Origin of the sequence: Caballeronia pedi, assembly GCF_001544915.2 — a bacterium.
GTDB lineage: Bacteria > Pseudomonadota > Gammaproteobacteria > Burkholderiales > Burkholderiaceae > Caballeronia > Caballeronia pedi.
In genome coordinates, this window is the sequence record NZ_FCOE02000039.1 from 1 (window position 1) to 56586 (window position 56586).

Annotated in this window: 56 protein-coding genes (1 of these 56 only partly in view); 33 read left to right on the forward strand and 23 right to left on the reverse strand. The window is 61.0% G+C overall.

Translation table 11 applies throughout. The annotated features are described in order from the left end of the window. Positions 1-50: 50 nt before the first annotated feature. Together AWB80_RS44160 and AWB80_RS34500 are read right to left on the reverse strand one after the other, a co-directional pair. Positions 51-218 (reverse strand): hypothetical protein, encoded by a 168-nt coding sequence (locus AWB80_RS44160; RefSeq protein ID WP_160147500.1) that lies wholly within the window; start codon positions 216-218, stop codon positions 51-53. Between the two features lie 87 nt (positions 219-305). Further along, positions 306-1082 carry an enoyl-CoA hydratase gene (locus AWB80_RS34500; protein ID WP_061179134.1) on the reverse strand — a complete coding sequence of 259 codons (777 nt, stop codon included), beginning with the start codon at positions 1080-1082 and terminating at the stop codon, positions 306-308. A 140-nt stretch (positions 1083-1222) separates the two neighbouring features. On the opposite strand from AWB80_RS34500, the gene paaN reads away from it, so the two are divergent. The 4 genes from paaN to paaK all read left to right on the forward strand — a co-directional run bounded on the left by paaN (position 1223) and on the right by paaK (position 5711). Then, positions 1223-2932, forward strand: coding sequence for a phenylacetic acid degradation protein PaaN (gene paaN / locus AWB80_RS34505; protein ID WP_061179135.1), 1710 nt, complete (start codon positions 1223-1225; stop codon positions 2930-2932). 160 nt (positions 2933-3092) lie between these two features. Beyond that, positions 3093-3884 carry a 2-(1,2-epoxy-1,2-dihydrophenyl)acetyl-CoA isomerase PaaG gene (gene paaG / locus AWB80_RS34510; RefSeq protein WP_061179136.1) on the forward strand — a complete coding sequence of 264 codons (792 nt, stop codon included), beginning with the start codon at positions 3093-3095 and terminating at the stop codon, positions 3882-3884. 65 nt (positions 3885-3949) lie between these two features. Then, the gene (gene paaI, locus AWB80_RS34515; protein WP_244206890.1) at positions 3950-4336 is read left to right on the forward strand and encodes a hydroxyphenylacetyl-CoA thioesterase PaaI; all 387 of its coding nucleotides are present in this window, start codon (positions 3950-3952) and stop codon (positions 4334-4336) included. Positions 4337-4406: 70 nt separating this feature from the next. Then, positions 4407-5711 (forward strand): phenylacetate--CoA ligase PaaK, encoded by a 1305-nt coding sequence (gene paaK / locus AWB80_RS34520; protein WP_061179138.1) that lies wholly within the window; start codon positions 4407-4409, stop codon positions 5709-5711. A 67-nt stretch (positions 5712-5778) separates the two neighbouring features. Here paaK and mltA read toward each other — a convergent pair whose 3' ends face one another. Next, the gene (mltA, locus tag AWB80_RS34525) at positions 5779-6915 is read right to left on the reverse strand and encodes a murein transglycosylase A (protein ID WP_061179139.1); all 1137 of its coding nucleotides are present in this window, start codon (positions 6913-6915) and stop codon (positions 5779-5781) included. A 104-nt stretch (positions 6916-7019) separates the two neighbouring features. On the opposite strand from mltA, the gene AWB80_RS34530 reads away from it, so the two are divergent. The 5 genes from AWB80_RS34530 (at position 7020) to AWB80_RS34545 (ending at position 9899) form a co-directional block, all read left to right on the forward strand. Then, positions 7020-7262, forward strand: coding sequence for a hypothetical protein (locus AWB80_RS34530; protein WP_061179140.1), 243 nt, complete (start codon positions 7020-7022; stop codon positions 7260-7262). A gap of 10 nt (positions 7263-7272) precedes the next feature. Next, positions 7273-7419, forward strand: a complete 147-nt coding sequence (locus tag AWB80_RS44165) for a hypothetical protein (protein ID WP_160147501.1) — start codon at positions 7273-7275, stop codon at positions 7417-7419. A gap of 10 nt (positions 7420-7429) precedes the next feature. Further along, positions 7430-7810 carry a hypothetical protein gene (locus AWB80_RS34535; protein ID WP_061179141.1) on the forward strand — a complete coding sequence of 127 codons (381 nt, stop codon included), beginning with the start codon at positions 7430-7432 and terminating at the stop codon, positions 7808-7810. 243 nt (positions 7811-8053) lie between these two features. Continuing rightward, positions 8054-8707 carry a hypothetical protein gene (locus tag AWB80_RS34540; protein ID WP_061179142.1) on the forward strand — a complete coding sequence of 218 codons (654 nt, stop codon included), beginning with the start codon at positions 8054-8056 and terminating at the stop codon, positions 8705-8707. A 4-nt stretch (positions 8708-8711) separates the two neighbouring features. Continuing rightward, positions 8712-9899, forward strand: coding sequence for a hypothetical protein (locus tag AWB80_RS34545; RefSeq protein ID WP_061179143.1), 1188 nt, complete (start codon positions 8712-8714; stop codon positions 9897-9899). Between the two features lie 189 nt (positions 9900-10088). Here AWB80_RS34545 and AWB80_RS34550 read toward each other — a convergent pair whose 3' ends face one another. The 3 genes from AWB80_RS34550 to AWB80_RS34560 are packed head-to-tail and all read right to left on the reverse strand — an operon-like array spanning position 10089 to position 14931. After that, a complete protein-coding gene (locus tag AWB80_RS34550) occupies positions 10089-12152 on the reverse strand; it encodes a TrbL/VirB6 family protein (protein ID WP_061179144.1) in 2064 nt (687 codons plus the stop codon). Then, on the reverse strand, positions 12152-14287 hold the full coding sequence (locus AWB80_RS34555) for a lytic transglycosylase domain-containing protein (protein ID WP_087131823.1): 2136 nt from the start codon (positions 14285-14287) through the stop codon (positions 12152-12154). Before AWB80_RS34555 ends, AWB80_RS34550 begins: the two co-directional genes overlap by 1 nt. Further along, complete coding sequence (locus AWB80_RS34560; RefSeq protein WP_061179146.1) at positions 14287-14931, reverse strand: hypothetical protein; 645 nt, start codon at positions 14929-14931, stop codon at positions 14287-14289. The genes AWB80_RS34555 and AWB80_RS34560 overlap by 1 nt, the downstream gene beginning before the upstream one ends. Before the next feature lie 788 nt (positions 14932-15719). On the opposite strand from AWB80_RS34560, the gene AWB80_RS34565 reads away from it, so the two are divergent. Both AWB80_RS34565 and AWB80_RS45775 read left to right on the forward strand, forming a co-directional pair. After that, positions 15720-16385: a recombinase family protein gene (locus AWB80_RS34565; protein ID WP_061179147.1), complete on the forward strand. Its 666-nt coding sequence runs from the start codon at positions 15720-15722 to the stop codon at positions 16383-16385. Positions 16386-16480: 95 nt separating this feature from the next. Beyond that, positions 16481-16768 carry a hypothetical protein gene (locus AWB80_RS45775; protein ID WP_244206888.1) on the forward strand — a complete coding sequence of 96 codons (288 nt, stop codon included), beginning with the start codon at positions 16481-16483 and terminating at the stop codon, positions 16766-16768. A 71-nt stretch (positions 16769-16839) separates the two neighbouring features. Here the strand turns inward: AWB80_RS45775 and AWB80_RS43605 are convergent, their stop codons facing one another. Together AWB80_RS43605 and AWB80_RS34585 are read right to left on the reverse strand one after the other, a co-directional pair. Further along, positions 16840-17808: a hypothetical protein gene (locus tag AWB80_RS43605; protein ID WP_143328192.1), complete on the reverse strand. Its 969-nt coding sequence runs from the start codon at positions 17806-17808 to the stop codon at positions 16840-16842. Between the two features lie 254 nt (positions 17809-18062). Beyond that, positions 18063-18416: a hypothetical protein gene (locus AWB80_RS34585; RefSeq protein WP_061179151.1), complete on the reverse strand. Its 354-nt coding sequence runs from the start codon at positions 18414-18416 to the stop codon at positions 18063-18065. 135 nt (positions 18417-18551) lie between these two features. Here AWB80_RS34585 and AWB80_RS34590 point away from each other — a divergent pair, with 135 nt between their 5' ends. Further along, on the forward strand, positions 18552-18881 hold the full coding sequence (locus AWB80_RS34590; protein ID WP_061179152.1) for a hypothetical protein: 330 nt from the start codon (positions 18552-18554) through the stop codon (positions 18879-18881). 723 nt (positions 18882-19604) lie between these two features. On the opposite strand, the gene AWB80_RS34600 is transcribed toward AWB80_RS34590, so the two are convergent. The 5 genes from AWB80_RS34600 to AWB80_RS34625 all read right to left on the reverse strand — a co-directional run bounded on the left by AWB80_RS34600 (position 19605) and on the right by AWB80_RS34625 (position 25672). Beyond that, entirely contained in the window at positions 19605-19883 is a 279-nt protein-coding gene (locus tag AWB80_RS34600) for a hypothetical protein (protein WP_061179154.1), read from the reverse strand. Positions 19884-21055: 1172 nt separating this feature from the next. Beyond that, positions 21056-23512: an AAA family ATPase gene (locus tag AWB80_RS34610; RefSeq protein WP_061179156.1), complete on the reverse strand. Its 2457-nt coding sequence runs from the start codon at positions 23510-23512 to the stop codon at positions 21056-21058. Between the two features lie 147 nt (positions 23513-23659). Further along, on the reverse strand, positions 23660-23938 hold the full coding sequence (locus tag AWB80_RS34615; RefSeq protein WP_061179157.1) for a hypothetical protein: 279 nt from the start codon (positions 23936-23938) through the stop codon (positions 23660-23662). Beyond that, on the reverse strand, positions 23935-24141 hold the full coding sequence (locus tag AWB80_RS34620) for a helix-turn-helix transcriptional regulator (protein WP_087131824.1): 207 nt from the start codon (positions 24139-24141) through the stop codon (positions 23935-23937). Before AWB80_RS34620 ends, AWB80_RS34615 begins: the two co-directional genes overlap by 4 nt. A 319-nt stretch (positions 24142-24460) precedes the next feature. Further along, positions 24461-25672, reverse strand: coding sequence for a tyrosine-type recombinase/integrase (locus tag AWB80_RS34625; protein ID WP_160147503.1), 1212 nt, complete (start codon positions 25670-25672; stop codon positions 24461-24463). A gap of 199 nt (positions 25673-25871) precedes the next feature. Here AWB80_RS34625 and AWB80_RS44495 point away from each other — a divergent pair, with 199 nt between their 5' ends. Further along, positions 25872-26021, forward strand: a complete 150-nt coding sequence (locus AWB80_RS44495; protein WP_033536109.1) for a hypothetical protein — start codon at positions 25872-25874, stop codon at positions 26019-26021. A gap of 24 nt (positions 26022-26045) precedes the next feature. Here the strand turns inward: AWB80_RS44495 and apaG are convergent, their stop codons facing one another. Further along, positions 26046-26420, reverse strand: a complete 375-nt coding sequence (gene apaG / locus AWB80_RS34630; protein WP_061179159.1) for a Co2+/Mg2+ efflux protein ApaG — start codon at positions 26418-26420, stop codon at positions 26046-26048. Positions 26421-26639: 219 nt separating this feature from the next. Between apaG and rpe the strand changes: the two genes are divergently transcribed. The 8 genes from rpe (at position 26640) to AWB80_RS34670 (ending at position 33818) form a co-directional block, all read left to right on the forward strand. After that, positions 26640-27335 (forward strand): ribulose-phosphate 3-epimerase, encoded by a 696-nt coding sequence (gene rpe / locus AWB80_RS34635; RefSeq protein WP_061179160.1) that lies wholly within the window; start codon positions 26640-26642, stop codon positions 27333-27335. Next, positions 27332-28072, forward strand: coding sequence for a phosphoglycolate phosphatase (locus tag AWB80_RS34640; protein ID WP_061179161.1), 741 nt, complete (start codon positions 27332-27334; stop codon positions 28070-28072). The genes rpe and AWB80_RS34640 overlap by 4 nt, the downstream gene beginning before the upstream one ends. Positions 28073-28442: 370 nt before the next feature. After that, positions 28443-29939 (forward strand): anthranilate synthase component I, encoded by a 1497-nt coding sequence (trpE, locus tag AWB80_RS34645; protein WP_061179162.1) that lies wholly within the window; start codon positions 28443-28445, stop codon positions 29937-29939. Between the two features lie 12 nt (positions 29940-29951). Further along, a complete protein-coding gene (locus tag AWB80_RS34650; RefSeq protein ID WP_061179163.1) occupies positions 29952-30536 on the forward strand; it encodes an aminodeoxychorismate/anthranilate synthase component II in 585 nt (194 codons plus the stop codon). Between the two features lie 4 nt (positions 30537-30540). Beyond that, complete coding sequence (trpD, locus tag AWB80_RS34655; RefSeq protein WP_061179164.1) at positions 30541-31575, forward strand: anthranilate phosphoribosyltransferase; 1035 nt, start codon at positions 30541-30543, stop codon at positions 31573-31575. Between the two features lie 11 nt (positions 31576-31586). Next, positions 31587-32372: an indole-3-glycerol phosphate synthase TrpC gene (gene trpC, locus AWB80_RS34660; RefSeq protein ID WP_061179165.1), complete on the forward strand. Its 786-nt coding sequence runs from the start codon at positions 31587-31589 to the stop codon at positions 32370-32372. Positions 32373-32377: 5 nt separating this feature from the next. After that, positions 32378-33022: a CYTH domain-containing protein gene (locus tag AWB80_RS34665; protein WP_061179166.1), complete on the forward strand. Its 645-nt coding sequence runs from the start codon at positions 32378-32380 to the stop codon at positions 33020-33022. Between the two features lie 16 nt (positions 33023-33038). After that, positions 33039-33818, forward strand: coding sequence for a uracil-DNA glycosylase (locus tag AWB80_RS34670; protein WP_061179167.1), 780 nt, complete (start codon positions 33039-33041; stop codon positions 33816-33818). 55 nt (positions 33819-33873) lie between these two features. Here the strand turns inward: AWB80_RS34670 and AWB80_RS34675 are convergent, their stop codons facing one another. From AWB80_RS34675 to AWB80_RS34690, 4 genes are all read right to left on the reverse strand, one after another. Then, positions 33874-34470, reverse strand: a complete 597-nt coding sequence (locus AWB80_RS34675) for an FMN-dependent NADH-azoreductase (protein ID WP_061179168.1) — start codon at positions 34468-34470, stop codon at positions 33874-33876. 143 nt (positions 34471-34613) lie between these two features. Next, positions 34614-36413, reverse strand: coding sequence for a M61 family metallopeptidase (locus AWB80_RS34680; protein WP_061179195.1), 1800 nt, complete (start codon positions 36411-36413; stop codon positions 34614-34616). A gap of 168 nt (positions 36414-36581) precedes the next feature. Beyond that, positions 36582-37313 carry a DsbC family protein gene (locus tag AWB80_RS34685; protein WP_061179169.1) on the reverse strand — a complete coding sequence of 244 codons (732 nt, stop codon included), beginning with the start codon at positions 37311-37313 and terminating at the stop codon, positions 36582-36584. A gap of 48 nt (positions 37314-37361) precedes the next feature. Continuing rightward, positions 37362-38534: a UbiH/UbiF family hydroxylase gene (locus AWB80_RS34690; protein ID WP_061179170.1), complete on the reverse strand. Its 1173-nt coding sequence runs from the start codon at positions 38532-38534 to the stop codon at positions 37362-37364. Between the two features lie 200 nt (positions 38535-38734). Between AWB80_RS34690 and ychF the strand changes: the two genes are divergently transcribed. The 3 genes from ychF (at position 38735) to AWB80_RS34705 (ending at position 43046) form a co-directional block, all read left to right on the forward strand. Then, on the forward strand, positions 38735-39829 hold the full coding sequence (gene ychF / locus AWB80_RS34695) for a redox-regulated ATPase YchF (RefSeq protein WP_061179171.1): 1095 nt from the start codon (positions 38735-38737) through the stop codon (positions 39827-39829). Positions 39830-40100: 271 nt separating this feature from the next. Beyond that, positions 40101-41768 (forward strand): energy-dependent translational throttle protein EttA, encoded by a 1668-nt coding sequence (gene ettA / locus AWB80_RS34700; RefSeq protein ID WP_061179172.1) that lies wholly within the window; start codon positions 40101-40103, stop codon positions 41766-41768. A gap of 150 nt (positions 41769-41918) precedes the next feature. Then, positions 41919-43046 carry a DUF748 domain-containing protein gene (locus AWB80_RS34705; protein ID WP_061179173.1) on the forward strand — a complete coding sequence of 376 codons (1128 nt, stop codon included), beginning with the start codon at positions 41919-41921 and terminating at the stop codon, positions 43044-43046. An 18-nt stretch (positions 43047-43064) separates the two neighbouring features. On the opposite strand, the gene AWB80_RS34710 is transcribed toward AWB80_RS34705, so the two are convergent. The 3 genes from AWB80_RS34710 to AWB80_RS34720 all read right to left on the reverse strand — a co-directional run bounded on the left by AWB80_RS34710 (position 43065) and on the right by AWB80_RS34720 (position 45894). Continuing rightward, entirely contained in the window at positions 43065-43688 is a 624-nt protein-coding gene (locus tag AWB80_RS34710; RefSeq protein WP_061179174.1) for an HAD family hydrolase, read from the reverse strand. 19 nt (positions 43689-43707) lie between these two features. Then, entirely contained in the window at positions 43708-45495 is a 1788-nt protein-coding gene (locus AWB80_RS34715; RefSeq protein ID WP_244206892.1) for an aminopeptidase P family protein, read from the reverse strand. Between the two features lie 126 nt (positions 45496-45621). Then, positions 45622-45894, reverse strand: a complete 273-nt coding sequence (locus AWB80_RS34720; RefSeq protein ID WP_061179175.1) for a hypothetical protein — start codon at positions 45892-45894, stop codon at positions 45622-45624. A 314-nt stretch (positions 45895-46208) separates the two neighbouring features. On the opposite strand from AWB80_RS34720, the gene AWB80_RS34725 reads away from it, so the two are divergent. The 7 genes from AWB80_RS34725 to AWB80_RS34755 all read left to right on the forward strand — a co-directional run bounded on the left by AWB80_RS34725 (position 46209) and on the right by AWB80_RS34755 (position 52406). Next, the gene (locus tag AWB80_RS34725; RefSeq protein ID WP_061179176.1) at positions 46209-47036 is read left to right on the forward strand and encodes a galactosyltransferase-related protein; all 828 of its coding nucleotides are present in this window, start codon (positions 46209-46211) and stop codon (positions 47034-47036) included. Between the two features lie 161 nt (positions 47037-47197). Then, entirely contained in the window at positions 47198-48493 is a 1296-nt protein-coding gene (hemA, locus tag AWB80_RS34730; protein ID WP_061179177.1) for a glutamyl-tRNA reductase, read from the forward strand. Between the two features lie 97 nt (positions 48494-48590). Next, positions 48591-49673 (forward strand): peptide chain release factor 1, encoded by a 1083-nt coding sequence (prfA, locus tag AWB80_RS34735; RefSeq protein WP_061179178.1) that lies wholly within the window; start codon positions 48591-48593, stop codon positions 49671-49673. Further along, entirely contained in the window at positions 49670-50506 is an 837-nt protein-coding gene (gene prmC / locus AWB80_RS34740) for a peptide chain release factor N(5)-glutamine methyltransferase (protein ID WP_061179179.1), read from the forward strand. Before prfA ends, prmC begins: the two co-directional genes overlap by 4 nt. Before the next feature lie 83 nt (positions 50507-50589). Continuing rightward, positions 50590-50901, forward strand: coding sequence for a Grx4 family monothiol glutaredoxin (gene grxD, locus AWB80_RS34745; protein WP_061179180.1), 312 nt, complete (start codon positions 50590-50592; stop codon positions 50899-50901). A gap of 10 nt (positions 50902-50911) precedes the next feature. Continuing rightward, entirely contained in the window at positions 50912-51511 is a 600-nt protein-coding gene (locus tag AWB80_RS34750) for a UbiX family flavin prenyltransferase (RefSeq protein ID WP_087131826.1), read from the forward strand. Between the two features lie 109 nt (positions 51512-51620). Further along, complete coding sequence (locus tag AWB80_RS34755; RefSeq protein ID WP_061179181.1) at positions 51621-52406, forward strand: DODA-type extradiol aromatic ring-opening family dioxygenase; 786 nt, start codon at positions 51621-51623, stop codon at positions 52404-52406. A 70-nt stretch (positions 52407-52476) separates the two neighbouring features. Here AWB80_RS34755 and AWB80_RS34760 read toward each other — a convergent pair whose 3' ends face one another. Continuing rightward, a complete protein-coding gene (locus AWB80_RS34760) occupies positions 52477-54069 on the reverse strand; it encodes an APC family permease (protein WP_087131827.1) in 1593 nt (530 codons plus the stop codon). Between the two features lie 429 nt (positions 54070-54498). Between AWB80_RS34760 and AWB80_RS34765 the strand changes: the two genes are divergently transcribed. Next, positions 54499-54702, forward strand: a complete 204-nt coding sequence (locus tag AWB80_RS34765; RefSeq protein WP_007000074.1) for a cold-shock protein — start codon at positions 54499-54501, stop codon at positions 54700-54702. A gap of 74 nt (positions 54703-54776) precedes the next feature. Here AWB80_RS34765 and AWB80_RS34770 read toward each other — a convergent pair whose 3' ends face one another. Then, positions 54777-56027, reverse strand: coding sequence for an Hsp70 family protein (locus AWB80_RS34770; protein WP_061179183.1), 1251 nt, complete (start codon positions 56025-56027; stop codon positions 54777-54779). Positions 56028-56229: 202 nt separating this feature from the next. On the opposite strand from AWB80_RS34770, the gene AWB80_RS34775 reads away from it, so the two are divergent. Further along, a protein-coding gene (locus tag AWB80_RS34775) for an MFS transporter (RefSeq protein WP_061179184.1) crosses the window boundary here: on the forward strand, positions 56230-56586 show its start. 1137 nt of this gene lie beyond the right edge of the window; 357 of the gene's 1494 nt are visible here — the first part of the coding sequence; it begins with the start codon at positions 56230-56232; its stop codon lies off the right edge, out of view.

A 56586-nucleotide genomic window follows, 5' to 3' on the forward strand; every position in this document is an offset into this window, starting at 1 on the left:
TGCTTCAGCCCCGAAAGACTGAAACCGCACTCGCTATCAAGCGCCCACACTTATCGGCTGTTAGTTTTTAAAGAGCACATCGCAAGCACCACATCAACTTCCGTCTTGCGTCGCTGCATCAGCAGCAGAGAAACGAGATTATGAAGAACGCTTCGGAATCTGTCAACAAGAACTTCAAACTTCTCTTTTCTTGCCAACCACGCCTGGAACCGCTTCATCCCGCCTCCTTCGCGTTCATCGAATCGCGAAGGAACGGAATTCTAGTCAGCGGCCTCAAGAAGCGCAAGTGCTTTCTGCAATAAGCGTCACCGATGCTTGAAGACCGGCTTACGCTTCTCGACGAACGCCGCCATCCCCTCCTTCTGATCCTCCGTGGCAAACAGCGAATGGAACAGCCGCCGCTCGAAATGCACGCCCTCCGCAAGCGTCGTCTCGTACGCGCGATTGACCGCCTCCTTGGCCATCATCACGGCCGGCAGCGAAAATCCGGCGATGATCGTCGCGGCTTCGATGGCCTCATCGAGGAGACGATCCGCCCCGACTACACGCGACACCAACCCCGCGCGCTCCGCCTCATTCGCATCCATCATGCGCGCGGTCAGGCACATGTCCATCGCCTTGGCCTTCGAAACGGCGCGCGGCAAGCGTTGCGTGCCGCCCGCCCCCGGGATGACGCCGAGCTTGATCTCCGGTTGGCCGAACCTGGCCGTGTCGGCGGCGATGACGATGTCGCACATCATCGCGAGTTCACAGCCGCCGCCAAGCGCGAAGCCGGCCACCGCCGCGATGACCGGCTTGCGAATCGTGCGGATCGCCTCCCAGTTGCGCGTGATGTAGTCGCCCTTGTAGACGTCCATGTAGGAATAGCTCGCCATCATGCCGATGTCCGCCCCGGCGGCGAACGCCTTCTCGCTGCCGGTCAGCACGATCGCGCCGATGTCGTCATCGGCGTCGAACACCTTCAGCGCGGCGCCCAACTCGTCCATCAGCGCATCGTTCAGCGCGTTGAGCGCCTTGGGACGGTTGAGCGTGATGAGTCCAACCCGACCACGCGTCTCAACCAGCAGATTCTCATAAGCCATTCGCTCCTCCCTTTCCTATCCTCAGGTAAGCCCTAATGAAAAGACGTCGTCAACCGTATCTCGATAATGCTACCATTACCAACCAACCGGTCGGTTAATTATTCGATCTGGCACCTTTCCTCGTTCTCTTTCTCGCGACCATGACACATCCGCTATTCACGAAGCACGAAGCGACGCTCGATAAAGCGCTCGCAGCCATCGAAACGCGCGGCTACTGGAGCCCGTTCGTCGAAATGCCGAGCCCCAAAGTGTACGGGGAAACGGCCAGCGCCGACGGCGAGGCCGCCTTCAAAGCGCACTTCGGCAAGACCTTCGAACTCGACCAGCCTTCCTCCGGCGACACCGTCGGGAAAGAACGCTCGCCGTTTGGCGTCGCGCTCGACATCCGCTATCCGAAGTCCGATCCCGACGCGCTCATTCAAGCCGCCGCTCAGGCGCAAGCCGGCTGGCGCGCCGCCGGACCGAAGGCATGGGTCGGCGTGAGCATGGAGATCCTCTCGCGTCTGAATCGCGCCAGTTTCGAGATTGCATACAGCGTGATGCATACGACCGGCCAGGCCTTCATGATGGCGTTCCAGGCCGGCGGACCGCACGCCCAGGACCGCGCGCTCGAAGCCGTGGTCTACGCGTGGGACCAGTTGCGCCGCATTCCCGCGGAAGCACACTGGGAAAAGCCGCAAGGCAAGAACCCGCCGCTCGCGATGCAAAAGCGCTTCGCCATCGTCCCGCGCGGCACGGGGCTGGTGCTCGGCTGTTGCACGTTCCCGACCTGGAACGGCTATCCCGGCATGTTCGCGGATCTCGCGACCGGCAATGCGGTCATCGTCAAGCCACATCCGGGCGCGATCCTGCCGCTCGCGATCACGGTGCGCATCGCGCGCGACGTGCTTCGTGAAGCGGGCTTCGACCCGAACCTCGTCACCTTGCTCGCCACCGAACCGAACGATGGCGCGCTCGTACAGGAACTGGCCGTGCGTCCCGAAATCAAGCTGATCGACTTCACGGGCAGCACGCAAAACGGCACTTGGCTCGAACGCAATGCGCATCAGGCGCAGGTGTACACCGAGAAGGCGGGCGTGAATCAGATCGTCATCGATTCCGTGGACGACTTGAAGGCCGCCGCGCGCAATATCGCCTTTTCGCTCGCACTGTACTCCGGCCAGATGTGCACGGCGCCGCAGAACATCTACGTGCCGCGCGATGGCATCCGCACCGCCGAAGGACAACTGAGTTTCGACGACGTCGCGAAAGCGCTCGCAGGCGCTGTCGAAAAACTGGCGTCCGATCCGGCACGCGCCGTCGAACTCACCGGTGCGATCCAGAATGATGGCGTCGTGGAGCGCGTCGCCGAAGCGCGCAAACTCGGCGATGTGCTGCTCGACAGCCAATCGCTCACGCACCCCGCCTTTCCGGACGCGCGAGTGCATACCCCGCTCGTGCTCAAGCTCGACGCGCGCACCGACGAAGCCAAATTCACCAAGGAATGGTTCGGGCCGATTTCGTTCATCGTCGCGACGGATTCGACCGCGCAATCGCTCGAACTGGCCGGCACGATCGCGCGCACGCACGGCGCGTTGACGTTGTCGGTCTACAGCACCGATGACAAGGTGATCGACGCCGCGTACGAAGCAGCGATCGAAGGCGGCGTCGCGCTTTCGATCAACCTCACGGGCGGCGTGTTCGTCAATCAGACTGCCGCGTTCTCGGACTTCCACGGCACCGGCGCGAACCCCGCAGCCAACGCCGCGCTTTCGGACGCCGCGTTCGTCGCGAATCGCTTCCGTGTGGTGCAGAGCCGTGTCCATGTTGCGCCGAAGGCCGCCCCGGCGGAAGCCGGCCAGACGGCATAAGCCGAACAGCACAAAAGGTCCGAAGGCCGAATCGCCGTGCAAACGGCTTATGCCATTCGGCCTAATGGAAAGCCACCGGTCGCGCGGCTAGTATCGGAACCAAGGGAAAGACGGTTCGCGACAGCCGCCGCGACCGCGCTTCGGCGACAAAGGAGACGCAATGACAGAGAAGTCCGTGTTGTTCCACCTCGACAGCGAGACGCGCGTCGCGACGTTGACGCTCAATCGTCCAGAAAAGTTGAACAGCTTCACACGCGAGATGCATCGCGAATTGAATCAGGCGCTCACTGAAATCGAGGCGGGCAATGCACGCGCGCTCGTCATTACAGGCGCGGGACGCGGGTTTTGTGCGGGACAGGATCTCGCGGATCTGGATTTCACGCCGGGCTCGATGTCGGACCTCGGCGATCTGATCGACGAGTACTTCAATCCGCTCGTGCGCAGGCTGCAGGCCATGCGGATGCCCGTCATCGCTGCGGTGAACGGCACGGCCGCGGGCGCCGGCGCGAATCTGGCCATGGCGTGTGACCTCGTCATCGCGGCGCGGTCGGCGAGTTTCATTCAGGCGTTCGTCAAAATCGGCCTCGTGCCGGATTCGGGTGGAACGTGGCTCCTGCCGCGACGCGTGGGCGAAGCGCGCGCGCTCGGCCTCGCACTGACGGGCGAAAAACTCGGCGCGGAAAAAGCGGAAGCCTGGGGAATCGTCTGGCACGTCGTTGAGGACAGCGAGTTGCAGCAAGCGGCGGCGCAACTGGCCGCGCAACTCGCGCAGCAGCCGGCGCGCGCGGTGGTCGCAATCAAACAGGCGATCCGCGCGAGCGCCAACAAGACATTCGATCAGCAACTCGATCTCGAACGCGATCTGCAGCGTGAACTGGGTGCGTCGCCCGACTATATCGAAGGCGTCGCCGCGTTCAAGGAAAAGCGCGCGCCGCGCTTCGAAGGTCTGTGAGAACCGAATCCGATCTGGAGACACCTGTGACGCCACAACAACTCGCGGAAGCCACGGCCAAGGCGATGTACGAAGCCGACGCATGCTCGCGCGCGCTCGGCATCGAGCTGATCGAAGTACGGCCGGGCTATGCGCGGCTGCAAATGGATGTGCGCCCCGACTTCCTCAACGGCCACGCGATCTGCCACGGCGGCCTGATGTTCACGCTGGCGGACTCCGCGTTTGCCTTCGCCTGCAACTCATACAACATCAGCACGGTCGCGGCAGGCTGTTCGATCGAGTTCCTGCGCCCCGTGCAAGGCGGCGATCGTCTGACCGCCGAGGCGATCGAGCAGACGTTGAGCGGCCGCACGGGCATCTACGATATCCGCGTGACGAACCGGGAAGGCGAAGCGGTCGCGATGTTTCGCGGCAAGTCGGCACAAATCAGAGGTACCGTGATCCCCGCGTGACGGGACTCGTTCATATAACGGACGCGGCATGAAAAGGCCGCGCCGCATAGTCAGCATCAAGGAGACAGCAATGACCACCCCGCTGCCGCTCGAGCCGATCGAGAAAGCGAGCCGCGACGAACTCGCGGCGCTGCAACTCGAGCGCCTCAAATGGACGCTCAGGCACGCCTACGAGAACTCGCCGGTCTATAAGCGCAAGTTCGACGAAGCCGGTGTCCATCCGGATGACGTCACATCGCTTTCGGATCTCGCGCGCTTCCCCTTCACGACCAAGAAGGATCTGCGCGACAACTACCCGTTCGGCATGTTCGCCGTGCCGCAGGAGCGTGTCTCGCGCATCCACGCATCGTCAGGGACGACGGGAAAGCCCACGGTCGTCGGCTACACCGCTCAGGATCTCGACCACTGGGCAAACCTCGTCGCTCGTTCGATTCGCGCGGCGGGCGCGCGGCGCGGCGACAAGGTCCACGTGAGCTACGGTTATGGACTATTCACCGGCGGACTCGGCGCGCATTACGGCGCGGAGCGCGCGGGCCTCACCGTCATTCCCTTCGGCGGCGGGCAGACCGAGAAGCAGGTCCAGTTGATTCAGGACTTCCGGCCCGACATCATCATGGTCACGCCGAGCTATATGCTCTCGATCGCCGACGAACTGGAGCGCCAGGGAATCGAGCCGGCGAGCTGCTCGCTGCGCATCGGCATCTTCGGCGCGGAGCCGTGGACGAACGACATGCGCCGCGCCATCGAGATGCGCATGGGAATCGACGCCGTCGACATCTACGGGCTCTCGGAAGTGATGGGGCCGGGCGTGGCGTCGGAATGCGTGGAAACCAAGGACGGCCCGACCATCTGGGAAGATCACTTCTATCCCGAGATCATCGATCCGGAAACCGGCGAAGTGTTGCCCGATGGCGAATTCGGCGAACTCGTGTTCACCTCGCTCACGAAGGAAGCGCTGCCGATCATTCGTTATCGCACGCGCGATCTGACGCGTCTTCTGCCCGGCACGGCCCGTACGATGCGTCGCATGGAGAAAATCACGGGCCGTTCCGACGACATGATGATCGTGCGCGGCGTCAACGTCTTCCCGACGCAGATCGAAGAGTTGCTGCTCAAGCGCCCGGTACTCGCGCCGCACTATCAGATCGTGCTCACCAAGGAGGGCCCGCTCGACGTGCTGACGTTGAACGTCGAACCCTGCCCGGAATCGGCGCCGGACGCCACCGCGCTCGACAGCGCAAAGGCCGCGCTCGCGTACGACATCAAGGCGCTGATCGGCGTGAGCGCCGTGATTAACGTGCTCGCGGTGAACGGCATCGAACGTTCGGTCGGCAAGGCGCGGCGCGTGATCGACCGGCGCAACATGACCTCATGAAATGAAAAAGCTCGCGAGCCATGACGGCCGCGAGCTTTCTTCATCGCCGCGAGAGAACGCTAAAAAATCAGGAGTTCGGCAGCAGCAGCCACATTCTGCCGCCCTGCTTCATGCGTCCCGCGAGATCGCCGGCATCGTCGCCGAGGCCCCAGAAGTAGTCCGCGCGCACCCCGCCCTTGATCGCCGAACCGGTGTCCTGCGCGAACACGAGGCGGTTCATCGGCTGGTTGCTGAGCGGACGCGTCGTCTGGAGAAACACGGGCGTGCCGAGCGGAATCGCGGAAGGATCGACCGCGATCGAACGTTCGGGCGTCAACGGTACGCCGAGCGCGCCGACCGGACCATCGCCGAGGCTAGCGGGCATCGTTTCGTTCGCCGGCATTTCCCGGAAGAACACGAAGCGCGGATTCACGTCGAGCAGCGCGTCGACGCGCGCGGGATTCGCCTTGGCCCAGGCCTTGATCCCTTGCATCGTCGCCTGCGCGGGCGTGAGTTCGCCGCGATCGAGCAACTCCTTGCCGATCGATTTATACGGCTGATTGTTCGTGCCACCGAAGCCCACGCGCATCACGCTGCCGTCTTCCATGGTGACGCGTCCCGAGCCCTGCACTTGCAGGAAAAACGCCTCGATCGGATCGTCGACCCACACGAGTTCGTTGCCGGTCAGCACGCCCGAACGTTCGAGTTGCGCGCGTACGGGCAGCGCCGAGCCAGGCTTGTACCGATACGGCCAGCGATACAGTGCGTACTGATACACCCCGTGCCGCGTGCGCGAGCCGCGCAGCAGCGGCTCGTAGTAGCCGGTCACGAGGCCGTCGAGCGTGCCGTCGGTGTTGGCGAGCTGGAAAGGCGTGAAATAGGTTTCGAAGAAGCTGCGCGCCGCCGACATGTCGAGGTCGTCGAGCCGTTGCGCCGCCGTGCACGCCTTCTGCCAGTTGGCCTGACGCGCGAGCCGGCTGCAGTTCTGACGCAGCGCCGCCGTCGCGCCGATGAGCGAATCGTCCTGCCAGCCCGGCACCTGCTGCCAGCTCACCGCCGTCAGGCGCGACGCGGCGCGCTGTCCGGTGGTGATCGGCGTGCCGGGAGTCGCCGTGGCCGGGCCCGGCTTCACGTAATTACCGCCTCCGCACGAGGCGAGCAGGACAGCGGTTGCAATCGATGCGGCCCAGGCCGCCAGTCGCGCGGTCGGCCGCGCGAAACGCATACAATGCTCGTTCTTGATGGGAAGTACGCTAGTCTTCTGTGAAGCAAGCTGCATAAGGCTCTGCTGGATTTGGTTGAAATCGAATCCCCGTAGAATCCCCCAAAATGGAATACGACGGCATGAACAATGGACAGGAACAGACTCTAGCCGATATGGAGCATGAGTGCGACCAAATGTGCGATCGGCTTGAATGGCTCAAAGCTCGCAACGGTATGACGGAGGAAGGCAAAGTTAATCTGGAACTTGAAGACGAGATTGCGCGCACCGAAGCGAAGTTCCTGAGTCTCACTGTCGCCTGCATGGCCTATCGCGGCACTCCGCCGACGATCCCCGGATATATCAACTAGGAGCAGCGCCATGCTTGAATTCTTCCTGATCGGCGTAGCGCTTGCGGTCCTGCTCGTCCTGCTTTCTATCGGAGGCGCGTTCCTGGCTAGTTGGCTGTTCCCGAAACCGCTCGATCTGTCGTCGCTGCTTGATGACGACGAAGCCTCGGCCAAGTAGGAGGCGGGACATGTTTGCGCTTATCGGCTTCGTCGCAGCGCTGTACGTCGGCATCGTCTGTTGCCATCTGATCGCGGCGGTGTTCGCCCAGGTATGCGCTTGGGTTTCGGCGGTCGTGATCTACACAGGTCGGAGCACATTGGGTTTCGTCCGTCGACGCAGCAAGGCTTCCCGCTGGTCGATCTATTCGGCGCTTTCGTTCGTCGCCATCGGGCTTTCCGTGCGAGGCGTTCATATGTTCGTGAACGCTTGGGCACGCGAAGACTTTCGCGTAAGCGTGCTGTGCTGGGTGGTTGCCGCCGTGCTGATGTGGGTTCCCGCCGTTCTCGTCTATGGCGCGGGGGTGGAGTACTTGGCCGGCTTGAAGAAGGACGAAGCCGCCCACGTGTAGTGGTCCGCAGATCAGGCGGCGCGAAAACAAACCCCGGTTCTCAGACCGGGGTATTGTTTTATCCGCAGCTTGATAAGGCGGCCTTTTGTTAGACAAGAAAGGACAAGCTTTTAGAGGTGCTTTGGCTCGTGGCTTTTTGGTTCAATTCAGTTGCGACGTACCCGGATTGTTACCCATAATCATATGAGCATCGATGTGCTTGAGAGCGTCCATATCGCTGGAACTTTCGAAAATGGGTAAGCGATGAAAGACGAGACGAAGGTGAAAAAATCTCTGCATGACGAGGCCACCGCCGCCCGCCATGTAAGGGAGTCTGCGACTGAGCACGGCACGCACCCCGATGTCAAAGCGCTATTTTGGGGCTTCCTCTCGCGCCGAATCCCAAGATGGGCCCACGTGGTTTGGATAGCGGGGGCGGCCGTCCTGTTTGCCATTTCCTCGGGATCAAGTCTTTCGAAGATGGAAGAAAGCGTGCGTTCGTTTTTCGCGCCATCTCCCATTAGGATCGAGGGCGTATCGCCAACCGGGCAGGATAGCCAACTACAATTTGTCGTACGGAACAACTCGCCGGATGTAGTCGTAATAGACAAAGTTACATTGCGGGTTCTTGACTCAAAACCTGCTGAATTGACCGTTGGTGGAAGCAGTTCAATCCCCGTCACCGCGTCATTCGACGTGCTGCTTGACCCGGAAAGTCATACTACTCAACCGGTCCGGCATGACCCGGTCAAAGTCAGCGCCAAGGACGTCGAGCGGATGCGCTTGACCCTGAGGACGATGTCATCTCACGGTGCACCGTGGGTGCATTATCGGCTCACCGTGTCAGTAACGTTGAGTGATGGGATGCTTGTCGAAAGCGACCCTTTCACTATTGATGTTAGCTCTGGTACGAATTAGCGGCATGCCGATGAGATATATTTTCGGCGCACTAATTCTTGGCCTAGCCCTGTTCCCAAGATACTCCCCTGAACCTGATGTGAAGACTGGCGCAATACAATACTACTTATCGGACACCGATCCAGATTATAGATATCTGGAAGGCTTGCAACGTAGTCGTGGTCAGTGCAAGAAGATCATGTCGAAGGAAACTGAAATCGCAGTACTTCGAGGTGGCATCGCTCGCGATTGCGCGACAACGCAGGGCGATTGGATGTGCGCAAAAGCGTTCAAAGCCCTTGATTGGTATGAGAAAACGACACCAACCACTCGCTGCGAACCCACGTTCAATGAGTTCTTTGAACAATTTTACGGAGCAGAATTGGGGTTTGTACTTTCAGAACGCGGTGTCACCGAGCGACCAAAAATAGGTTCACTTAAATTTGGTGACCTCAACGACCATGCGCTGCGATTCAACGACCGCGTGCAATACATCATCACCACGAATCCAGACTTAAACACCCTCATTCCCGAGGTAATTCGGTGTGTAATTAATCTTCTTGTAATCGAAAAGAAAGAGGACGGCTTTTCGATTATCTTTAATCCAAAAATTGCGGAGCAGAGACTACGGGACCATCCAGAAGAGCAAAAATATCTACTGGGACTCTTGGATAACTTCGTGAAAAATGAGGAGGTTCCGATTCCGTTCGAATTTGGCGCTTTGATGAACTACTATTATTCGCCATTGCACAAACGGGTGCTCGCCGCGATCAGCGACGAGAGTGCTCATTTTTTGATCGCTCATGAATATGCACACGCGCTGCTGCATCACGATACGAAAGATGCATACGTGCAGTCAACAGAGGGTCAAAAAGTCGAAGTCTTGCAACGACCTTTCGCACAGGAATTCGAGGCTGACGAGAAAGGTTTCGAACTGTGGTTAGAGGTTTTGAAGGAAGCTGATCTTGACGATAAGTTGTCCGGGGTTATCGTTAGCAGCCCAGATGTGTTCCTGACAATTTGCGAAATGTTGCAGGTGAGACAGGATATTTTACGGGTCCCAAGTGTATCTAGGTTTCCCGACCCGTCTATTCGGCGTGCAAGAATACGGGCACTTATGTTGAAATATAAACTTAGGGACGAAGGCAAAACAGACTTCGGGATGTTGTTCCATTCCGCAGCGAGGATGGCGCTCTCAGGCGACGTACAGTAGGACCCTGTAAAAATTAAAAAAATGCTCGGCCTGAGTAAAGAATGCTCCGCGTGGCTGGCCAGTAAATGAAAGTTTCTGTAAGCACCATGCCAACGTCGCCTTGGACTCAAAAATGCTTTTTCCTGTCCGAAAAATCGCCCGGGCAGTCTGCCGCCCGGCTCATCACCGGGCGACCCTCTCTATCGCGGGTCAGTCTTCGCGAGAATTACGACTAGATGCCGATTGCGCGTTCAATGCTGCGTGCGTCGTCGGGGCTTGTCGGATAGCGTAGAGCTTCTCAAGAACACGGCGGGGATACTTCCCGGTTGCTTTGAGTTTCGCCATACCGCCCGGGGACATTGCCGTGTTGATTAGCTCTGTCGCGGCCTTCTCGCTTATGCCTTCCGACTTCATGAACGCGCGAACGGCAATCGCCCCGGCGCGGCCCAAGCCGGTAGCGTGCCCAACCGCATGACCGACGACATGTTCCGATACATGAGCCATCGAGTCGTCAGCCCCCTTCTTCGCCCCTCCAACAATGCGGGCATTGTTGCGCGCACGGGCCGCTTCATCCGCGAACACCTTTGATGCCATGCTCGCGGGCTTCGCTCCGAGAATCTTCTTCGCGTCGTCGCCCTTCAGGTTCTTCGCGATCTTGTCGAGAGAACCCGGTGGCATCTGTTCCGCATGTTGCAGATACTTGCCCAAGCCAGTCACGAAGCCGTACGCGGCGTGTTCCTTCTGCTCGGGCGACATGCGGTCGAACAACTCCATGTTCGCGGTCTTCAAGCCCTGGGCATAGGCATTGCCCCAGCCCTGCGAACCAAGGAGGCCGGTTCCGTTGTCTTCGCGGCCCAACCGCGCGTTCAACTCGCGTGCGGGAACGACTGCCCCGGTCTGCTGCTTCTTCAGAGCATTCTGCGCGGCCTGCAAACTCCCATACTTCACGCTGCCGGTTCCCTCTTGCTTCATCGCCGCGCCGACTTTCTTCACTACGTCATCGAGCACGGCAGACGGGATTTCCTTCCCATAGGCGTACTTCGGCGCTTTCGCAACGTCGCTGTTCGGATCGGTCTTGCGCAGGTTTGTGTAATCCGCCAACGACTCCTTGACCATGGGTTTGATGTCGCTGTGATCGAGGATTTCGCGAAGCTCGGGCGTAACGGGCGTCAACTCGTGCCGCGATTGTTTATACAGAGCATCGCGCTGCTGGCCCAACGTGTCGAGCTTCTGATTCGCCGCCGTGATCTCAGTACGAACCTTCTGGAGGGGGTCTCCGGGTGCGCGCGTGAAAGAAAGCGTAGAGCCTTGCGTCCCCTCCTGCATCGCCCCCGCCGTCCCGCCTACCAGACGGTCACTACGGGTATCGGCGTCGCGGCGCAACGACTCGTTGAGTTTGCCCGCAGCGCCCGCCGATGTTTTGCTGGCACGCGCAACGGCGTCCGCAACACCGGGCGAGAAGTCAACAATGCGGCGGTTCGGATCGGCGTCGAGCCAAGCGTTCAAGTCCTTCATGGACTTGCCTTCCTTCTTGAGCGCGAGCGAGACGTTATTCAACACCGCGAACGACGGCGAAACTCGTTCCTCAACCAATGGGCGAACACGCCCAGCGCCAAGGAAACCCAGCGCGCCGCCGAGCGCCGCGCCTTGCATAGCGCCACTCTGCGCGCCCTGGATCGCGCCTTCCATGCGATGGCCTTCGCCCCCTTGCGCGCTGCCGGTAAGCGCACCTTGCGCGCCACCGTAGAGCGCACCGCGCCCCGCCATCGTGTTAGCCGCGCTGCCCGCAGCTTGAACGCCCTGCTTGATGACGGGGAGGTTCCCCACGGCACGGGCCGCGCCGCCGACTGCCTCACCCGCACGGGCAGCGCCGGGAATGGCGCGCGCGACCGACGCGCCCGCACGGCCTAATGCACCCTCACCAACACCGGGAATCGCGAGCGTCGCGCCCGCTACCAACAGATCGATGCCGACCGACGCCCACGGGTTGTCCTTCGCGTAGCTATCCGACTGACGCTGAAGCGACTGCGCTTGCTGATGCGAAATCAGGCCGCTCTTCTCAGCCAACTGCGCGCCCCAACCGAACGTTACGGAATCCAGCGCGCGGGCCGCTGCCTCCTTACCGAACACCGGAACGGGCTGATACGGCTTGTCGTCCGTCTTGGCTTGCGGGGGCTTGGCGGGTTGGGGTTGCTTCGGATGCGCAGCATCGTACAAGTCTGCACCGTAGCCTGCTTCGATCGCGCGACCGTCAGAAGTGTAGGTGGTAGCCATTATTTCGCTCCTTTGTGCGCGAAGTATTCATAGGGGCTTTGGTAGTCCGGATTCGGCTGGCCGTTGGGCAACGTGGGAACGGTTGCGCTATTGATGTGCATCTTTCCGTCCTTCGGATCGTAGATTTGCGCTGGACCAATACTGTTCTCGTACTCGCGCCACTGGAGCATGAGGTCTTGCGGGGATGCATCCGGGTTCAAGCGGCGCGCGGAATCGAGCCATTTGTACATCTCGACGTCCGACTGAGCGCCGTAATACAGGTCGCTCGCGATCGCCATGTTCGCCTGCGGCGACAAAGAGAGATTCGGCTTCGTCGTCTGAATGATCCCGGCCATCGCTGCGGTCGCAGCGGAACGCTGGGCACCCGGAGGGGCCGACGCTTGGACGGCAAGCACAAGCTGATTTGCCTGCTTGAAAAACTCTTGCTGCCGGTCGCTCAAGGTCGCGGGAACGACCTTCTCAGGGAGCGAGTTCTTTCCCGCGTTGAACCAACCGCCCGTGAAGCCGTCCCCACCGTTCGCCACAAGGTTGTAAATCGAAGACGACAACTGCGCCTTTTGCTGAACACCCGCGCGCTGGGTGGAAGTGTCCTTATCGAACGTTTGCCAAGTCTTCTGATTTTCCTGACGGGCCTTTGCGATCTCTTGCGGAGTAGTCCCGGGCGGCGCGCTGGAGGCGAACGACGGAACGTAAGGAACACCCTGACGCGCGGCGTCATCCCGGCGCTGTGCGTCGGCGCGGGCCGCTGCGTCGCGTTGCTGAACTTCCTGCATGCGCTGGCGGTCGTATTGCTCTTGTTCGCGACGCTCCTTCGCATCCTTGATGCGCTGATCGTCGGTACGGAACTGGAGGTCAGCCTGATCCGTAAGCGTCAGCGTGCGACTAGCAAGCGTCGCGAGCTTGTTGCGGTCGGCTTCGAAATTCCCGCTCAGGTTGAGTCCCGCAACAGCGGCTTGCATCGCGGGGTTCTGTGCGATGTTCGAAATCAGGTTGTTGTAGCTGGGCTGATCCACAACGCCGACAGCCAACTTGGACACCTGCTCGTTCGCATCCTTCTGCACCCTGTTGCGCTTCTCGCTCAAATCGAGTTGCTGACCGCGCATCGCTTCAGCCTTGGCCGCCAACACTTGCGCGGCCTGCATATTCCCGTCGCGCGCCGCCTGCATCGCTGCACGGTCATAACTCGCGATCATGCGCGATTGCGCATCGACGGCTTGACCCATCGAAACGGGCGTCATCGTTACGCCCGCGCTCTCCGCTTGGTCAACGCGATCAGCGGGAGTCGGCGCGCTCTGCGATTGCTGTGCTGTTGAACCAGCGTTGAATTGACTTTCAAACTGGTGCTGACGGGCGAGATACGTGTGCGTTCCCGGCGCGTCTGGGGATTTCGCGTTCGGGCCATTCAGGTAGTACGAACGCGCGATATCGTAATTTCCGTCCGCAAGATCGAGCATCTTCTTGAAGTAGCCAAGCCCGAACTCAGGATCGCGCGGATTGCCGGGCTTGATGCCGAAACCCGGGTTCGCGGCGGTGGACGGCAAGACTTGAGTAGGCCCGACCGCGCCCGTGGGCGATACAGCGTTCGGATCGCCTCCCGATTCGGCCATGATCAAAGCGTAGGCGGTTCCCGGCTTAAACCCGAACTGCTTATCCCATGCCGCGTACTGATCGACGTTATACGCGCCGGTCTTCAGCCCGCTCGTGCTCTTGCCCGCCTGCACACCCGTTCCGGTATTCGTACCGCCTGCCGGGCCTTGCGCGGGCTGCCCCTGTGATCCGCCCTGAAACGGATTTGCAACCGTATTTCCACGCGGCGCATTGGGCGCGGTTTGCCCTGCAATGGCCTGCCCTTGCTGGGTAGGGGTACGGTCCGTACCGGCGAGCGCGTTTCCTGCGGACCCGTCATCCGGCGCAAGGGATCGTCGCGCGTAGTTATTCACGTCATCCGCAAGCTGGACTTGTTGTTGCTCTTGCGCGATCTTCAGTTGATTAAGCTGGTTTGCCTGGTCGTTGGCGACAAGTTGCTGAGCGCGACTTTGGCGAAGGTAATCCAAGTCGGATTGGGTCTTTTGATAATTATCGAACCCCTGTGCGATGCCCAACAGCGCATTCCCGAACATATTGATGTTAGGCATTATTCAATCTCCGTCTTAGCGGCATTCGCCTCTTTACGCGCCCGTGCCGCCTCGCGCCTAGCCTCTTTAGCGGCCTTCTCAGCCGCTTCCTTTGCTTCAATCCGGGCCTGATTGCCCGTGTAGATTTCAATCGCCGCAGAGAGATACCCGAATGCTTCCCGCGTTGAACTCAAGCCCCGTTGGGGCGAGACAAACGCATGGACGATTGTTTTCTCGCCGCGAATTAGCGGCGTATGACCCTTCTGCCAAAATTTTTGATTGGCGAGTCTTTCCGTTTGCTCGCGCGTGAAAAGCCAAGAATCTTCTACGTCGAACGTATTGGTCATCAATACCCAAACATCGCCGTCAACGCGATAAAGCTCGCAATCGAATACGCCCAAGCGTTCACCGCTCGGCTGCCACATGCGGAAGCCAATATGAAGCGCGGTTACGACGATCGTTACCGGGTGTTTTTTCTTGAAGAGATTGATAGATGTTTCGAATGTCGCTGACTTATCGAACTCATCCCAGGCGTAGAACGCTCGGGATACATCGAAAATCGCATCTCGGTCGCGGAAGTAGTCAGGGAAGCGCGTGGCGAGAGCGCGTCGCGCTTGGGCACGCAGAGCAGCGTAGTCAACAAAGGAATGCTGAAGGGTAGACATTCTCAAACCGTCCTAGATAGAAACGTCGATAGGGAAGCCCGTTCGCGGAACGCGATAGGCAACGGTGAAACTTGCGGGTTTGAGTTTGGGTAAGGCTTTGCGGTGCGGGTTTGCGCCCACGGGCAGACTTTGGACTCTGACCGTCTGCGGAGTGGTCAGTATGCAGACAAGCGGCAGGTCGAATTTCGGGCAGTTTTGCCCGCGACTAAAGGTACAGCGTGCTTTTTAATTCTGCGATTTGAAAGCTACTCGACATTGCGTCGAATTCGCGATTTGCGCGAGGAGTCTTACTTGGATCGCCCGATTGGTCGAGCGTTGAAATGATGATAAATCAGGTCTTTACGGTTTGCAAGCCGGTGCGTGTATTTGTTTGCTATCGAGAATAGGCAGATGGATTTTATGATCGCATTATCTATCGCAATTGCTATAAAAAAGGGGCTCTTTGAAATTGCGCGAGCGTGAGCGACAGGGTTATTAGCTTTAATAGATTCCTTAATTTGTCCCCCTACCACCCCTAGATTTTTCAGACGCTCCCCGCGAATGGGTCCCATCCGAAGCTTTGTTAAGTATGCGCAACGTTACTTTCAATGTTTCACCCCCGCCTTCGATCAACGCCCGAATCTACATGACAAACCATTGTCTCATCGCAACCGCGCGGACCGGACCCGTGAGCGAGGACACGCAAACGGACGCAAACCGCTGATATTCATTGACACTATCTGACATGTCCCTATACTGACTACATCGCAAACGTTCGTTGCACAATGTAGTCAGACTGGGATCGCATCATGGCAATTGGCAAATTCATCACGTACCTTCGCGTGAGCACAGCGAAACAGGGTGCGAGCGGCTTGGGTCTCGAAGCCCAGCGCGATAGCGTGATGCGATTCCTAAACGGCGGCGCGTGGACGCTCGTAAAAGAGTTCGTTGAGGTCGAGACGGGCAAAGGATCGAACGCGATGGAGAAGCGCCCGCAGTTGCGCGCCGCCCTGGCGCTTGCGAAGAAAGAAGGCGCGACGCTTCTGATTGCCAAGCTTGACCGCCTCGCTCGCAACGTTCACTTCATTAGCGGCCTGATGGAAAGCGGCGTCGAGTTCAAAGCCGCCGACATGCCCGAAGCCAACAAGGTCATGCTTCACATGCACGCCGTCATGTCGGAGTGGGAGCGCGATCAGATCAGCGCCCGTACCAAGGCAGCATTGGCGGCCGCGAAGGCGCGTGGGGTGAAGTTGGGAACGGCGGGACGCGAGAACCTAGCGCCGGTCAAGGCGGAACAGAAAGCCAAGGCTGACGAGTTCGCAAACAAGCTCACGGGCGTGATCACGGGGATGAAGGCGCGTGGCTTGACCCAGCGGGCTATGGTGGAAGAGTTGAACGCTATCGGCGTCCGCACGTCGCGAGGCGGCGAATGGTCGTTGATCCAGCTTCAGCGAGTTATGGCGCGTCTCGTCTAGCTAGGAGACAAAGTCCGGCGGCGCACGAGATACCCTCGTCACCAAATAAAAAAAACGGCCCGCAGGGCCGTTTCTCCAGACTTTATGAATTAACAGTGTCGATGCTGATATCGTTGCGCATGTTTCGCAGCGACCAACGCCTGTATTTGCGCCCGCGCCGCGATCCCTCTTTCCTGCTCAAGGCGTTCTTTGAGCGCTTGCGCAATAACTTTGAGAACATGCCGGTTCGCGTGGAGAATCCTCACTCGCCGAACGAAGTCCTCGATCCCAAGGCCAACGGCGAGCATACCAAAGAGTTCATCAGCGTAAGACTCCGAAATGCTCTCGACTCGACCGAGGTCGATCGAAACCGAACCGCTTCGACGGAGTTCAGCGAGAGCTGACGACCGCAGTTCGGTCGCAAGACGGCGAGACGACAAGTCTGTGTGTTCAGGAGCCAAGGCGCAGTTCATAACTAACCCCCAAGTAAGGTAATCAGGTTCGCCGTTGTTTCATCGGTAGTCTGTGCGGAATCCGCTGCTTCCTGCACAAGTATTTCTCGTATGACGCTTGTGTCGAAACGGACGGCAAGGGCAACGCCCTTGCACTTGCTCGGCGCCGCACGAATTACGTGCTCGTTCATCGGGGGCTTGTAAAGCAAGCTTGCGCCCGAGGCTAACCAAAGCCGACCGCGATACTTCTCGACCAGAGCCATCAATTTCGCCAAGCCAAGGCCCATATGATGATTGTCGCTCTCTTTGATTGCAGCGAACCCGAACATCGGGTTTCCCATCATGTCGGGAGGCAGCGACTGCATCATGTCGTCGACAACCTTGGTTCTCTTCGACGTGTTCCCTTTCTTGATACACCAACTGATCGCATCCGCATCCGAATCGATGCCTGGGATGCCCGCACGTTGGGTCTCGCGCAAGAATCCCATACCACAGTCCGCCAAAGAAAATTCAAACCAGTAACTATCTGTCTGCCGGAGATTGCGCCACGTCTGCGCCATCGAGAAACCAGTGCTCTTCCCGTGAGACCATACATTGTCGTGCAGATCTCCAACGACCTCCGCGAGATCATGCACAAATTGGTCCAGCCCTTCAGCCGCGAAGATATGACGTACGCAGCCGTTGACGCGTTCACTAGCTTGGTCAGTCGTCTCCGCACTTTCCAACAGTACAAGACCGCTGTAGTTCCGTCCCTCATTTCTACGATCGTAGGGATAATCGTCGGCGGCACCTAATGCCGTTGGAAGGCGGAGCGCCTGCGCATACCCCGAATTCGGTTCGTGCCCAAAGCGCAAATCTTCAAACCGAATTCCCGCACGTCTCCCGGTCGCCGCCAGCATGGTCCAGTAGCCGGGCGTGTAGTGACCCCGAGGAATATCTCTGACAACGCCCTCGCGCGCCTCGCGAAGAAAGTGTTCCAACCCATCCGCCATCTGCCGTGTTCCCGGTTCTCAGTTCCGCCCGTAGCCTTTGAGCTAAGGGCTTTATTTGTGGCGCCCGGTCGCAGGCGCCAAATCCAGCAGCGCCTTAGGCGCTGCTGGTTCGAAAATAACAATTAATAACCCACGGGTCAATGATCCGCAAGAACAAGACGTCCTGCTGCAACCGAAGGTGTTACCGACGGTAGGAAACGCAACAACGTGCAATTTTTGCCAATTTCGACAGAATTTCAACTGCACATGACGTACTAATTACAACCGTACGCGTTGCAGTAGTGGCTGAAGCTCTGCCCGTTCGAGTCCGTGCCGTTGAGCATTCGGTTTCCGCCGCCCATATTGGTGATGTTCTCGTTCCAGTGGGCACCGTTGGCAGCGTTGCCGTTGATGTACGTCGTGTTGCCAACGGTGTTCGACGTCTGATTCCACGAACTGCCTGTTTGGGCGTTGTATCCGTTAACGGTCGTCGTGTTGCCCATGCGGTTGACGGTGTACGAATTGCCGTTTGAGTCGTTGCACGTGCTGAAGGCATCTGAGCCGACGCACATCGCGAGTGCGGAGCCAGACAAAGACGCAGCCAGCAAAGCGACCAAGACCTTTCCCATGCTTCCTCTCCAGGTTGGGTTTGCCTGCTTCTACGGCACGGCGGCGCGAATCTTTAGCAGTTCATTCCCCGGCGGTGCTACAGAAGCGCGCCGCCGTGCCGATATTCCAAGGAGAACAAAAACCGGGGCAAAACAATGAGAATGATTCTCCTAGCATCCATCGCGGCGGCAACCGCGCTACAGGGCTGCGCATCCAATTCGGGCGTCGTGCCTATCGGGCAAGATACCTTCATGGTGACCCGGCAAGCCGCGACGGGCTTCAGCGGATCAGGAACACTGAAGGCAGAAGCGTTTCAGGAGGCCAACCAATACTGCGCGAGCCAAGGCCGGAAGTTGCAGGTAATGAGTACGCAGGAGGCCGCGCCGCCCTTCGTCTTCGGCAACTTCCCGAAGGCTGAAGTGCAATTCATGTGTTTGGCTGGTAACGACCCCGAGTTCGGAAGGCCCAAGCTGATCGCGAAGTGACGGCTGATGGCATCCCCGAAGACTTCTAACATAGCGCTTGCCCTCACCCTAGCCAGCGTCAGCGCTAACGCCTTGGCGCGCGGTGGACACGGCTACTGCGGGCGTCATTGCAACCCGGCGGGATTCGCGGCAGTACTAGCCATCTTTGCGGCAGGTTGGTGTGCTTGGATCGTGCTGCGCAGGTTCGCGGATTGGCGTCGCAGGCGAGCACAAAGACGGCAGCGCCAAGGCTCTATCTGAAGCGCGTCGTTTCGAATGCGCCCAACAGCGCTAAAGCTCTGAGACGCCACACCGTTATCACTTAATAGGCCCGTATGGGCTACGCCGAGGAATTTTTAATGGGCCGCCTATTCACTAGGATTTGCCTTACCGCAATTGCAATCGTTGCCGCGCCTATTTTCAGTTCCTCACAGGCCGTCGCTGCGAGCATCATCACGCCTGTAGACCAAAATTCGTGCGGAAAATGGTTGGCCCGCAAGGATATAAACTCCAACGCGCGTAACGGACTTCAGTCTTGGGTAATGGGGTATCTAAGCGGTGTCGCGGAGCAAGCAAACAGTTCTATGCTTACGTCGGTAGATGCTATGTCAGTGTTCGTATGGCTTGACAACTACTGCACAAACAATCCGCTCGAAAAACTATCCTTGGGCACGGCAAAGCTGGCGGATACATTGAAGCAACGCGCTTCGAAATAACGGCTGCTCATCCCATCTGAGGTTTTCGCTAGTGCCGCAGAGCGACGATCGAGACGACGAGTGCGACCAGAGCAACAGCTAGCGACGCCGCCGATATCAGAAGCGAAGCGGTCGCCATCATCCGCTGGTGATAGAACTCGCGCATGCGGCCTATGATCCCCTCGGGATCGTCAGTTCCGTTCGGGAAGCTTCTACGGTATTCCGCTAAGACATCCGCTTGTATCGCATTGTGCAGTTCTTCATTCCAACCTTTCGTGAAATCTACGAACCAGCGGACAAGCCGACGCTTCTTATTTTTATTCAACATATAGGCTTGCTGCAAGCTTAACGGTTACGAAACGGCGCTTTACTCGCCGACAATCTGCGGTCATTCTAAAAAATTGCGGCTTGCCACGCTTCATGCTAACGCAATCATACCTGTTGCGATACTATTGCCCCGCGAGTCGCCTTCTTTAATCGACTGACCGTTCGGCCAATTTTGGGCGCGGCAAAAGTTGGCACGTAGCGGCCGTCCTTGGTCGGCGACAAACACACAGTCCGGTATCGGGGCGGATAGATGTAATGATGACAAGCGGGGCACTGGCGTTTTTTGAATCGCGCCCACTCAACTCCAGGGCACATCTCTGAGGCAGTCAGCGGAAAGCCCGCCACCCGCTCCAGAAGCAACGCGGCGCGCGGCGGAATTCCACCTCGTTTGATCCAAACCGAAGCCGCATCTCGGTCCATGCCAATCGCATATGCGAGCTTACTGGGGGAGTCGCCAAACCATGCCAGAGCCTTGAGAAGCGCCTTTGCTCTCATTGTCTTGTAGAAAGCATCGATCTCCGCTTGGAGTGCTCCGTCCTTCCCCTGCTTCAATTTCCCCATTTCGCTAACTCCAAACTTTACCGCAATCTCCCCGATGGAGGCTGCGCCTAATTCGCCCGTATCACTTCCCTCACCTATCGCGTTTGCTACAACGCAACCCCGCTTCCTTTTCTTCGCCCGTGGCGGTGCGGGATTCTGTCCCCGCGCCGTGTGTATCTCTCCGAGGAAGAACAACCACCCGGAGTGGTGTTCTCTCCGAAGGAGAGAGGCGGGTTCTGATTCTCCAGTCTGATTCTCCAGTCGCCTACTCCCACGGGCCAACTGGAGAATCAGACTGGAGAATCACGCTTCCTCGCAATCCTGATTCTCCAGTGCCCTCTGAATCGCCAGTCGCCTACTCCCACGGGACTGAGCGGCGAATCACACTTTTAACCGAACCGTACATATACCCAATTTGTACCGTCCAGTTAAATTATCCCTTCCCGGAAACCCTTGCAGGAGTAGGCGACTGGCGAATCACTCTTTTTAAAAAGCGGCGAATCACTCAATTTCGCCGCTTTTTAACGTTCATTCGAATAGCCAACCGCTACAACGAAAAACAAACCGATTTCCCTTGAACTCAAATTTTTTCCGCGTTCAGAATTTCTCTGAACTCGGAAATTTTCGGAGTTTCTACGCTTCCACCGACGCTGAAAGATCGTCGGCGGGTCCGTCCGTTGTTTCGAATCCGTCATCCGGAGCGGCAGGCGCGGCATTGAGAAACGCAAGCCCCTTTGTCGTAACCGCTAAGACTTTGCGCAGATTGCCGCCCTTCCTGTTCGGGTTTTCGATTTGCTCGACGTATCCGAGTTTGATCGCATCCTCCACGGCGTTCTGAGCCATTCGATGCGTGAGTCCTGAAAACTCCTCCGTTCGGTCGATTAGGTGCTTCCAAAGCGCCTTGACCGAAAACGGGTCTTTCTCGGTGTCTTCCGTATTGCGGACCATCACGTTATGAATGACAGCGCGATAGCGGGCCTCTACGACCTCTTCCTTGGTCTGAACAACTGGGATAGCACGCGGGCGTTCGTGCGGATCGCTGATCAACGGCACAGCGACCATTGATGTGACGATCTTGCCCTTGGGCGTCATGCCGAGTTCAACAGGCTCAAGCCGGAACTTCTGCTCACCTTCGTCTAGTCCGTCTTTCATCTTCGAGATACGGAGCGTTCGCACTTCGCGGTCTTTTTCGTCGCGCAGGGTGACCAAACTGAAATCGACTGCGCCGTTCAGAGATCCCGCTCCACGAATGCCCAAGTCTTCGTGCGCGTTCCCTTTCGGCGAATGCGCGATAAGAATAACCAGACAGTTCGTGGCCTTCTGAATCTTTTTGCACATCGCCACGATGGCGTTCATGTCTTCCGTGGCGTTTTCCTTTGCATTCGGCATCGAGTTCGCGAGCGTATCAATGAACAGCACCGCAGGCTTCCTCGCATTGATCGAACGTATGTCGGCTACCAGCCCCTTGCACGATTCATCGTTCGTCAGGTCTACATCGTCTTCACGGGTATAGAACGGCACTTCGACCGTTTCTAAGCCGTGGAACTTCTCGTAAGCCTCCACGCGCCGCCGAAAGCCGTTGGCTCCTTCCGCCACGACATAAAACACGTTGCGCTGTTCGACGTCTAGACCACGCCAGGAAACGCCCCGGGCGATGCTATATGCAATGTCGAGCGCGATGAACGATTTACCCGTGCCCGGTTGGCCGTAGATTGCGCCCAGTGGCGCATTCGGGATAAGCGACTCCACGATGAACGCCTGATCGATTGCGCGACGGAGCTTGCCCAGCATGAACGAGTTAGCACGGCCTTCCTTCCCGCTCTCGGTCGCGGCAGGCTCGTCTTCGTCCGCATCGATAACCTCAAAACCATGATGGGCGGGAGGCGTGGCGCGTGCATCTGAGCGATTCCATGCGCGACATGCAGCGCGCTCCGGACGTTCCGTGTACTCCTTACCCGGCGCGGGCCAAGTCGGCATGATGTAGTTGGAGTAATTATCGAAAGTGACGCCCTCGCGACGCATCCAAGCGGCCATCGCCATATGCGCCGCCGAGCCGGAATCGTCGTTCTTGCCGAACCGTTGGCCTTGCCAGAGCGCTTCGAGGAAGTCATGCGCCTTGCGGGCATCGCCCCAGCGCGCCAGCGCTTCGATGGGCGTCTCTTCAACACGCGCGAACTCGTCATCTTCCGCAGGCGGGCGGCTTTGCCAGTCGTTCAAGTTGTCGTAGCGCTTGTCCGGAGCGGCTTCGATGCCGTCTAGGAAAGACACATCCACCATGTCATGCGAGCCTTGATAGAAGCCGCTGCGCACCGCAACCGGGTCCGTAACGCCTTCCGCGAACTCAGGAGATGCCGTGTAGTGAATTTGAATAGGATCGAACAAAGCGGCGTCAGCCGCGCCGCCAGCCGCCCACGGGCGCATCTGGGCGGAAGTCTGCGCTTCCGACAACCAGAACCAGATATGCATCTTCAACGTCGTGCGATGCTCCAACGCGCCCGCACTGTTCGATAGCTGCCAATGGAAACTAACGCTGCGGAATTGCTCAGGCAGTCTCGTCGCGATGTAGTGGAGCGCCCAAGCCTGCGGGTCTTCATGCGGAAATTCAGACTCCACATCGCTAACAAGCGTCGCGCCATTGTCCTGGAACTTGTCTACGTCGATCAGCGCGAAGTGCGATGCCTGATCTTCAAATACCGCCTTGCGTCGCAGAACGCGACCTTGGGCAAGCTTCTTACCTTCCCCCGCTAGGGCTTCGTCGCTGATGTACTTGCCCCGGATGATGCAGGCGTTACGATCGCCTTCGAGACGCTTCAGGAGCGCCGACAACTCGTGAATCCCGGCCACACGCTCCACACGATGCTGGAAGGTGTACGCGTCGTCATACGGCGTGCGCGTGCCATCTACTTCCCATCGTTTGCCCATGCGCGCAGGCGCTCCGTTGCCCTGCTGGGCATCGAAAAGGATGGCGATATCGTCGTGTTGAGCAGCGGCGCGAAGAGGCACAACGTTCGTTTTGGCTTGCGCGTCGCTATCGCCGTTGCTATAGTTGTTCGCGTGGTTGTTGTGGTGGATATTCTTAGCCGATTCCATTACAATTGCACCTAGTAGGTCGTTGATATGAAAGACGTTTCGGTCCGCTCGCCAGCAAAGCGAAATGTCTTGACGCTGTACCTGCAAAGCCCGCCTTGCTAGCGGGCTTTTTCTTTTTCGCCGTCCAAAATATGTACTCCTAAATCCTCAAGCGGTGACAATTGCATCCGTGCTGCGAACCCTCCACGCACCGCCGCTGAAGTAGACCGGGACGCCCGTGCCACTTCCCACACCCTCCCCAACCTTCCGTCCGTTCGTCGCAAATGCCGACTGGCCCGGAAACGGATTGTTCGGCAACTTGGCTACCGTGAAGATGCCCAGATCGCCCGGGCCGAAGAGCTTGTACGCCAAGTAAAACCACGACTGCCAAGGCGCGGACTTGAAGTCGGTATCCGGGGTCAGCGGCGGCGGTTGCTGGAGCCTCATACGATTTCGGCCTCTTCGTTCGCGTTTAGGAGTGCTTCACGCTGATTTACAAACGCCTCTACCGTCGAGACGCGCCACGCAGATGCGCGCGGGGAAAGTTTGACGGGGCGCGGCAGAGCGCCGGTGCTCACCCAGCGCCACACTGTGGGGATGCTCACGCCTAAGCGCGCCGCCACATCCTTGCATCGAAGCATCTGTTCCATCGCTGTTTCCTATGGGTCGTATCAGGTGATAGATAAGGTACTCGAAGTCTACCGCAGACTTTTCAGAAAAGCGAGCCGATGCGTTTAAAATCAAAGAGTTATAGCAGCTGCTATATCGGGTCACATCTAACCGACGACGTTCTGTTGTCGATTTTATTGGTAGACTATTATTTAATAAAAGTCTATTTGCGGACCTAAAAGATGGGAAGATTGAAACGCGTAGTGCTCGCTGCGGTCGTATCGACGCTCTGTTGGGCGGCGGCCAAAGAAAACGCCCGCTTCGTGCGGGCGCTCGGGTTTGGGCTGAATATGACAATCTCTACGCGCGTTGCTGAAGCGGTGAACGCTCCCGCAAATCGCTAAGGTACTGACTCCAAAACGCCATCATCTCCCGGCGTTCCGCCAGATAGTCGCCCCGATGATAGATGCCGCGAACACCGGGCCGCTTATGAGCTAATTGCGCTTCGATAACATCGCTGTTGTAACCCTTCTCGTGCAGCAGCGTTGAAGCCGTCGAGCGGAAACCGTGCGGCGTATGGGCTTCCTTGCCGTCGCAGATATTGCGCATAGCACTATGCAATGCGCTCGCGCCCATAGGCATACCCTCAGTACGGTGGTTCGGGAAAACGAACTCACTCCTTCCGCGAATTGCCCGTAACGCTTCGAAGATTCCTACCGTAGCATCCGTCAACGGGACGATGTGATCCCGCCGCATTTTCATACGCGCCGCCGGCACGCTCCATACGCGCGCATCTGTGTCCACCTCAGCCCAGCGGACGCCCAGCATTGCGCTAGGCCGCAGGAACGTGTGAGCAAGTAGATTAAGCGCATACCGCGTCCACGGGCTTCCGCCGTAAGCGTCGATTCTGCCGAGAAGGTCTTTCAGATCATCTTCTGCCGTGACAGCGGCCAAGTGCTCGGTCTGCACAGGTGTCAGAGCGCTTCGCACATCCGCTGCGACGTTGCGCTCTGAGCGCGCGGTGACAACTGCGTATTGGAGTACCTTTGAGACAAGCTGATGCACCTTCACCGCGAGCGCGAACGCCTTCCGTTTCTCGATCGCTGCAATCATTTCTAGGACATCGGCTGCTCGGATCGCGCCCACGGGAAGATGGCCGATCTTCGGATACGCGTCGTTCTCCAGTCGCGCCGTAACTGTCTTCGCGTAAGACGCAGACCAGCGGTTAGACTGCTTCGCAATCCACTCTTGGGCGACGGTCTTGAACGAGTCGCGCCCGCCCTCCTTCGCTTGGGCGGCTCGCTTCTCGACCAACGGGTCGAGCCCCTTGACGATCTGGCGCTTCGCTTCCTCGCGTTTTTCGCGCGCATCCGCCAGCGTCATGGCAGGATATGCGCCCAACGCAATTGTCCGTTCCAAGCCGCTGCACCGATATTTAAGCCGCCAGAGCTTCGAACCTTCCGCTGTCACGGTGACATAAAGCCCGCCGCCGTCCGACAGCTTGTAGGGCTTCCCCTGCGGCTTGGCGTTCTTCAGTTGAGCATCGGTCAGCGGCTTTACGATACGGGGCATGGGCGGCATCGGGGACGTAGGGGATGCAACGATTATAGCCGAACGAATCCCCCAAAAACCCCGAAAAATGCGGTTACCCAGCGCAACAACGCGATGCTATATGATATAAACAAGGGGAAATAGTCGTTTCGTTTCAGTTGTTTATGATGCTTTTGTAGTTTCAGTGATACTACCGTGTTGCTTCTTGATGGGAACCGCCATGTCTGATCTGTTCGACGAATATCCAATGCTTATTTTTGCGCTCGAGTCGCTCGTGGCGCTCGCCTTGCTGATCTTCATCGTCGTATGGACGGCATCGGGCAAGAAGAAAAACCAGAACCGCTCGAACGATCCGGCGAAACGGCGCTGAGCGTCCCTTTCCGCCGGCTCCCGCTCAGTGGAGCGTGCGCGGCATATGCAACGCGAATTCCGCTACCGGCGCCTCGAAACGCTCGCCGTCTTCGGCCACACAGAAATACGCGCCGCGCATCGTGCCGACAGGCGTCGCGATCACCGCCCAGCTCGTGTATTCGAACTGCTCGCCCGGAGGCAGAAGCGGTTGATGCCCGACGACCCCGAGCCCCTTCACTTCCTGCACGTGATCGTTGCTGTCGGTGATGATCCAGTGCCGCGAAATCAGTTGCGCCGCGACCTGACCGGTGTTGCGGATCGTCAGTGTGTAGGCGAATGCGTACTGCCGGCTGTCGGGATCGGACTGCTCCGGCAGGTACCGCGTCTCCACGGAGACGCTGAATTCGTACTGGCTCATCGTTGTTCCAATTCCAGTTCAATTGGCCGCTGCCCCGCCGCGCAGAACCGTGCGGGCGCGCCGCCATTCGTCAGGCATTCTCCTTGATGCTGGCCGCGCCCGCAACACGCTTGGCGCCCGGCGCCGCACCCGCACGACGCATTAGCCGTTCGGACGAGGGCACTCCAGGGAAAAACGCGGGTTAAAATCACGCCTTTAGGTCGCTACCCGGTCACGTCCATGGCGCAATTCCACATCGCTCCCAGCATCCTTTCCGCTGACTTTTCCCGCCTCGGCGAGGAAGTCCGTAACGTCGTCGCCGCCGGCGCCGACTGGATCCACTTCGACGTCATGGACAACCACTACGTGCCGAATCTGACGATCGGTCCGTTGGTGTGCGAAGCCATCCGCCCGCACGTGGACGTGCCCATCGACGTGCATCTGATGGTGCGCCCGGTCGACCGCATCGTGCCCGATTTCGCGAAAGCCGGCGCCAATGTGATCAGTTTTCATCCGGAAGGTTCGGATCACATCGACCGCACGCTCTCGCTGATCCGCGATCACGGCTGCAAGGCGGGCCTGGTGTTCAATCCCGCGACATCGCTCAATTATCTCGATCACGTGATGGACAAGGTCGATCTCGTGCTGATCATGTCGGTGAATCCGGGCTTCGGCGGACAGTCGTTCATTCCCGAGGCGCTCAACAAACTGCGCGAGGCGCGCGCGCGCATCAATGCGTATCGCGATCGCACGGGGCGCGAGATTCATCTCGAAGTGGACGGCGGCGTGAAGATCGACAACATCGCTGAAATCGCGGCGGCCGGCGCGGACTCGTTCGTCGCGGGCTCGGCCATTTTCGGCAAGCCCGACTACAAAGCGGTCATCGACGCGATGCGCGCGGAACTGGCCAAGGCCGAAGCGGGAGCGAAGGCATGAGCGAGATTGCAGCGACCCAGTCGCCGTTCGTGAACCGGCCGATCCGCGCGGCCATCATCGACCTCGACGGCACGATGGTCGATACCGCGGACGATTTCGTCGCCGCGCTGAACGCGATGCTCGCGCGCATCGGCATCGAGACGCCCGTCACGCGCGATGAAGTCACGGACTATGTCGGCAAGGGTTCGGAAAACCTGATTCGCAGCGTCCTGGCGGTACGGCTGTCGCCGTCGCAGGCGACCGCGCAATTCGACGACGCGCTCGCGATCTATCAAACCGAATACGCGAAGGTCAACGGCAAGCATTCGACGCTCTTCCCCGAAGTGAAGGAAGGCCTCGAAGCGATGCGCGAAAGCGGCGTCGCGCTCGCGTGCGTGACGAACAAGCCGCATCGGTTCGCGGTGGAGTTGCTCACGCACTTCGGCATCGCGGATTTCTTCAAGGTGATTCTCGGCGGCGACTCCCTGCCTGCGAAGAAGCCCGATCCGCTGCCGATGCTCACGGCCTGCGAACGGCTGGACGTCTTGCCGCGCGAAACCGTGGCGGTCGGCGATTCGGAGAACGACGCGCTGGCGGGCCGCGCCGCGGGCCTCGCGACCCTGACCGTTCCGTACGGTTACAACCACGGGAAACCTGTACAGTCCGTGAAATCCGATGGTATAGTTTCCTCGCTGCGCACCGCAGCACTGGCGATTGCCGCCACTTTGGCGCCGCCGGATACCACCCTGACTGAATAAGTCCATCCATGTTTCTCAACAGAAAACGGAGTCTGAGCAGCATCGACCGGGGAGCCTGGCCCTGGCGTCGCTGGTCGCGCTAACCTCGCCCGAGGTACGCTGAAGCCATGTCGCGTCGTGCTTCATCCGCTTCAGCATCCGTTTTTTGTTTCGCTGCGCATCCCTGCGCCGTTTCCGTCGAATCGTCATACATCGAGCCTCGCTCACGCACGCGTCGTGTAGTGCCGCGCGAGTCGTCCTCTCCGCTTCTGCAAATCGAAGCGGCCGGACCGTCGTATGCGATCATCACGGGATTCGACCGACCGCAGCGCCCTGCACTCCCCGATGCCGCGCCACCTTTGACAAGCGCGCGTCGCTCAAGGATCGCAACATGACCGAACTCGAATTCCAATCGCTGGCGAACGAAGGCTACAACCGCATTCCGCTCATCGCCGAAGCCCTCGCCGACCTCGAAACGCCGCTCTCGCTGTATCTCAAGCTCGCGCAGTCCGAGCGCAACGGCGCGAACTCGTTCCTGCTGGAATCCGTCGTGGGCGGCGAGCGCTTCGGGCGCTACTCGTTCATCGGCTTGCCGGCCCGCACGACCGTAAGCGTGCAGAACGGCAAGACGCAAGTCGTCACGGACGGCAACGTCGTCGAGACGGATGAAGGCGATCCGCTCACGTTCATCGAGAACTATCAGAAGCGCTTCAAGGTCGCGATGCGTCCGGGCCTGCCGCGTTTCTGCGGCGGTCTCGCCGGCTACTTCGGCTATGACGCGGTGCGCTACATCGAGAAGAAGCTCGCGCACACCGCGCCGCCCGACGATCTCAACCTGCCCGACATTCAACTGCTGATGACGGAAGAGGTCGCTGTCATCGACAACCTCGCGGGCAAGCTCTACCTGATCGTCTACGCCGATCCGACCCGGCCCGAAGCGTATGCGAAAGCGAAGCATCGGCTGCGTGAGTTACGCGCGCGTCTGCGCGTGACGGTGCAGCCGCCGGTGACGTCCGCGAGCGTGCGCACCGAAACGTTCCGCGAGTTCAAGAAGGACGACTATCTGAACGCCGTGCGCAAAGCGAAGGAATACATCGCGGCTGGCGAACTGATGCAGGTGCAGGTCGGCCAGCGTCTCATCAAGCCGTTCCGCGACAACCCGCTTTCGCTGTATCGCGCGCTGCGTTCGCTGAATCCGTCGCCGTACATGTACTACTACAACTTCGGCGGCGAAATGCATGTAGTCGGCGCGTCGCCGGAAATCCTCGTGCGTCAGGAAAAGCGCGCGGAAGATCGCATCGTGACGATTCGTCCGCTCGCCGGCACGCGGTCGCGCGGCAACACGCCGGAGCGCGATGCCGAACTCGCCACCGAACTGCTGAACGATCCGAAGGAAATCGCCGAGCACGTGATGCTGATCGACCTCGCGCGCAATGACGTCGGCCGCATCGCGCAGACGGGCTCGGTCGCGGTGACGGACAAGATGATCATCGAAAAGTATTCGCACGTGCAGCACATCGTGAGTTCGGTCGAAGGCAAGCTGAAACCCGGCATGAGCAACTTCGACGTCCTGCGCGCGACCTTCCCCGCCGGCACGCTGTCCGGCGCGCCGAAGGTCCGCGCGATGGAACTCATCGACGAACTCGAACCGGTCAAGCGCGGCCTGTACGGCGGCGCAGTCGGTTATCTCTCCTTCAGCGGCGAAATGGATCTCGCCATCGCGATCCGCACCGGCCTCATCCACAAAGGCAATCTCTACGTTCAGGCCGCAGCGGGCGTCGTCGCCGATTCGGTGCCGGAATCCGAATGGCAAGAGACGGAGAACAAGGCGCGCGCCGTGCTGCGCGCCGCCGAGCAAGTGCAAGACGGCCTCGACAGCGACTTCTGAGGAGACAAGACCATGCTGCTGATGATCGACAACTACGATTCCTTCACCTACAACCTGGTCCAGTATTTCGGCGAACTCGGCGAGGACGTGCACACGTATCGCAACGACGAAATCACGCTCGATGAAATCGCGAAGCTGAACCCCGAGCGCATCTGCCTCTCGCCCGGACCGAGCAATCCGCAGCACGCGGGCATCACGCTAAACGTGCTGCGCGAATTCTCCGGCAAGCTGCCGATTCTCGGCGTGTGCCTCGGCCATCAGGCGATCGGCGAGGCGTTCGGCGGACGCGTCGTGCGCGCGCAGACGATCATGCACGGCAAGGTGAGCCAGATCGAAACCGACTGTAGAGGGGTGTTCTCCGATCTCCCCAAACACTTCAATGTGACGCGCTATCACTCGCTCGCCATCGAGCGCGAGTCTTTGCCCGACTGTCTCGAAGTGTCCGCATGGACGCCGGACGGCGAAATCATGGGCGTGCGTCACCGCGAACTCGAAGTGGAAGGCGTGCAGTTCCATCCGGAATCGATTCTTTCCGAGCACGGCCACGCGCTGCTCGAAAACTTCGTGAAAAACTCCTCGACCGGCAAGCGGGCCTGACAACATGACCATCACCGCACAAGAAGCGCTGCAACGCACGATCGAGCATCGCGAGATTTTCCACGACGAAATGCTGCATCTGATGCGCCAGATCATGCGCGGCGAGATGTCGCCCGTCATGGCCGCCGCGATCATCACCGGCTTGCGCGTGAAGAAGGAAACCATCGGCGAGATCGCCGCTGCCGCTACTGTAATGCGCGAGTTCGCGAACCACGTCGAAGTCGAGGACAACTCGAATTTCGTCGATATCGTCGGTACGGGCGGCGACGGCTCGCATACTTTCAACATCTCCACCGCGTCGATGTTCGTCGCGGCGGCGGCGGGCGCGAAGGTCGCGAAGCACGGCAATCGCGGCGTGTCGAGCAAATCGGGCAGCGCGGACGTGCTCGAAGCGCTCGGCGTGAATATCGATCTGACACCGGAACAAGTGGCCGCGTCGATTGCCGAAACCGGCATGGGCTTCATGTTCGCGCCGAATCATCATCCGGCGATGAAAAACATCGCGCCGGTGCGCCGCGAACTCGGCGTGCGCACCATCTTCAACATTCTCGGGCCGCTGACCAATCCGGCCGGCGCGCCGAACCAGCTTCAGGGCGTGTTCCACGAAGACCTCGTCGGCATTCAGGTGCGTGTGATGCAGCGGCTCGGCGCAAAACACGTGCTGGTGGTGTACGGCAAGGACGGCATGGACGAAGTGTCGCTCGGCGCGGCGACGAAAGTCGGCGAGCTGAAACATGGCGAAGTGACCGAGTACGAGATTCATCCCGAGGATTTCGGCCTGCAGATGGTGTCGAACCGCACGCTGAAAGTGCAGGACGCGCAGGAATCGAAGGCGATGCTGCTCGGCGCGCTGAACAACAAGGCGGGCGTCGCGCGCGAGATCGTCACATTGAACGCCGGGACGGCGCTTTATGCTGCGGATGTCGTCGAGTCGATCGAAGCTGGCATGGCTGCCGCGCGCCAAGCAATCGAAAGCGGCGCGGCGCGCGAGAAGATCGAAGCACTCGTGAAATTCACGCAGCAGTTTGCGAAGAAATAACGGAAGCCAATATGAGTGACATTCTGGATCGCATCATCGCGGTCAAGCGCGAGGAAATTCGCGCAGCCGAACAGAGCGCGCCGCTCGAAGAGCTGAAGCTCGAAGCCAGCGCGCGCGATCTGCGCGATTTCACCGGCGCGTTGCGCGCGAAGCACGCGGCGAATCAGGCGGCGGTGATTGCGGAAGTGAAGAAGGCGAGCCCGTCGAAAGGCGTGTTGCGTGAACACTTCGTGCCCGCCGACATCGCGCGCTCGTACGAAAAAGGCGGCGCCGCGTGCCTTTCCGTGCTCACCGACGTGCAGTTCTTCAAGGGCAGCGTCGCCTATCTGGAGGAAGCGCGCGCCGCGTGCAGCCTGCCGGTGCTGCGCAAGGACTTCATCATCGATCCGTATCAGATCATGGAAGCGCGCGCGATGGGCGCGGACTGCATTCTGCTGATCGCCGCCGCGCTCGAACTGTCGCACATGCAGGACCTCGAAGCGTACGCGCATTCGCTCGGGCTCGCGGTGCTCGTCGAAGTGCACGATGCCGACGAACTGCGCGATGCGCTCACGCTGAAGACGCCGCTCATCGGCATCAACAATCGCAATCTGCGCACGTTCGAAACCACGATCGACACGACCATCGGCATGCTGGAACAGGTGCCGGACGACCGGATCGTCGTGACGGAATCGGGCATCCTGTCGCGTCTCGATGTCGACCGGCTGCGCGCGATGCGCGTGCATACCTTCCTCGTCGGCGAAGCGTTCATGCGCGCCGACGATCCTGGCGCGGAACTCGCGCGCATGTTCTTCTGAACGTCATGGGAATCGAACGGGAACTCAAACTCGCGCTCGCGCCGTCGCAACACGACGACGTCGCGCGCTTCTTCGACGAGCGCACCGGCGCGGGCAAGCCAATCCAGCTCGCCAACGTCTATTTCGATACGCCGGACTGCGCGCTCGCGAAGGCGAAGTCCGCGCTGCGCCTGCGCCGCACGCCCGAGCAGTGGCTGCAGACTTTCAAGACGCTCGGGAAATCGGTGGCCGGTCTGAGCAACCGGCAAGAATGGGAATTGCCGGTCGAAGGTGAAAAGCTCGAACTCGACGCGCTGCTCGATGCATGCGACGACGACACCGCACACGAAGCGCTGGAACGCGCCGCCCCGGATGTCATCGCGCTCTTCAAGACGGATTTCAGGCGCCTCGTGTGGGACATCGAGCGCGAGGGATCGCAGATCGAAGTGGCGCTGGATCTCGGCGAAATCACCGCCGATGTCGAAGGCGAGACGCGTCGCGCGGAAATCAGCGAACTCGAACTCGAACTGAAATCGGGCGAAGAAAGCGCGCTCTCGATGCTCGCGGCGGAATTGCGCGGCGCGTTTCCCGAACTCGTACCCGAAGATCTCAGCAAGGCCCAGCGCGGTTATCTCCTGCGCGAACCATCCGAAAAAAACCGCAACGCGTGAGCATGACTCGACAGGCATGAATCAGCAGCCTTCTCTCTTCGCGGATAACGAACCCGCGGCCGCGTCGGATTTCACGACGCTCGAAAGCCAGTTCGACGCACTGCCCGCCGACTGGCGCCGCCATCTGAAGCCGTTCATCGACGGCAAGCACTACGCGGCGCTGTGCGCGTTCGTCGATGCCGAACGCGCCGCCGGAAAGACGGTCTATCCCGCCGATGTCTTTCGCGCGTTGCGTCTCACGAGCCCCGGCGACGTGAAAGTCGTGATTCTCGGGCAAGACCCGTATCACGGCGAAGACAAGGGCGCGCCGCAAGCGCATGGCCTCGCGTTCTCGGTGCCCGCGCCGGTGCGGCCGCCGCCGTCGTTGCGCAACATCTTCAAGGAAATCCACGCGAGCCTCGGTTTTCCGGCGCCCGCGCACGGCTGCCTCGATTCGTGGGCAAAGCAAGGCGTGTTGCTGCTCAATACGTCGCTGACCGTCGAGCGCGACAAGGCCGGCAGCCACGCGAAGCGCGGCTGGGAGCAATGCACGGACACGCTGATCCACGAATTGGCGCAGCGTCACGACAGCCTGGTGTTCATGCTGTGGGGCGCGCATGCGCAGGCGAAGCGCGGTTTGATCGAAGGCACGGGGAAATCGCATTGCGTGCTGGATGCCGTGCATCCGTCGCCGTTGTCGGCGTATCGCGGATTTTTCGGCTGCGGACATTTCGCGCTCGCCAACGAATATCTGACGAAGCACGGTCGCGAGCCGATCGACTGGCGCTTGCCCGCCGAACCGGAATTGCTCGCCTGAAAGCAAAAAACCCCGCTGAATCGACTCCAGCGGGGTTTTTTTCTGATGCAGAGCCTTACAGCGCCGCGATGGCCTCACGCGCCGAAGCCAGCGCCGCGCCAGCCGCGTCCGGGCCCATGTTCAGGCCTTCGGCGTAGATGAAGCTCACGTCGGTCATGCCGAGGAAGGCGAGGAACGTCTTCAGGAACGGCGTCTGCGAATCGTGCGGCGTGCCCGCGTATTTGCCGCCGCGCGCCGAGACCACGTACACCTTCTTGCCCTTCACGAGGCCTTCCGGACCGTTCGCGGTATAGCTGAACGTGATGCCGGCACGCGCGATCCAGTCGAAGTACGTCTTCAGTTGCGACGAGATGCCGAAGTTGTACAGCGGCGCCGCGATCACGACGATATCCGCCGCTTGCAGTTCGTTGATCAGCGCTTCGCTTTTCGCGTTGATCGCAACCTGTTCCGCGCTGCGCTGATCGGCGGGCGTGAAGAACGCGCCGAGCGTGGCGTCGTCGAGGTGCGGCAGGCTGTCGCCGAGCAGATTGCGCACGACCACCTTCGCGCCTGCGTTGGCTTGTTGCAGTTTTGCGGTCAGTTCATCGGCGAGCAGCGTCGATTGAGCACCTTGCGAACGGGCGGCGGAGTTGATTTGCAGAATCGTCGTCATGATGGCTTCCTATCTCTATGAGGTTTCGGGCGCCCTCGGCGTCCGGCTTAGGAAGCATTCTTCGTGTTTCGGCGTCCGGGAAAAAGCCGTGCGGTCATGACGGATCGTTGCATCAGTGGAACAATCCGCCACGCTTTGCGGAATCAGCCTCTCAGCCAGCGCTCGCGCCATTGTTTCGACGGGCCGCGTCCGTCGATGGCCGTCAGCACGTAGCGCGCGACTTCCGGCCCGTCGAGCTTCAGGTCGGTGCGGCGCAGTTCCTCGCGGCGGAACGCGTGCACTTCCACCTTCGCGCCCGGCAGATAGCGCGACAGTAGCGCGTCGAGATTCGATCCGGTGACGCGCAGCCCGTCGATCGCGACGAGCACGTCACCCGCCGACAAGCCCGCCTTCTGCGCCGCGCTGCCTTCGTGAACGACGGCGAGCGTGCAATCCGCGCCACCGCGCACGCGCACGCCGAGCGACGGCTTGACCGACGCCCCGTTGCCCGGCAAATCGGGCGCGAGCGCGATGCCGAACGGCTCGAACAGCGCATCGAGCGGCAGATCGCGCGTGCCGCGCACGCCGTCGCGGAACAGCGAGCGCAGGTCCGCGCCGGTCGCTTCGGCGAAGAGCGCCTCGACGTCCGCCTCCGGAATGCCGCGCGGCTTGCCGTTGTAGAACTCGCGGCCGTAGCGCTGCCACAGCAGGCGCATCACGTCGTCGAGCGATTTGCGGTTGCCGGTTTGCGCGCGAATCGACAGATCGAATGCAAGCGCGACGAGCGAGCCCTTCTGGTAATAGCTGACGATCGCGTTCGGCGCGTTTTCGTCGGCGCGGTAGTACTTCACCCACGCATCGTACGAGCTTTGCGCGACGGATTGCTTCAGACGCCCGCTGCCACGCAGCACGCCGCCGATCGTCTTGCCGAGCAGGTTGAAGTAATCGCCCGCCGAAATCAGTCCGCTGCGCACGAGCATCAGGTCGTCGTAATAGGACGTGAAGCCTTCGAAGAGCCACAGCAGCGTCGTGTAATTTTCCTGCGACAGATCGTACGGCGCGAACGCCGCCGGTTTGATGCGCTTCACGTTCCACGTATGAAAGTATTCGTGGCTGCACAGCCCGAGATAGGTGCGATAACCCTCGGTCACTTCCGGGCGGCCCTGCACCGGCAGATCCGTGCGATTGCAGATCAGCGCTGTCGACGCGCGATGCTCGAGCCCGCCGTAACCATCGCCGACGGCGACGGTCATGAACACGTAGCGCTCCATCGGCGCCTTCTTCGTGCGCGGCTCGAACAGCGCGATCTGCGCTTCGCACACGCGCTTCAGATCGGCCGCGAGCCGGTTCATGTCGAGATTGACGACGCGTCCCGAGATCACGATGTCGTGCTTCACGCCGTGCGCGTTGAAACTGCCGAGCGCGAATTCGCCGAGCGCGACGGGATGATCGACGAGTTCGTCGTAATTCGCCGCTTCGTACGTGCCGAAGCCGTAGCGCTTCGTGCCGCGCGCTTCGGCGAGCGCCGTCGCGACGCGCCAGTTTCGATACGCGCCGCCCTGCGGCGGCTGGATATCGACGATGCACGGCGCGCCCGACTGCCCTTCCACGGCGAGGAACGTGCTCGTGCCGTTGAAGAAACCGACGGCGTCGTCCAGATGCGCGGCGCGCACCGACATGTCCCACGCGTAGACTTCGTAGCGCAGCGTGATCGGACCGTCGACCGGCGCGGCCTGCCACGCGTGCTTGTCGGTCTTTTCGATGGCGACCTTGCGGCCCGCCGCGTTGAACGCCTGCAGCGTGACGATGTTGCGCGCGAATTCCCGGATCATGTAGCTGCCCGGAATCCAGACCGGCAGCATGAAGCGCTGGCCGGCCGGATCGGGCTCGGCGACGGTCAGCGTCACTTCGAAGAGATGCGCGGCGGGATTCTTCGGAACGATGCCATAGCGGACCGGCTGCACCGTTTGCATGAGCGTAGTCATCTCGATGTCCTTGTTCTTGTTCTGGGCGCTTGATTGCGAACGAGCGCGCCCGACGCCTTGCTTCATTACGCTGCGCTTTCGCAAAAGCAAGGCCGTAAAAACACAGGAGGCGCATGACGCGCCTCCCCTCCTCGTTTCGCGCCGCGCTCAGCGCACGGCCGACAGTTCCTTTTCGAGCCGGTCGGCGGGCACGGCGCCCGGCAGACGGCGGCCATCGGTGAGGAACACGGTCGGCGTGCCGGTGACGTTCATCGAGCGGCCGAGTTTCAGGTTCTTGTCGATCGCGGTCGTGTCGCAATTGGCCGCAGTGGTCGGCGCCTTGTGATCGAGCATCCAGCCTTCCCACGTCGTGCCGCGATCCTTCGAGCACCAGATCGACTTCGACTTGGCCGTCGAATCCGGCGACAGCACCGGATACAGGAAGGTATAGACCGTCACGTTGTCGATCGACTTCAGCGTCGATTCGAGCTGCTTGCAGTACGGACAGTTCGGATCGGAGAACACCGCGATCTTGCGGCTGCCGTTGCCCTTCACGACCTTCACCGCGTTTTCGAACGGCAGCTTCGCGAACTCGATCTTGTTGGTGTCCGCGAGCCGCGCCTCGGTGAGATTCTTGCTGTTGCGCGTATCGACGAGATCGCCGATCAGGACGTAGTTTCCGGTCGCATCGCTATAGACGATCTGCGAGCCGAGATTGACTTCGTAGAGACCCGGCACGGGCGTCTTTTCGATGCTCTTGATGGTGGCGTCGCCCATGCGCGATTCGAGCGCGGACTTGATCTTGTCGGTGGTCTGATCGGCCTGTGCCGAGCAGCCGATGCCGAGCGTCGCGGCGAGCGCCGCAACCGTGGCGAGAGCAAAGCGGAAGGTGGTTTTCATGCGGGTTCCTGTGAGTCGCGCGGCTTCGCCCGCGAAAGTGGGTTTGATTCAACCGAGCGCCGCCGACACCAGCCAGCGCTTGACGAGCGGCTGCGCGCCGACGAACGCCATGCCGGTGTTGCGGACCGCGCGCGCGAGCGTGCCCGGCACGGCAAAGAGACGCTGCAGGCCGTCGGTTGCGAACATGAGCTTCTGGATGTCTTCGCGGCGCGCGCGTTCATAGCGGCGCAGCAGGATCGGATCGCCGAGATCACGGAACGACTCCTTGTTCGCGATGACATCCGCCAGCGCGGCTACGTCGCGCAGGCCGAGGTTCATGCCCTGCCCGGCGAGCGGGTGAATCAGATGCGCGGCGTCGCCGACCAGCGCGACGCGCGGCGCGATCAGCTTGTCGACGGTTTGCAGCCCGAGCGGGAAGCCTTGCGCGGGCGTGACGCAGTCGAGCGCGCCGAGCATGTTCTGCGTCGCCTGTTCGACTTGCGCCGAGAGTTGCGCGGGTTCGAGCGCGAGCAGTTCGTCGGCGTGCTCCGTGCGCGCGGACCAGACGAGCGACACGTGATCGCCCGGCAAAGGCAGCAGCGCGATGATTTCGCTATCGCGGAACCATTGATACGCGGTCTCGCCGTGCGGCCGCTCGGCCTTGAAATTGGCGACGACGCCGGTTTGCCGGTAATCGCGCCGATTCATCTTTGCGCCCATTTGCGCGCGCACCCAGGAATGCGCGCCATCGGCGCCGACGATCAGATCCGTTTCCAGCATTTCGCCGCTCGCGAGCGCGACGTGCGCCGCGTCGGCTTCGACCGTCATGCCTTGCGCGCGCGATTCGAACCACGACAGGCTCGGCTGAAAGCGCAGCGCGGCATCGAGCGATTGTTCGATGAGCGACGATTCCACGATCCACGCGAGCTGCGGCACCGACGCCTGAAAGGCCGAAAAGTGCAGTTCCGCGTGGGCATCGCCGAATACGCGCATGTCGAAGACGGGACCGAGACGCGAGCGATCTACCGCCTGCCAGACGCGCAGGCGTTCGAGCAACGTCTGCGAACTCGACGACAGCGCGTAGATGCGCGAATCGAACGCGGCGCCCGGCGGCAGCCCGGTTGCGCGCGCCGCGATGAGCGCGGTGCGCAGCCCGGATTGCGCGAGCGCGAGCGCGGCCGTCTTGCCGACGAGCCCGCCGCCGACCACGACCGCGTGAAATTTGAGGGGATGCGGAGTCATGCGGGCATTATAGCCGTGGGGTACGAACGGGTTTGCCGGCAGGCGGAGCCGCTTGCGCGCGCCAGCGCGGCGTTACAATATCGGTTTGCCCGGCCGCCAGACGCGGCCGCAGCGTGGCGGGCGGTTCTCGCCCGCTCATTGCGCACCATTTTTGACGAAACCTGCGCGGCCCGCGCCGTCTCACCAGTTCGAAGGATCCCATGAGCCTCCAATGCGGCATCGTCGGCTTGCCCAACGTCGGCAAGTCCACACTTTTCAATGCTTTGACCAAGGCGGGCATTGCCGCCGAGAACTATCCGTTTTGCACGATCGAGCCGAATGTCGGCGTGGTCGAAGTGCCGGACGCGCGTCTGAACGCGCTCGCCGAGATCGTGAAGCCCGAGCGCATCCTGCCGGCCGTGGTCGAGTTCGTCGATATCGCGGGTCTCGTCGCGGGCGCGTCGAAGGGTGAAGGGCTCGGCAACCAGTTCCTCGCGAACATCCGCGAAACGGACGCGATCACGCACGTCGTGCGCTGCTTCGAGGACGAGAACGTGATTCACGTCGCGGGCAAGATCGACCCGATTGCGGATATCGAAGTCATCAACACCGAACTCGCGCTCGCCGATCTGGCGACGGTCGAAAAGGCATTCACGCGTTATTCGAAGGCGGCGAAGTCGGGCAACGACAAGGAAGCTGCGAAGCTCGTCGCCGTGCTCGACAAGGTGCGCGCGCAACTGGATCAGGCGAAGCCGGTGCGCGGTCTGTCGCTGACCGACGAAGAACAGTTGACCATCAAGCCGTTGTGCCTGATCACGTCGAAGCCGACGATGTACGTCGCGAACGTGAAGGACGACGGCTTCGAGAACAACCCGTATCTCGACGCGGTGCGCAAGCACGCGGAAGCGGAGAACGCGCCGGTGGTCGCCGTGTGCGCGGCGATCGAAGCGGAAATCGCCGACCTCGACGATGCCGACAAGCAAGACTTCCTGGCCGATATGGGCATGAACGAGCCGGGTTTGAACCGCGTGATTCGCGCGGGTTTCAAGCTGCTCGGTTTGCATACCTATTTCACGGCGGGCGTGAAGGAAGTGCGCGCGTGGACGATTCATATCGGCGATACGGCACCGCAGGCCGCGGGCGCGATTCATACGGACTTCGAGCGTGGCTTCATTCGCGCGCAGACGATTTCGTTCGATGACTACATCGCGTACAAGGGCGAGCAAGGCGCTAAAGAGGCCGGGAAGATGCGGGCGGAAGGGAAGGAATACGTCGTGCACGACGGGGATGTGATGAACTTTTTGTTCAACGTCTAAGCGTCAAGAACTGTCGACACTGCTTGCCTCGCGAAGCGGAGTACCCGATAAAAGGGACTCCGCTTTTTTCTTTTGCAGTGCAAGGCGGCGCAGCGATGCGCGCTTCGGCGTCGCGAGCTGGCAGTGACGGATCCCCCCGCGAAGTACAATGCCACATAACCTCACCCGCGCCGCCTGACGCGGCCCCGGAAACGCGCGCCAGACCGCGCGTGCGACATCATCGGACGCACGGCGTTCGCACCCTTCATCACACCATCACAGAACACTCGACATGGCCCAATACGTCTTCACCATGAACCGCGTCGGCAAGATCGTTCCGCCGAAGCGTCAGATTCTGAAAGACATCTCCCTCTCGTTCTTCCCCGGCGCGAAGATCGGCCTGCTCGGTCTGAACGGTTCCGGCAAGTCGACGCTCATCAGGATCATGGCGGGCGTCGATAAGGACATCGAAGGCGATGCCACGCCGATGCCGAACCTGAACATCGGTTATCTGCCGCAGGAACCGCAACTGGATCCGCAGCAGACCGTGCGTGAGGCCGTCGAGGAAGGTCTCGGCGATGTCTTCCAGGCGCAAAAGAAACTCGACGAAATCTACGCCGCCTACGCCGAACCCGACGCCGACTTCGACAAGCTCGCCGCCGAACAGGCGAAGTACGAAGCCATCCTCTCGACGAGCGATGGCGGCAGCCCCGAGCAGCAACTCGAAGTCGCCGCCGACGCGCTGCGCCTGCCCGCGTGGGACGCGAAAATCGAACATCTGTCGGGCGGTGAAAAGCGCCGCGTCGCGCTGTGCAAGCTGCTGCTGCAAAAGCCCGACATGCTGCTCCTCGACGAGCCGACCAACCACCTCGACGCCGAATCCGTCGAATGGCTCGAACAGTTTCTGACGCGCTATCCGGGCACCGTCGTCGCCGTGACGCACGATCGCTACTTCCTCGATAACGCCGCCGAATGGATTCTCGAACTCGACCGCGGCCACGGCATTCCGTGGAAGGGCAATTATTCAAGCTGGCTCGACCAGAAGGAAGATCGCCTGAAGCAGGAAGAATCGAGCGAATCCGCGCGCCAGAAAGCGATCAAGAAAGAACTCGAATGGGTGCGCCAGAACCCGAAGGGCCGTCAGGCGAAATCGAAGGCGCGTATCGCGCGCTTCGAGGAACTCAACAGCCAGGAATATCAGAAGCGCAATGAAACGCAGGAAATCTTCATTCCGGTCGGCGATCGGCTGGGCAATGAGGTCATCGAGTTCAAGAACGTCAGCAAGGCGTACGGCGATCGCCTGCTCATCGACGATCTGAGCATGAAGATTCCGGCGGGCGCGATCGTCGGCATCATCGGGCCGAACGGCGCCGGCAAGTCGACGCTGTTCCGCATGCTGACCGGCAAGGAGCAGCCGGATTCGGGCGAAATCGTCAAGGGACCGACCGTCAAGCTCGCTTACGTCGACCAGAGCCGCGACGCGCTCGCCGCCGACAAGACCGTGTTCGAGGAAATCTCCGGCGGCGCCGATGTGCTCACCGTCGGCAAGTACGAAACGCCGTCGCGCGCGTATATCGGCCGCTTCAACTTCAAGGGCAGCGATCAGCAAAAACTCGTCGGCAACCTGTCGGGCGGCGAGCGCGGGCGCCTGCATCTGGCGAAGACGCTCATCGCGGGCGGCAACATGCTGCTGCTCGACGAACCGTCGAACGATCTGGACGTCGAAACGCTGCGCGCGCTCGAAGACGCGCTGCTCGAATTCGCCGGCTCCGTGATGGTGATTTCGCACGATCGCTGGTTCCTGGACCGCATCGCGACGCACATCCTCGCGTTCGAAGGCGACTCGCACGTCGAGTTCTTCGACGGCAACTATCAGGAATACGAGGCCGACAAGCGCAAGCGTCTCGGCGAAGAAGCCGCGAAGCCGAAGCGTCTGCGCTACAAGCCGATCACGCGCTGAGCGCGGCCAAACGTCTGATGATATACAGCGCGTGTCTATGCGGGCACGCGCACCGACTTCAGGCATTAAAGTGGCGACTGTGTAGGACGCAGTCGCCACTTTTTTTTCGAGCGGCGCTTTTTCAATGGCCGACACCGGAGACACACGCAGATGGCGGGATCGAGCGCGAGGCGGGGGGCGCTTTGGGCAATCGGCATCGTCGTGGCGCTCGTCGTCGTGGCTGTCGGCGGCTGGCTGTTCGTCGTGCATCAGATGAAAGAGCGCATCATCGAGACGCTCGGCCCGAACGGTTCGGTCGAAGAAATCGATGTCGGTTTTGGTCACGTGACGCTCTCGCGCGTGCGCCTGCGCGGCCCGAAAGACTGGCCCGCCAGCGACGCGATGCGCGCCGAGCGCATCGTGCTCGATGTCGACATGCGCTCGCTCGTCTCCCGCCCCATTCATCTGCGCAGCGTGAGCGTCGACAATTACTATCTGTCGATCGTCCGCTCCGCCGACGGCCGCGTGCGCATCCTGCCGGGACTCAAGGAAACCGCACGCGAAGCCGATGCAACACCCGACAGCAAGGCGCGCCAGGAGCACGCGCAGGAAGAAAAGCTGATCGATCGCGTGTCGTTCGAACGCGGCTCGATGGAGTTCTTCGACGGCTCCGTGCAGGAGCCGCCTTATCGCGTGCTGATCGGCGATGCGCGCGCGACCGTCGATCACATTCATCTGCCCGCCCTGACCGAGCGCACCGATCTCTCGATGACCGGCTCGATCAAAGGTCCGTCGCACACGGGCAACGTGACGTGGGGCGGCTGGATGATCATCGCAAACAAGGATTCGCAGACGCGCGTGACGCTGCGCAACGTCGACGTCGCGACGCTCGATCCGTATCTGCTCAAGAAAGCAGGCGCGAAGGCGGCGGTGACGGGCGGCACCATCGACCTGACGATCGATGCGGCCGTGAAGGATTACCGCATCCACGCGCCCGGCACGCTCACGCTGAATCACCTTCAGATCAGCGATACCGGCAATGCGCTCGACACCTTTCTCTCGATTCCGACGAAGGCCGCGATCGCCGCGCTGAAGGACCGCAAGCAGCAGATCAAGCTCGATTTCGTGCTCGAAGGCGATCTGCGCGATCCGAAGTTTTCGCTGAGCGAGAGTCTGTCGAAGAAACTCGCGGCGGGCTTCGCGAAGGCGCTCGGCGTCAGCGCTGAAGGCGTCGCGCGAGGCGCGGGCGATACGGTGCGGGGAATCGGCAACGCGCTGAAGAACCTGCTGGGGCAGTAGCGCGTTGCCTTTGTGCTTTCAGATCGGCAGGTCGAGCGCGCGCAGCTTCGCTTCGGTGTCCGGCGCGCCGGTGTAGTGAACGCCGTGCCAGCCGAGCGCGCTCGCGGCTTGCGCGTTGTGCAGATTGTCGTCGATGAACACGAGTTCGTTCGGCTGAATGCCCGGCAACTGCTTTTCGATTTCCGCGCGCATCAAGGCGAAGATTCGCGGATCGGGCTTCACCAGTCCGACACGTCCCGAGACGACGATCTCGCGAAACTTGCGCAGCACGTCGAAGCGCTCCCACGCGTAAGGAAAAGTCTCCGCCGACCAGTTCGTCAGGCCGAAGAGCGGCACGCCCGCTGCCTCCAGCCGGTCGACCAGCGCGACGCCCTCTTCCAGCGCGCCCGACACCATCTCCGGCCAGCGCGCATAGAACGCGCGGATCAGCGCTTCGTGCCCGGGATGGAGCGCGATCAGTTCCGCGGTGCCTTCTTCGATCGTCTGCCCGCCGTCCTGCTGGACGACCCACTCCATCTTGCAGACGTTGTCGAGAAACCAGCGGCGCTCGGTTTCGTCCGGAATCAGTTGTTCGTAGAGATACTCGCGATTCCAGTCGATCAGCACGCCGCCGAAATCGAACACGACTGCCTTGATGGTCATCTTGCCGCGCTCCCGCGAGTCAAATCGCCTTGGTCCGTTCTTCGAGCCACGCCAGCGCCTTCCCCGACACATGCGGCGACACGCGCGCCCGCACCGTCTCGTGATAGGCGTTGAGCCACGCGCGCTCGTCGTCACGCAACAGCGACAAGTCGATGCAACGCGTATCGATCGGGCACAGCGTCAGCGTCTCGAATTCGAGGAAATCGCCGAACTCGGTCTTTTCCGCCGCCTGGTTCATTACGAGATTCTCGATGCGGATGCCCCACTTGCCCGGCCGGTAAATGCCCGGCTCGATCGATGTGATCATGCCTTCTTCCATCGCCGTCCAGGGTTCGGCGGGCGCGTAGTGCGAGATCACCTGCGGGCCTTCGTGCACGTTCAGGAAATAGCCGACGCCATGCCCCGTGCCATGCCCGTAGTCCGCGCCCGCTTCCCAGATCGGCGCGCGGGCGATCGAATCGAGCATCGGCGAACGGATGCCGCGCGGGAAGCGCGCGCGCGAAAGCGCCATCGTGCCCTTCAGCACGACGGTGAAATCGCGCTTGTGCTCGGCGTTGATCTCGCCGATCGGAACGACACGCGTGATGTCCGTCGTGCCGCTCAGATACTGTCCGCCGGAGTCGATCAGCAGCAGGCCGTTGCCTTCGATCACCGCATGCGAAGCCTCGGTCGCGCGGTAATGCGGCATCGCGCCGTTGGCGTTGAAGCCCGCGATCGTGCCGAAGCTCAACGTGACGAAACCAGGCTGGCGTGCGCGCGCGGCGGTCAGTTTCTCGTCGATGGTCAGTTCCGTGGCGCGCTCACGGCCAAGCGCCTCTTCGAACCACGCAAAGAATTCGGCAAGCGCGGCGCCGTCCTGCTCCATCGTCGCGCGGATGTGCTCCGCTTCTGCCGCGGTCTTGCGCGACTTGGCAAACGTCGACGGATTCACCGCTTCGACGATCGTCACCGCTGCGGGCACTTTCTCCAGCAAGCTGTGCGTGATGCGGCGCGGATCGATCAGGAGCGTCGAACCCGCCGCCAATGACGCGAGCGCGTCGGGCGCGGCGGCGTACGGCGCGACGCGCACGTTGTCGCGCGCGAGCGATTCGACGAGCGCAGCCGGAACCTTGCCATCGGCGACGAAGATCGTCGCGTCATCCAGCCCGATGAGCGCGTGCGCCACGAAAACCGGGTTGTAGCTCACGTCGCCGCCGCGCAGGTTGAAGATCCACGCGAGATCGTCGAGCGTGGAAACGAAGTGCCACTGCGCGCCCTTCGCGCGCATCGTTTCACGCACTTGCGCGAGCTTGTCCGCACGCGCGACGCTCGCATGCGGCGCAGCGTGTTCGTAGACGGGCGTTTCCGGCAGGCCAGGACGCGCGGGCCACACCGAATCCAGCAAGTCGACATCCGTGCGCAGCACGATGCCGCGCGCCGTGAGCGCATCGGACAACGCGCGCGCCGCCGCGACGCCGAGCACTGCGCCGTCGGCCGCGACGGTCGCGCCCGACGGCACGTTCTGCGCGAGCCAGTCGATATGCGGCGCGGTCTGCTGACCGCCCATCATCTTCATGAGCGCGATGCCCGTGCCCGCGAGTTGCGTTTCGGCCTGCGTCCAGTAACGGCTGTCGACCCAGACGCCCGCGAAATCCGCCGTCACCACGAGCGTGCCCACCGAACCGGTGAAGCCCGAAAGCCATTGACGCCCTTGCCAGCGTTCCGGCAGGTATTCGGAAAGATGCGGGTCCGCGGACGGGATGAGCACGGCGGCGAGCTTTTCGAGCGCCATCTGGCCGCGCAGCGACTCGATGCGCCGCGCGAACATGGCGGGCTCTGGAATGGCGGAATCTGCAATGCGATCGTTCATGAAGTCACCTGCTTGAAAGCCCGCGTGGGGCGCGAAGAGCAAGACGCGCGGCGAGGATCACCCGCCGCGCTGTCGAAAAAGAGTTCAGCGGCGCGCCGCCAGCCCGACCGTCGTCGTCACGACGACGAGCGCGAAGACCGAGCACGCCAGCCATTCGAGCGTATCGCCATCGTGATACAGATCGACGATATTGCCGAGCATTCGCGCGACGACCGTCGCCAGTATGCCAGCGGCGATGGCCGTCCAGATGCGCCCCGCCGGCGCGCGCGCGACGCGTCCCGCACGCCGCAACGGATGCAGCCACCAGCCCGCCGCGCCGATCACCGCGCCGAGAAAAATCAGTCCGATCCAGCCCATCAGCGCGAGCGCTCCGTCGACATCGAATTAACAGCAAGGGACAGCGCGCATCGTGCGTGAATCATGGCGATAAGAGTCGGCTTGAAAGGATGCGGCGTTGCGTCGCGTGTAGCGGCTGAGTTTAGGGGGACGGGTTGGCAATGGCAAGACGGCGGCTCGGAGACATCCGCCACGCTTATTTTTGAGATCGATACGTGAACTATTTCGCGGCCTTGTCTGAGAAAAATTCGTTTTCCATGGTGTTAGACTGGGCCGCGCTGTAAGAAGTCCGCCATTCGAATTAGCAGAGTGCCGATTTGCTCGGCTTGATACACATGAGTAATGCCAGTCATATTTCACTTCGGGGCATCGAGTTTGTTGTCACATACCGTGGCGCGAGCCAGGAACGACGAGAAAACCTGCTCGGCACGCTCCGCTATCTGAATCGGACCTATTCGGATTACATCGTCTGGCTGATCGAGGCGGACGCGAGTCCGACCTTCTCCTGGCAACAACTGTCCGATCCGAAGATCCGTCATGTCTTCGTGCATGACACGGGGCGGTTTTCGCGCGCCCGCCTCGCCAATCTTGGCGCACGCATGTGCACGGGCCGAGTCATCTGTATTCACGACGCGGATATGATCGCCAATCCGAGATACATGAAGATGGCGGTCGATTCACTGATGGACGCGAATAACAGTGACGCGGTTTGCCCGTTTGCTCGCGTGGTGAACACCGCGGGCGAGCTTCGCCGCTCGTTTATCGAATCCGGCGACTATGACGAACTCGCGCCCTTTGCAGCGTCCGACGAAGCCGACTTACCGAACGGGATGTCCTCGCTCTACACAAACACCTCCGGAGCGCTGAATGTTTTCGTTCGCGCGGAATTCATTCGAATCGGCGGGTTCGATCCAGCCTTCGAAGGCTGGGGCGGCGAGGACGATGATCTGCTGCTGCGCGCCACCCGCCTGGGCGTCCGATGGCACACCCTGGCGGGCGCGGATTCGCTGTTGTTCCACATGCATCACGACACCGCAGTCCGCGCCGACTGGTTCGGCCTGCCGGAGGTGCAAGCGAATCGCAAGAAAGGATTCGAGTGCGGCGAAATACCGCTCCCTCAGGTTGAAGCGCGCGCGGCGGCACTGTCGAAGTACTTCAAATGACCGTGACAGCCGTGACGGCGGGCTGCCAGCGCCCATTCGACGCGCACGGAACGCTGCTCGCGCCCCAAATGCCACCTATAAATGAACAAATACGCAAAAGGCTATAATATTGGGCTATCTGAAAGGCCATCGGCTTAGGCCCAAAGCATCAGTCCAAAACAATGCAGCTCCTCACGATCGGAATCAATCACCACACTGCGCCTGTCGCCCTGCGCGAACGCGTGGCGTTTCCGCTCGAACAGCTTAAGCCTGCGCTGGGCGCACTGAAGGACATCTGGCTGGGCCCGCTCGCGAAGGCATCGCCCGAAGCGGCCATCCTTTCGACCTGCAACCGCACCGAACTCTACTGCGCCACTGACGACTCCGCCGCCCGCGAAGCCGCGCTTCAGTGGCTCTCGAAATACCACAATATCCCCGTTCCCGAGCTCGCGCCGCATGTCTATGCGCTGCCGCAGTCGGAAGCCGTGCGCCACGCGTTCCGCGTCGCCTCGGGGCTGGATTCGATGGTGCTCGGTGAAACGCAAATCGTCGGACAAATGAAGGATGCCGTGCGTACGGCGTCCGAAGCCGGCGCGCTCGGCACGTATCTGAACCAGTTGTTCCAGCGCACCTTCGCCGTAGCGAAGGAAGTACGCACGACGACCGAGATCGGGGCGCAGTCGGTGTCGATGGCCGCCGCCGCCGTGCGTCTCGCGCAGCGCATCTTTGAAAACATTTCGAGCCAGCGCGTGCTGTTCATCGGCGCGGGCGAAATGATCGAACTCTGCGCGACACATTTCGCCGCGCAGAATCCGCGCGAGCTGGTCGTCGCGAACCGCACGGCCGAGCGCGGCGAAAAGCTCGCGGGCCGCTTCAACGGCCGCGCGATTCCGCTTTCCGAACTGCCCGCTCGCATGCACGAGTTCGACATCATCGTGTCGTGCACGGCGTCGACGCTACCGATCATCGGTCTCGGCGCGGTCGAGCGTGCGGTGCGCGCACGCCGCCATCGCCCGATCTTCATGGTCGATCTCGCCGTGCCGCGCGACATCGAACCCGAAGTCGGCAATCTGCACGATGTTTTCCTGTACACCGTCGACGATCTCGGCGCGATCGTGCGTGAAGGCAACGCGTCGCGACAGGCTGCGGTCGCGCAGGCGGAAGCGATCATCGAAACGCGCGTCGCGAATTTCATGCAGTGGCTCGATGCGCGCAGCATCGTGCCGGTCATCCGCCACATGCACACGCAGGCGGACACGCTGCGCCGCGCCGAAGTCGAGCGCGCGCGCAAGATGCTCGCGCGCGGCGACGATCCCGCCGCCGTGCTCGAAGCGCTGTCGCAATCGCTCACGAACAAGCTGATTCACGGCCCGACGCACGCGCTCAACCGTGCGAGCCGCGAAGAGCGCAGCCAGCTCATCGACCTGATGAGTGGTTTCTACCGTCACGGCTCGTCGTCCGATTCGTCGGAACGTTAGCGGCCTTCTCTTTGCTATTCTCAAATGCCCCGCGCGGTTAGCGTGGCGGCTCCCTGATCGCAGTATTTCCTGGCGCTGACCGCGCCAATTCCGCCCGATGAAAACGAGCATGCAAAGCAAGCTCGACCAGCTTGCAAAACGGCAGGTCGATCTCAACGAACTGTTGAGCCGCGAAGACGTGACAGCCGATATGGATCAATATCGCAAGCTCACGCGCGAGCACGCGGAAATCAACCCGATCGTCGATCAATACGCGCTCTGGCGTCAGGCGCTGACCGACGAAGCCACCGCGCAGGAACTGCTCTCCGATCCGTCGATGCGCGATTTCGCCGAAGAAGAGATCGGCGAGGCACGCGAGCGCATGGTGAAGATCGAAGGCGAATTGCAGACGATGCTCTTGCCGAAAGATCCGAACGACGACCGCAACATCTTCATCGAAATCCGCGCGGGCACGGGCGGCGACGAGTCCGCGCTGTTCGCGGGCGATCTGCTGCGCATGTATCTGCGTTACGCGGAACGCAACCGCTGGACCGCCGAAACGATGTCCGAAAGCGTGTCCGATCTCGGCGGCTACAAGGAAGTGATCGTGCGGATCGCGGGACAAGGCGCGTATTCGCGGCTCAAGTTCGAATCAGGCGGGCATCGCGTGCAGCGCGTGCCGGCGACCGAAACGCAGGGGCGCATCCACACGTCGGCGTGTACGGTCGCGGTGATGCCGGAAGCCGATGAAATCAGCGAAGTGGTGATCAATCCGGCGGATTTGCGCATCGACACGTTCCGCGCGTCGGGCGCGGGCGGCCAGCACATCAACAAGACGGATTCCGCCGTGCGCGTGACGCACTTGCCGACGGGCATCGTCGTCGAATGTCAGGACGATCGCTCGCAGCACAAGAACAAGGATCGCGCGCTGAAAGTGCTCGCCGCGCGCATCAAGGACAAGCAGTCTCACGAGCAGCACGCGAAGGAAGCCGCGACGCGCAAGAGCCTGATCGGCTCGGGCGACCGCTCGGAACGCATCCGCACGTACAACTTCCCGCAAGGGCGCATGACGGATCACCGCATCAACCTGACGCTCTACAAGCTCGAATACATCATGGACGGCGATCTCGACGAAATGATCGCCTCGCTGGTTTCGGAGCATCAGGCCGAGCTGCTTGCCGCGCTCGGGGAAACCGAGTGAGCAACGCGGCCGACTTGCTGCGCACTGCCGGACTGCCGCCGCTCGAAGCGCGCATCCTGCTCATGCATGTGCTCGGCTGGCGGCGCACGGAACTCATCACGCGTGATCTCGAACCGCTCGATCCGGACGCCGTCGCGCGCTTCGAAGCGCTGTGCGCGCGCCGCGTGAAGGGAGAACCGATCGCGCAACTGACCGGCAAGCGCGAGTTCTTCGGCCTCGAATTCGACGTGACGCCGGACGTGCTGATTCCGCGCCCGGAAACCGAATTGCTCGTGGAACTTACGCTCGAAGCCGTCGCCGATACGCCGAACGCGCGCGTGCTCGATCTCGGCACGGGAACCGGCGCAATCGCGATTTCGATCGCCCACGCGCGCCCCGATGCGCGCGTGTGGGCCGTCGATCGCTCGAACGCGGCGCTCGATGTCGCGCGCGGCAATGCGCGCGCGCTTCTCGATACGGCACGCGCGGGCGGCCCGGTCTCATTCGTTCAAAGCGACTGGACGGGCAACGTCGATCCATCGTTGCTGTTCGAGGCGATCGTCAGCAATCCGCCGTATATCGCGAGCGACGATCCGCATCTCGAACAAGGCGACTTGCGCTTCGAGCCGCGCGGCGCGCTCACCGACGACGCCGACGGCTTGTCCGCGCTCCGCACGATCATCGGGAACGCGCCGTTTCTGCTGGCGAATCGCGGCGCGTTGTGGCTCGAACACGGCTACGATCAGGCCGATGACGTGCGTGCGCTGCTCAAGGCTCGCGGCTTCACCGAGGTGCGCTCGATGCGCGATCTCGCGGGCATCGAACGCTGCTCGGGCGGACTTTTCACGGCCTGAGCGCCGGACCGCGATCAGCCCGCGAAACCGAAATCCGCTATCATTTCAACCATCAATCCACCGACTTCAAGCGCAGGAACGCCATGGACACGCAAGAACGCATCAAGCAGATCGTCGATCAGAACCCGGTCGTCCTCTTCATGAAGGGCACCGCGCAATTCCCGATGTGCGGTTTCTCCGGCCGCGCCATTCAGGTGCTCAAGGCATGCGGCGTCGATCAGATCAAGACCGTGAACGTCCTCGAAGACGATGAGGTTCGCCAGGGCATCAAGCAATTCTCCAACTGGCCGACCATTCCGCAGCTTTACGTGAACGGCGAGTTCATCGGCGGTTCGGACATCATGATGGAGATGTATCAGTCGGGCGAGTTGCAACAGCTTTTCGCCGCCGCCTGAGTTTTTTCAAGTGAGCGCGCCCGCTGCCGCAAAGCGACGGCTCATCGTCGCGATGACCGGTGCAACGGGCGCGATCTACGGCGTGCGTCTGCTCGAAACGCTGCGCCGGCTGGGCGGCGTCGAGACGCATCTGCTCGTTTCCAGCGCCGGCTGGCTCAATATCCAGCACGAACTCGATCTCGACAAAGCGACCGTCCACGCGCTGGCCGATGTCGTCCACAGCGTGCGCGACGTCGGCGCGAGCATCGCCTCGGGGTCCTTCGCGACCGACGGCATGGTCGTCGCGCCCTGCTCGATGCGCACGCTGGCGAGCGTCGCACACGGTCTCTCCGACAATCTCATCACCCGCGCCGCCGACGTCGTGTTGAAAGAACGCCGCCGTCTCGTGCTGCTCGTGCGCGAAACGCCGTTCAATCTCGCGCATCTGCGCAACATGACGGCCGTCACCGAAATGGGCGGCGTGATCTTCCCGCCGCTGCCCGCGTTCTATCACAAGCCTGCGACCATCGACGACATGGTCGATCACACGGTCACGCGCGTCATCGACCTGTTTGGTGTTGCGCAGCCGGTCGCTGCCGCCTGGCAAGGACTTCGCAGCGAAACCGACTGATATCCGACGATTGACAACAACGACGACACAATCCGTTGCCGATTGAGCCGTTTATCAACCCGACTCGCGGCCCTACATTCATGGCAACCCAAAAGGAATTTTCGCCGCCATGAACCGACTTCCCACCGTTTTCATTTCCCACGGCGCACCGACATTGCCGATCGACCCGTCGATGCCGTCCGCCGAGTTCGCCTCGCTCGCACGAACGCTGCCGCGTCCGCGCGCCATTCTGATGTTGTCCGCGCACTGGGGCACAGCGCAGCCCGTGGCGAGCAGCGCCGAGCGGCCCGAAACGATCCACGATTTCTACGGATTTCCGCGCGCGCTCTACGAACTGCGCTATCCGGCGCCCGGCGCGCCCGAACTGGCGAAGCGCGCCGCCGCCTTGCTCGGACAACAGGATATTCCCGCCGCGACGACCGATCACGGCCTCGATCACGGCGCGTGGGTGCCGTTGTTGCTGATGTTCCCGGACGCCGATGTGCCCGTCGCGCAGCTATCGATCCAGCCGCGGCTCGACGCCGCGCATCATTTCCGCATCGGCCGCGCGCTGCGCGATCTGCGTGATGACGGCGTGATGATCGTCGGTTCGGGGCAGATCACGCATAATCTGCGCATGGCCGATTTCAGCGCGCGGCCCGAAGACGCCGATCCGCGCGTGACCGAATTCACCGACTGGTTCGAGGGCCGGATGGCCGAACGCGACATCGACGCCCTGCTCGACTATCGCGCCCGCGCGCCGCACGCCGCGCTCATGCATCCGACCGACGAGCATCTGCTGCCCGTCTTCAGCGCGCTCGGCGCGGCGGCGGATGATTATCGGCTTGGTGTCCAGTCGCTCGGCACGTTCCAGCGCGCGCTTGCCATGACGAACTACGTTTTCACGGACGATTGAGCCCGAAGCGCCCTGAAAACAAAAAGCCCGCCTGATCGCTCAGGCGGGCTTTTTTGCGGAACGGAGAAACTCACGCGCCGACTTCGTGAAGAATGTCGTCGCGGCTTTCGCGCTCGTCGAGGTACGTCGTGCGATAGCCCGTGTGCACGCCCCAGTAGTAGAAGATCAGCGCCAGCACGGCCACCGCGGCCATATCCCAACCGTACGGCAGCAGTCCGCTGCCGCCGAAATCCTTGCTGCCGATCAGCGACATAACCGCCATCGACGGCAGATAGGTCACGAGCCACCACGCCGCCTTTAAATCGCGGCCCCAGCCCGCAAAGCCAGTCCTGCTCTGAAAATAGAAATAGACCGGCAGCGCGACGACCATCAGCAGAATGATCTCGCCGGTCAACGGCCATTTCGCCCAGAACAGCACAAGCGACGCGCAAACGAACGCGAACGGCGCGATTACGCACATCAGCGGCAGCTTGAGCGGACGCTCGATATCCGTGGCCGAGCGGCGCAGCGACATCAGGCTGACGGGGCCAGTGAGATACGAGATGACGGTCGCGACCGAGATCACCGCCGCGAGCGAACTCCAGCCACGGAAGAAGAACAGAAAGACGAACGCGACGCACAGGTTGAACCACATCGCCGGACGCGGCACGCCGTAGAACGGATGCACGGCGCCGAAGATCTTCGGCATCGTATTGTTACGCTGCATCGCGTAGATCATGCGGGTGGTCGTCGCCATGTAGGTCGTGCCGGTGCCGCTCGGGCTGACGAATGCATCAACGTAAAGCATGATCGCGAGCCAGTTCAGATTCAGCGCGAGCGCGAGTTCCGCGAACGGCGACGCGAAGTTGAAATGCGACCAGCCCTTCATCACGTCGGCCGGATTCACCGCGCCGATATACGCGACCTGCAGCAGCACGTAGATCACGAGCGCAAGCAGGATCGAGCCGATCACGGCGAACGGCACGCTGCGCGACGGGTTCCGCGCCTCGCCGGCGAGGTTGATCGGGCTCTGGAAGCCGTTGAAGCTGAATACGATGCCGCTCGTCGCCACCGCCGTCAGCACGGCCGGCCAGCCGTACGGCGCGAAATCGGACGTGGTGCCGAAGTTCTCCGCATGAAAGCCGGTGAAGACAAGGCCCGCGATCGTCGCGCCGGGAATCAGAAACTTGAAGATCGTGATCGCGGAATTGGCGCGCGCGAACACTTTCACGCCCCAATAGTTCAGCATGAAGTAGACGATCACCAGCAACGCCGAGAGCGCGATGCCCATCGGCGTGAGCGACTCGTTGACGAACAGCGCGTGCGCCCAGTCATACGGCCAGGTGCTCATGTATTGAATCGACGCTTCGGCTTCAATGGGAATCACCGAGACGATCGCGATCCAGTTGGCCCACGCGCTGATGAAACCGACCAGCGCGCCGTGCGAGTAGCGCGCGTAGCGCACCATGCCGCCGGATTCAGGGAACATCGCGCCGAGCTCGGCGTAGGTCAGTGCGATCGCCAGAATGACGACCGCGCCGATCACCCACGCGACGATCGCAGCCGGCCCGGCGATCTTCGCGGCTTTCCACGCGCCGAACAGCCAGCCCGATCCGATGATGGACCCGAGGCCGGTCAGCAACAGGGCCATCGGCCCGATATTTCTTTGTATCGAACTCTTCAAACTCTCTCTCCAGTGTCTCGCGCCACGCGCTTATCGACGGGAAATGCCGGTCATCTTTTCGACCGTCCGACGCCGCCGGTGCAACCGTTTAAGTCGGCGCGTAGTTTACCGGTTGCACCTTTCGATTGCAGTGCACGCTGAGAAAAAGTTCGCCCCAATTTGGTGTTTTTGTAGGCTGTTCGCGTCCGAAATTGCAAGTCTTGTAAATTTTGCTTACGTATCTCGAAAAAATCCCTTCGGAGTTGTCGGATATTAATTGACCCAGAAATCGTTTCGCCGTATAAAGCTTCTTGCAGGATTTCAAGTGGCGAGTGAATTGGTCTTTTCGAGTTCGCCATCACGGTACTCCGGTTGGTCCCATTGCCCCTTCCTTGATTTTCCGCACCCTTGGGCTTCGGCCTTATTCATCAATTTTTTGGAATACGTAACATGGAAACCGGTACCGTCAAGTGGTTCAATGACGCAAAGGGCTTTGGCTTCATCACTCCGGATGGCGGCGGCGAAGATCTGTTCGCGCACTTCTCGGAAATCCGCATCGAAGGCTTCAAGACGCTTCAGGAAAACCAAAAGGTTTCCTACGAAGTGAAGACTGGCCCGAAGGGCAAGCAAGCAGCAAACATCAAGCCGGTCTAAGACCCGCTACGATTTGTGCAGAAAACCCCGCCTAGGCGGGGTTTTCTTTTTTCTTGCGCTGGATACGAGAGGCGTCACGCGAACACGCGTTGGGCGTAGATCCCGAGTCCCTTCGCCACGCTCGCGAGACGATCGCCGAACACCGGCTGCGCGGCGGGAAACGCCGCCGACAGCGCTTCCGACAGGAACCGCAGCCCCGTCGTCCCACCCGTGAAATAGATCGCGTCCACGCCTTCGGGCGCCACGCCCGCCCGTTTGAGCGTTTCCTGCGCCGCCTCGACGATCCGACGTGTCTCGTCCGCTCCGGCCGCGATCAGTTGCGCCTCGTCGAAAGCGACGCGCAGCGCTTCTTCCACCTCTTCCATATCGATTTCGGTCGTGCCGCCCGCCGCCACGTCGATCTTCGCTTCTTCCGCGTGCGCCGTCAGCGCGTGACCGAGCCGCCGATCCACGACACGCATCAGGCGGTCGTGATGGCGCGTGTCGGTGTAGAGATGGCGCATCAGTTGCAGTTCGCTCACGCGCTTCGGCGTGTAAACCGTGTTGATCAGATGCCAGGTCGCGAGATCGAAGTACACGGGGCTAGGCAGTTCGCGTCCTTTGGGATCGAGCGCCTGATAGCCGAGTTCGCGCAGCACGGTCACGAGTTCCACGCGGCGGTCGAAGTCCGTGCCGGCGACGTGTACGCCGTGATGCGCGAGCACGTCGTCCTTGCGCTCCAGACGATGCGCGCGCTCCGGGCCGACGCGCACGAGTGAAAAGTCCGACGTACCGCCGCCGATATCCGCGACCAGCACGAGCCCTTCTTTCGCGAGGCCCGCCTCGTAATCGAAGGCGGCGGCGATCGGTTCGTACTGGAAATGGATGTCGCGCAAGCCGACCGCGTGCGCGCACGCTTCGAGCTGCTTTTGCGCGAGATGGTCGGCGCGCGGATCGTCGTCGACGAAAAAGACGGGACGGCCGAGCACCGCGCGAGTGAGCGGCTCGGCGGCGAGCGCCTGCGCCTTCTGCTTCAGATGCTCCAGAAAGAGCGTGATGACGTCGGTGTATTTGATCGCCGAGCCATCGCCGAGGTCTGTGCTGTTGTCCGCGAGCGGCGAGCCCAGAATGCTCTTCATCGAACGCATCAGACGGCCGTCGAAGCCGTCGATGTACGCCTCCAGCGCCGCGCGGCCATATGACTGGTTGTTCTCGTCGGTGTTGAAGAAGACGGCGGTGGGCAGCGTGGTCGCCTCGCCTTCGACGGGCGCAAGCCGGATCGACAGGCCGTCAGGAAGAGCAACGGCGGAATTCGACGTGCCGAAGTCAATCGCGCAATAAGTCATGGGCATCGGCGGCGTCGATCGAGGACGCCACAATCAAACATGGACGGCGTTTTTAACACGTTCCGGGACGTGCATCAATCGCATTCAGGATATTTTTAAACCATTGAGTCGATTCGACAAAAGCGGAATGTAACTTGCTCGCCAAGCGGCAATTTATTCACTCGCTTGCGTGCGTGATCTCAGTAAAGCACGCTTCAGTCCCATGAGCGAAAGCGAATTCGCCGTGCACGAGGAGAATCGTTTGAACGACAACGCCGGCGCGCGCCCCGCCATCATCGAAACGGATTTGCCTGGACGCCTCGACCGACTGCCGTGGGGCCGTTTTCACACGCTGATCGTGCTCGCGCTCGGCATCACCTGGTTGCTCGACGGACTCGAAGTGACGCTGGCCGGCGCGGTCGCGAGCGCGCTCAAAACGAGCCCGGCGCTGCAATTCTCCAATGCGGATGTCGGCATCGCGGGCAGCGCGTATATCGCGGGCGCGGTGCTCGGCGCGCTCGGCTTCGGCTGGCTCACGGACCGGCTTGGTCGCCGCAAGCTGTTTTTCATCACGCTCTTT

Coding starts and splice junctions, on each gene's coding strand:
- AWB80_RS34545 (WP_061179143.1), top strand. CDS start 8,712: ATGCCGATGAGATATATTTTCGGCGCACTAATTCTTGGCCTAGCCCTG.
- AWB80_RS34615 (WP_061179157.1), bottom strand. CDS start 23,938: ATGAGGCTCCAGCAACCGCCGCCGCTGACCCCGGATACCGACTTCAAG.
- AWB80_RS44495 (WP_033536109.1), top strand. CDS start 25,872: ATGTCTGATCTGTTCGACGAATATCCAATGCTTATTTTTGCGCTCGAG.
- AWB80_RS34755 (WP_061179181.1), top strand. CDS start 51,621: ATGAACCGACTTCCCACCGTTTTCATTTCCCACGGCGCACCGACATTG.
- AWB80_RS34705 (WP_061179173.1), top strand. CDS start 41,919: ATGGCGGGATCGAGCGCGAGGCGGGGGGCGCTTTGGGCAATCGGCATC.
- trpC (WP_061179165.1), top strand. CDS start 31,587: ATGAGTGACATTCTGGATCGCATCATCGCGGTCAAGCGCGAGGAAATT.
- rpe (WP_061179160.1), top strand. CDS start 26,640: ATGGCGCAATTCCACATCGCTCCCAGCATCCTTTCCGCTGACTTTTCC.
- AWB80_RS44160 (WP_160147500.1), bottom strand. CDS start 218: ATGAAGCGGTTCCAGGCGTGGTTGGCAAGAAAAGAGAAGTTTGAAGTT.
- AWB80_RS34500 (WP_061179134.1), bottom strand. CDS start 1,082: ATGGCTTATGAGAATCTGCTGGTTGAGACGCGTGGTCGGGTTGGACTC.
- AWB80_RS34555 (WP_087131823.1), bottom strand. CDS start 14,287: ATGCCTAACATCAATATGTTCGGGAATGCGCTGTTGGGCATCGCACAG.
- AWB80_RS34670 (WP_061179167.1), top strand. CDS start 33,039: ATGAATCAGCAGCCTTCTCTCTTCGCGGATAACGAACCCGCGGCCGCG.
- AWB80_RS34610 (WP_061179156.1), bottom strand. CDS start 23,512: ATGGAATCGGCTAAGAATATCCACCACAACAACCACGCGAACAACTAT.
- AWB80_RS34650 (WP_061179163.1), top strand. CDS start 29,952: ATGCTGCTGATGATCGACAACTACGATTCCTTCACCTACAACCTGGTC.
- AWB80_RS34675 (WP_061179168.1), bottom strand. CDS start 34,470: ATGACGACGATTCTGCAAATCAACTCCGCCGCCCGTTCGCAAGGTGCT.
- AWB80_RS34690 (WP_061179170.1), bottom strand. CDS start 38,534: ATGACTCCGCATCCCCTCAAATTTCACGCGGTCGTGGTCGGCGGCGGG.
- AWB80_RS44165 (WP_160147501.1), top strand. CDS start 7,273: ATGCTTGAATTCTTCCTGATCGGCGTAGCGCTTGCGGTCCTGCTCGTC.
- prfA (WP_061179178.1), top strand. CDS start 48,591: ATGAAAACGAGCATGCAAAGCAAGCTCGACCAGCTTGCAAAACGGCAG.
- trpD (WP_061179164.1), top strand. CDS start 30,541: ATGACCATCACCGCACAAGAAGCGCTGCAACGCACGATCGAGCATCGC.
- AWB80_RS34585 (WP_061179151.1), bottom strand. CDS start 18,416: ATGGGAAAGGTCTTGGTCGCTTTGCTGGCTGCGTCTTTGTCTGGCTCC.
- AWB80_RS34565 (WP_061179147.1), top strand. CDS start 15,720: ATGGCAATTGGCAAATTCATCACGTACCTTCGCGTGAGCACAGCGAAA.
- paaN (WP_061179135.1), top strand. CDS start 1,223: ATGACACATCCGCTATTCACGAAGCACGAAGCGACGCTCGATAAAGCG.
- AWB80_RS34710 (WP_061179174.1), bottom strand. CDS start 43,688: ATGACCATCAAGGCAGTCGTGTTCGATTTCGGCGGCGTGCTGATCGAC.
- AWB80_RS34715 (WP_244206892.1), bottom strand. CDS start 45,495: ATGTTCGCGCGGCGCATCGAGTCGCTGCGCGGCCAGATGGCGCTCGAA.
- apaG (WP_061179159.1), bottom strand. CDS start 26,420: ATGAGCCAGTACGAATTCAGCGTCTCCGTGGAGACGCGGTACCTGCCG.
- trpE (WP_061179162.1), top strand. CDS start 28,443: ATGACCGAACTCGAATTCCAATCGCTGGCGAACGAAGGCTACAACCGC.
- paaI (WP_244206890.1), top strand. CDS start 3,950: ATGTACGAAGCCGACGCATGCTCGCGCGCGCTCGGCATCGAGCTGATC.
- AWB80_RS34625 (WP_160147503.1), bottom strand. CDS start 25,672: ATGCCCCGTATCGTAAAGCCGCTGACCGATGCTCAACTGAAGAACGCC.
- AWB80_RS34720 (WP_061179175.1), bottom strand. CDS start 45,894: ATGGGCTGGATCGGACTGATTTTTCTCGGCGCGGTGATCGGCGCGGCG.
- paaK (WP_061179138.1), top strand. CDS start 4,407: ATGACCACCCCGCTGCCGCTCGAGCCGATCGAGAAAGCGAGCCGCGAC.
- AWB80_RS34620 (WP_087131824.1), bottom strand. CDS start 24,141: ATGGAACAGATGCTTCGATGCAAGGATGTGGCGGCGCGCTTAGGCGTG.
- AWB80_RS34600 (WP_061179154.1), bottom strand. CDS start 19,883: ATGTTGAATAAAAATAAGAAGCGTCGGCTTGTCCGCTGGTTCGTAGAT.
- AWB80_RS34530 (WP_061179140.1), top strand. CDS start 7,020: ATGGAATACGACGGCATGAACAATGGACAGGAACAGACTCTAGCCGAT.
- hemA (WP_061179177.1), top strand. CDS start 47,198: ATGCAGCTCCTCACGATCGGAATCAATCACCACACTGCGCCTGTCGCC.
- AWB80_RS34685 (WP_061179169.1), bottom strand. CDS start 37,313: ATGAAAACCACCTTCCGCTTTGCTCTCGCCACGGTTGCGGCGCTCGCC.
- AWB80_RS34590 (WP_061179152.1), top strand. CDS start 18,552: ATGAGAATGATTCTCCTAGCATCCATCGCGGCGGCAACCGCGCTACAG.
- AWB80_RS34770 (WP_061179183.1), bottom strand. CDS start 56,027: ATGACTTATTGCGCGATTGACTTCGGCACGTCGAATTCCGCCGTTGCT.
- paaG (WP_061179136.1), top strand. CDS start 3,093: ATGACAGAGAAGTCCGTGTTGTTCCACCTCGACAGCGAGACGCGCGTC.
- AWB80_RS34765 (WP_007000074.1), top strand. CDS start 54,499: ATGGAAACCGGTACCGTCAAGTGGTTCAATGACGCAAAGGGCTTTGGC.
- ettA (WP_061179172.1), top strand. CDS start 40,101: ATGGCCCAATACGTCTTCACCATGAACCGCGTCGGCAAGATCGTTCCG.
- AWB80_RS34665 (WP_061179166.1), top strand. CDS start 32,378: ATGGGAATCGAACGGGAACTCAAACTCGCGCTCGCGCCGTCGCAACAC.
- AWB80_RS34540 (WP_061179142.1), top strand. CDS start 8,054: ATGAAAGACGAGACGAAGGTGAAAAAATCTCTGCATGACGAGGCCACC.
- AWB80_RS34725 (WP_061179176.1), top strand. CDS start 46,209: ATGAGTAATGCCAGTCATATTTCACTTCGGGGCATCGAGTTTGTTGTC.
- AWB80_RS34640 (WP_061179161.1), top strand. CDS start 27,332: ATGAGCGAGATTGCAGCGACCCAGTCGCCGTTCGTGAACCGGCCGATC.
- AWB80_RS34550 (WP_061179144.1), bottom strand. CDS start 12,152: ATGGCTACCACCTACACTTCTGACGGTCGCGCGATCGAAGCAGGCTAC.
- AWB80_RS34535 (WP_061179141.1), top strand. CDS start 7,430: ATGTTTGCGCTTATCGGCTTCGTCGCAGCGCTGTACGTCGGCATCGTC.
- ychF (WP_061179171.1), top strand. CDS start 38,735: ATGAGCCTCCAATGCGGCATCGTCGGCTTGCCCAACGTCGGCAAGTCC.
- grxD (WP_061179180.1), top strand. CDS start 50,590: ATGGACACGCAAGAACGCATCAAGCAGATCGTCGATCAGAACCCGGTC.
- AWB80_RS43605 (WP_143328192.1), bottom strand. CDS start 17,808: ATGGCGGATGGGTTGGAACACTTTCTTCGCGAGGCGCGCGAGGGCGTT.
- mltA (WP_061179139.1), bottom strand. CDS start 6,915: ATGCGTTTCGCGCGGCCGACCGCGCGACTGGCGGCCTGGGCCGCATCG.
- AWB80_RS34560 (WP_061179146.1), bottom strand. CDS start 14,931: ATGTCTACCCTTCAGCATTCCTTTGTTGACTACGCTGCTCTGCGTGCC.